Origin of the sequence: Streptomyces sp. NPDC014801 (assembly GCF_043082085.1) — a bacterium.
Lineage (GTDB): Bacteria > Actinomycetota > Actinomycetes > Streptomycetales > Streptomycetaceae > Streptomyces.
Genome location: NZ_JBIBXG010000025.1, coordinates 1 through 43,393, shown reverse-complemented (window position 1 = coordinate 43,393; position 43,393 = coordinate 1). Strand labels below are relative to the sequence as shown.

Annotated in this window: 38 protein-coding genes and 1 pseudogene; 13 read left to right on the top strand and 26 right to left on the bottom strand. The window is 70.1% G+C overall.

What is annotated here, in order from left to right; all coding sequences use genetic code 11:
- Positions 1-551 precede the first annotated feature (551 nt).
- Together ACF1AL_RS38685 and ACF1AL_RS38680 are read right to left on the bottom strand one after the other, a co-directional pair.
- Positions 552-1,313 carry a thioesterase family protein gene (locus ACF1AL_RS38685; protein ID WP_391828773.1) on the bottom strand — a complete coding sequence of 254 codons (762 nt, stop codon included), beginning with the start codon at positions 1,311-1,313 and terminating at the stop codon, positions 552-554.
- A 156-nt stretch (positions 1,314-1,469) separates the two neighbouring features.
- The gene (locus ACF1AL_RS38680; RefSeq protein WP_366834984.1) at positions 1,470-2,195 is read right to left on the bottom strand and encodes a DUF4241 domain-containing protein; all 726 of its coding nucleotides are present in this window, start codon (positions 2,193-2,195) and stop codon (positions 1,470-1,472) included.
- Positions 2,196-2,396: 201 nt separating this feature from the next.
- On the opposite strand from ACF1AL_RS38680, the gene ACF1AL_RS38675 reads away from it, so the two are divergent.
- On the top strand, positions 2,397-3,557 hold the full coding sequence (locus ACF1AL_RS38675; RefSeq protein WP_391696144.1) for a S1 family peptidase: 1,161 nt from the start codon (positions 2,397-2,399) through the stop codon (positions 3,555-3,557).
- A gap of 655 nt (positions 3,558-4,212) precedes the next feature.
- Positions 4,213-5,649 (top strand): endo-1,4-beta-xylanase, encoded by a 1,437-nt coding sequence (locus ACF1AL_RS38670; protein WP_391828767.1) that lies wholly within the window; start codon positions 4,213-4,215, stop codon positions 5,647-5,649.
- A 108-nt stretch (positions 5,650-5,757) separates the two neighbouring features.
- On the opposite strand, the gene ACF1AL_RS38665 is transcribed toward ACF1AL_RS38670, so the two are convergent.
- Positions 5,758-6,978: a metallophosphoesterase gene (locus tag ACF1AL_RS38665; protein WP_391828765.1), complete on the bottom strand. Its 1,221-nt coding sequence runs from the start codon at positions 6,976-6,978 to the stop codon at positions 5,758-5,760.
- A 471-nt stretch (positions 6,979-7,449) separates the two neighbouring features.
- Here ACF1AL_RS38665 and ACF1AL_RS38660 point away from each other — a divergent pair, with 471 nt between their 5' ends.
- Positions 7,450-8,391 carry a permease gene (locus ACF1AL_RS38660; protein ID WP_391828771.1) on the top strand — a complete coding sequence of 314 codons (942 nt, stop codon included), beginning with the start codon at positions 7,450-7,452 and terminating at the stop codon, positions 8,389-8,391.
- Positions 8,388-9,113, top strand: a complete 726-nt coding sequence (locus ACF1AL_RS38655; protein WP_391828763.1) for a TIGR03943 family putative permease subunit — start codon at positions 8,388-8,390, stop codon at positions 9,111-9,113. Before ACF1AL_RS38660 ends, ACF1AL_RS38655 begins: the two co-directional genes overlap by 4 nt.
- Before the next feature lie 156 nt (positions 9,114-9,269).
- Here the strand turns inward: ACF1AL_RS38655 and rpsN are convergent, their stop codons facing one another.
- Complete coding sequence (gene rpsN / locus ACF1AL_RS38650; protein WP_391659689.1) at positions 9,270-9,575, bottom strand: 30S ribosomal protein S14; 306 nt, start codon at positions 9,573-9,575, stop codon at positions 9,270-9,272.
- A complete protein-coding gene (gene rpmB, locus ACF1AL_RS38645) occupies positions 9,575-9,811 on the bottom strand; it encodes a 50S ribosomal protein L28 (protein WP_366834991.1) in 237 nt (78 codons plus the stop codon). The genes rpsN and rpmB overlap by 1 nt, the downstream gene beginning before the upstream one ends.
- An 86-nt stretch (positions 9,812-9,897) precedes the next feature.
- Here rpmB and rpmG point away from each other — a divergent pair, with 86 nt between their 5' ends.
- From rpmG to ACF1AL_RS38615, 6 genes are all read left to right on the top strand, one after another.
- On the top strand, positions 9,898-10,062 hold the full coding sequence (rpmG, locus tag ACF1AL_RS38640; protein ID WP_391828762.1) for a 50S ribosomal protein L33: 165 nt from the start codon (positions 9,898-9,900) through the stop codon (positions 10,060-10,062).
- Between the two features lie 5 nt (positions 10,063-10,067).
- Entirely contained in the window at positions 10,068-10,325 is a 258-nt protein-coding gene (locus ACF1AL_RS38635) for a type B 50S ribosomal protein L31 (RefSeq protein WP_391828760.1), read from the top strand.
- Positions 10,326-10,330: 5 nt separating this feature from the next.
- The gene (locus ACF1AL_RS38630; RefSeq protein ID WP_391828769.1) at positions 10,331-11,476 is read left to right on the top strand and encodes a GTP-binding protein; all 1,146 of its coding nucleotides are present in this window, start codon (positions 10,331-10,333) and stop codon (positions 11,474-11,476) included.
- A 63-nt stretch (positions 11,477-11,539) separates the two neighbouring features.
- Positions 11,540-11,782, top strand: coding sequence for a 30S ribosomal protein S18 (gene rpsR / locus ACF1AL_RS38625; RefSeq protein WP_391659690.1), 243 nt, complete (start codon positions 11,540-11,542; stop codon positions 11,780-11,782).
- A 193-nt stretch (positions 11,783-11,975) separates the two neighbouring features.
- The gene (locus tag ACF1AL_RS38620; protein WP_391828758.1) at positions 11,976-13,010 is read left to right on the top strand and encodes a permease; all 1,035 of its coding nucleotides are present in this window, start codon (positions 11,976-11,978) and stop codon (positions 13,008-13,010) included.
- The gene (locus ACF1AL_RS38615) at positions 13,007-13,771 is read left to right on the top strand and encodes a TIGR03943 family putative permease subunit (protein WP_391828756.1); all 765 of its coding nucleotides are present in this window, start codon (positions 13,007-13,009) and stop codon (positions 13,769-13,771) included. Before ACF1AL_RS38620 ends, ACF1AL_RS38615 begins: the two co-directional genes overlap by 4 nt.
- Positions 13,772-13,821: 50 nt before the next feature.
- On the opposite strand, the gene ACF1AL_RS38610 is transcribed toward ACF1AL_RS38615, so the two are convergent.
- Together ACF1AL_RS38610 and ACF1AL_RS38605 are read right to left on the bottom strand one after the other, a co-directional pair.
- Positions 13,822-15,186, bottom strand: coding sequence for an NAD(P)/FAD-dependent oxidoreductase (locus ACF1AL_RS38610; RefSeq protein WP_391777423.1), 1,365 nt, complete (start codon positions 15,184-15,186; stop codon positions 13,822-13,824).
- Positions 15,187-15,272: 86 nt separating this feature from the next.
- Positions 15,273-16,253 carry a dihydrodipicolinate reductase gene (locus ACF1AL_RS38605; protein ID WP_391659694.1) on the bottom strand — a complete coding sequence of 327 codons (981 nt, stop codon included), beginning with the start codon at positions 16,251-16,253 and terminating at the stop codon, positions 15,273-15,275.
- Positions 16,254-17,294: 1,041 nt separating this feature from the next.
- Between ACF1AL_RS38605 and ACF1AL_RS38600 the strand changes: the two genes are divergently transcribed.
- Positions 17,295-17,639 (top strand): MerR family transcriptional regulator, encoded by a 345-nt coding sequence (locus tag ACF1AL_RS38600; protein WP_391777424.1) that lies wholly within the window; start codon positions 17,295-17,297, stop codon positions 17,637-17,639.
- 58 nt (positions 17,640-17,697) lie between these two features.
- Here the strand turns inward: ACF1AL_RS38600 and ACF1AL_RS38595 are convergent, their stop codons facing one another.
- From ACF1AL_RS38595 to ACF1AL_RS38520, 16 genes are all read right to left on the bottom strand, one after another.
- Complete coding sequence (locus ACF1AL_RS38595; protein ID WP_391659696.1) at positions 17,698-19,383, bottom strand: ribonuclease J; 1,686 nt, start codon at positions 19,381-19,383, stop codon at positions 17,698-17,700.
- Positions 19,384-19,702: 319 nt separating this feature from the next.
- Positions 19,703-20,740 (bottom strand): zinc-binding dehydrogenase, encoded by a 1,038-nt coding sequence (locus tag ACF1AL_RS38590; RefSeq protein ID WP_391777917.1) that lies wholly within the window; start codon positions 20,738-20,740, stop codon positions 19,703-19,705.
- Positions 20,623-21,264 (bottom strand): hypothetical protein, encoded by a 642-nt coding sequence (locus tag ACF1AL_RS38585; protein WP_391777425.1) that lies wholly within the window; start codon positions 21,262-21,264, stop codon positions 20,623-20,625. Before ACF1AL_RS38585 ends, ACF1AL_RS38590 begins: the two co-directional genes overlap by 118 nt.
- A 59-nt stretch (positions 21,265-21,323) precedes the next feature.
- The gene (locus tag ACF1AL_RS38580; RefSeq protein WP_391662349.1) at positions 21,324-21,557 is read right to left on the bottom strand and encodes a hypothetical protein; all 234 of its coding nucleotides are present in this window, start codon (positions 21,555-21,557) and stop codon (positions 21,324-21,326) included.
- A gap of 140 nt (positions 21,558-21,697) precedes the next feature.
- Positions 21,698-22,798, bottom strand: coding sequence for a phosphotransferase family protein (locus ACF1AL_RS38575; protein ID WP_391777918.1), 1,101 nt, complete (start codon positions 22,796-22,798; stop codon positions 21,698-21,700).
- Complete coding sequence (locus tag ACF1AL_RS38570; protein ID WP_391828754.1) at positions 22,798-24,036, bottom strand: acyl-CoA dehydrogenase family protein; 1,239 nt, start codon at positions 24,034-24,036, stop codon at positions 22,798-22,800. Before ACF1AL_RS38570 ends, ACF1AL_RS38575 begins: the two co-directional genes overlap by 1 nt.
- 29 nt (positions 24,037-24,065) lie before the next feature.
- Positions 24,066-24,851 (bottom strand): SDR family oxidoreductase, encoded by a 786-nt coding sequence (locus ACF1AL_RS38565; RefSeq protein ID WP_391777919.1) that lies wholly within the window; start codon positions 24,849-24,851, stop codon positions 24,066-24,068.
- On the bottom strand, positions 24,851-26,530 hold the full coding sequence (locus ACF1AL_RS38560) for a class I adenylate-forming enzyme family protein (protein ID WP_391777427.1): 1,680 nt from the start codon (positions 26,528-26,530) through the stop codon (positions 24,851-24,853). Before ACF1AL_RS38560 ends, ACF1AL_RS38565 begins: the two co-directional genes overlap by 1 nt.
- 42 nt (positions 26,531-26,572) lie before the next feature.
- Positions 26,573-28,129 (bottom strand): long-chain fatty acid--CoA ligase, encoded by a 1,557-nt coding sequence (locus ACF1AL_RS38555; RefSeq protein WP_391777428.1) that lies wholly within the window; start codon positions 28,127-28,129, stop codon positions 26,573-26,575.
- A gap of 97 nt (positions 28,130-28,226) precedes the next feature.
- Entirely contained in the window at positions 28,227-29,378 is a 1,152-nt protein-coding gene (locus ACF1AL_RS38550) for an aspartate aminotransferase family protein (RefSeq protein ID WP_391777429.1), read from the bottom strand.
- Between the two features lie 122 nt (positions 29,379-29,500).
- On the bottom strand, positions 29,501-30,616 hold the full coding sequence (locus ACF1AL_RS38545) for a Zn-dependent alcohol dehydrogenase (protein ID WP_391699819.1): 1,116 nt from the start codon (positions 30,614-30,616) through the stop codon (positions 29,501-29,503).
- A 31-nt stretch (positions 30,617-30,647) separates the two neighbouring features.
- Positions 30,648-32,006: an NAD-dependent succinate-semialdehyde dehydrogenase gene (locus ACF1AL_RS38540; protein ID WP_391699821.1), complete on the bottom strand. Its 1,359-nt coding sequence runs from the start codon at positions 32,004-32,006 to the stop codon at positions 30,648-30,650.
- A 26-nt stretch (positions 32,007-32,032) separates the two neighbouring features.
- The gene (locus ACF1AL_RS38535) at positions 32,033-32,737 is read right to left on the bottom strand and encodes a transporter (RefSeq protein WP_391777431.1); all 705 of its coding nucleotides are present in this window, start codon (positions 32,735-32,737) and stop codon (positions 32,033-32,035) included.
- Positions 32,734-34,128, bottom strand: a complete 1,395-nt coding sequence (locus tag ACF1AL_RS38530) for a flavin monoamine oxidase family protein (protein WP_391699825.1) — start codon at positions 34,126-34,128, stop codon at positions 32,734-32,736. Before ACF1AL_RS38530 ends, ACF1AL_RS38535 begins: the two co-directional genes overlap by 4 nt.
- Positions 34,112-35,047 carry an alpha/beta fold hydrolase gene (locus ACF1AL_RS38525; protein ID WP_391777432.1) on the bottom strand — a complete coding sequence of 312 codons (936 nt, stop codon included), beginning with the start codon at positions 35,045-35,047 and terminating at the stop codon, positions 34,112-34,114. The genes ACF1AL_RS38530 and ACF1AL_RS38525 overlap by 17 nt, the downstream gene beginning before the upstream one ends.
- A complete protein-coding gene (locus ACF1AL_RS38520; RefSeq protein ID WP_391777433.1) occupies positions 35,040-36,575 on the bottom strand; it encodes a flavin-containing monooxygenase in 1,536 nt (511 codons plus the stop codon). Before ACF1AL_RS38520 ends, ACF1AL_RS38525 begins: the two co-directional genes overlap by 8 nt.
- A gap of 517 nt (positions 36,576-37,092) precedes the next feature.
- Between ACF1AL_RS38520 and ACF1AL_RS38515 the strand changes: the two genes are divergently transcribed.
- Positions 37,093-38,625, top strand: a complete 1,533-nt coding sequence (locus ACF1AL_RS38515) for an APC family permease (RefSeq protein WP_391828752.1) — start codon at positions 37,093-37,095, stop codon at positions 38,623-38,625.
- On the opposite strand, the gene ACF1AL_RS38510 is transcribed toward ACF1AL_RS38515, so the two are convergent.
- Positions 38,564-39,172, bottom strand: coding sequence for a helix-turn-helix domain-containing protein (locus tag ACF1AL_RS38510; RefSeq protein ID WP_391699836.1), 609 nt, complete (start codon positions 39,170-39,172; stop codon positions 38,564-38,566). The genes ACF1AL_RS38515 and ACF1AL_RS38510 overlap by 62 nt on opposite strands.
- Before the next feature lie 446 nt (positions 39,173-39,618).
- Here ACF1AL_RS38510 and ACF1AL_RS38505 point away from each other — a divergent pair, with 446 nt between their 5' ends.
- Positions 39,619-40,737 (top strand): PucR family transcriptional regulator, encoded by a 1,119-nt coding sequence (locus ACF1AL_RS38505; protein WP_391777435.1) that lies wholly within the window; start codon positions 39,619-39,621, stop codon positions 40,735-40,737.
- A gap of 44 nt (positions 40,738-40,781) precedes the next feature.
- On the opposite strand, the gene ACF1AL_RS38500 is transcribed toward ACF1AL_RS38505, so the two are convergent.
- Positions 40,782-42,068 (bottom strand): MFS transporter, encoded by a 1,287-nt coding sequence (locus ACF1AL_RS38500; RefSeq protein WP_391777436.1) that lies wholly within the window; start codon positions 42,066-42,068, stop codon positions 40,782-40,784.
- Between the two features lie 752 nt (positions 42,069-42,820).
- Positions 42,821-43,393: pseudogene (locus ACF1AL_RS38495) on the bottom strand (FUSC family protein); the annotation flags it as partial.

Below are 43,393 nucleotides of genomic sequence, written 5' to 3'. Positions count from 1 at the left end.
CTCGTCGATCACGCCGGGCTCGCGGCGCCTGGCACCGCACCTCGCCGCGTTGTCGTCACTCGCCGATGCTCCGCATCGACTCCCTCCTCCGCCTTCCGATGCACGGCACCAGACGCCGCTCCCTGATCCGGCCTGATCGACGAGACACCCCCTAGGGGTCGGCACGCACCGACACCCGTGCCGGGCGGCCGGGTCGTCGATGACCGTGTGGAAGAGAGGTCCGCCGAGGGCGGGGACGCACGCCGGCGCGTCGTCGCCCGGGGGGCGGGACTTCGCGGTTTCCTGGCCGACGGGTGGCGCGGCTCGGGGGTCCGCGACAGGGGGAAAGGGCGAGGGCGCGTCCTTCCTCGCGGGGGACCCGGTCGCCGTCACCCGGCCGGGAAACCGGCGTCAGCCCGGCGTCCACGGCCTCCGAAAAGGCCTGTCTACCACCAGTTTCAGCCCGTGCCCCCGGCTCTGCAACCTCCCCGCCCGTCCCCGCCGCGGGGCGACTTCGCGCTGGTCGTCGGGGTGGTCACCGCGCCCGGCGTCAGGCGCGGTGCCCACCGGCGTCAGGTGCCCAGCGGCCGGACGGTGAGGATCTGCTGGGCGTGTCCGACCGGCCCGTCCACGTCGTGCAGCACCGTGCTGGTGAGGCCCTGCCCCGAGGGGCCGAACGTGACGGTGGTGTCCAGGCCGGTCCAGTCGCCGCGCGGGGGCCGGTGGAGGTGGACGGTGAGGTCGACGTTGGGGAACATCCACTCCGTGGGCGGCTGCCGTACGGCGATCCCGTTGGCGGTGTCGACCAGGGCGAGATACGACGCGAGCGGGCTGACCCGGGTGCCGGCCACCAGGTCCAGCGGCGTGGAGACCCACGCGGTCGTACGCCCCGGCCGCGGCGGGCTGACCGGGCGGACGTCCAGGGAGGCGATGTAGCCGCCCGGCCACAGCCCGGACAGCGGCCACGGGGCGAGCGCCTCGGGCGGGGTGAGACGGTCGTCGGGGCCGCCCGCGACCGCGCTGGTGTCGAGGCGGGCCAGGAACCAGGCGCGGGCCCGGACGACCGGGCGGCCCGCGATCCGTACGACCGCTTCGAGAAGCTCGATGGTCCGTCCGGGACGGACCGTCTCCACCTCGATCTCGCACTCGTCCAGGGCGAGCCGGCCGAGGATGTCGTAGCTGATCCGGGACAGGACCAGCCCGTCGTCCCCCGCCGCGGCACGGTGGCGGTCCAGGGCGTGGACGACGAGTCCGCCGAGCGGGCTGAAGTGCTGCTCGTCCGTGCTCCAGGCCCCGCCCGCGTGCGTGGTCGGCTTGTAGCGGTGCTCGTCCATCGGCTCGTAGCAGCTGGCGGAGGTCAACGGACACTTCTCCCGGAGGTGATCGGACGGTGCTGAGCGGGGCTCGTACAGCACGGTACCTGCGCCGACGCGGGGAGCGTGCGGCGCCCGAAACCCCGCCCCCGCTCCCGAGACCCCTATGACGGTCCGTCAGGCCTTGGCGCCCGGCATGCCACTGGTGACGACGACCGAGGCCACGTCGCCGCGCTCGGTGCGGCCCAGCCAGACGACGCCGCCCGACTCCGCGGTGAACGTGACCAGGTCGGCTCGGTGCGACTCGTCGGCCACCCGCTCGCACCCGCCGGACAGCTCCTCGCGGTCGCGCGGCACCGGCCGGCCGTCCACATACGTACGGAACGGCGCGGACAACGCCGCCCACGCACCGGCGTCGGCGAAGCAGCCCACGTTGGCGTCGGAGAAGAAGCGCGGTTGCTCGCCCGGCCGCATCCGGTCGAGGTCGTCGTCGACGCCCAGCCCCATCTCCCATCCGACGACGGGGTCGTCACGCAGACGCAAGCGGGTCGCGGCGCACTGGACGCCGTCGAAGTGCCGGCCGAAGAACTCGTAGGGCCCGGCGGTCCACGCGAGGTCCACCGGGTAGGTGCCGGGCGGGAACCGCTCGGCCAGTTCCCGTGGCGGGCTCGTGGGCAACCCGCGCTCGTAGTTCCAGGTTTCGTCGTCATGCCACGGCGCGTCCACGACGAGGCGCCCGCTGGGCAGACGTAGACGGGTCACCTCCTCGATTCCCGTGACCACGACCGGCGTTGACGGGTCGTCGTAGACCGTCCCCAGTTGCGCTCCGGGCGTGAACGCCGTGTCGAGGTACCAGGCGGCCTCCGGTCCGGCCGCCCGCCGGGCGTCCCCGGTCCACTCCATGTCTCCTCCTCCCGCCGCCCGACCGGCCGGGCGGACGAGGGGAACAGTACGGCGGCCCGGTGACAGCGGCGGTGCACGCGGTCGCGTGATTGGCATGGACCTGATAAACGAACGCCGCTAAGCTCGGGTCCGCAAGCCTGAGAGCGCTCTCATCAATCGCTGGTTCCACCCCCACCGCTGGAACGACGAAGGGCAACGCTCATGAGAACCGCACGGCTCAAGCACGCACTCGTGGCCGCCTCGCTCCTCCTCGGCGGCCTGAGCGCAAGCACCCTCCCCGCCGCGGCGGACAGCGCCGGCACCACCGCGAAGGCCGCCCCCGCCGCGTCCGAGGGCATCGTGACCGCCATGCAGCGCGACCTCGGCCTCACCCGGCAGCAGGCGGAGGCGAGGATCGCCGCCGAGAAGAAGGCCGCGGCCCTCGCACCGCGGCTGACCCGCGCCGCGGGCAGCAGCTACGCCGGCTCCTGGTTCGACGCGGCGAGCGGACGCCTGACCGTGGCGCTGACCCCCGACGCCTCGGACGCCGTACGCCACACCGTCAAGGCGGCCGGAGCGGAGGTCCGCACCGCCACGTACAGCGCCCGCCGACTGGACGCCGCCAAGGCGCGCATCGACCGGCTGCCCGCGCCGTCCGGTGTGAGCGGCTGGCACGTCGATCCGGTCGCCAACACGGTCGTCGTCGACGTCCTCCGCGACCACCAGGCTGACAACGATGTCCGCGGGTTCCTGTCCCAGGCCCGCCGCACCGGCCCCGTCACCGTCCGGACCGTGTCGGCCGCACCGCGCACCTTCGCCGCGGGAACGGTCGGCGGCGACCCCTACTACACGGGCAACGTCCGCTGCTCCATCGGCTTCTCCGTGTACGGCGGTTTCGTGACCGCCGGCCACTGCGGCCGGGCCGGAGCCGGGGTCAGCGGCTGGGACGGCTCCTACATCGGCACCTTCCAGGGCTCGTCCTTCCCGGACAACGACTACGCCTGGGTCAGCGTCGGCAACGGCTGGTGGACGGTCCCCGTCGTCCTGGGCTGGGGCACGGTGCCCGACCAGCTCGTGCGCGGCTCGGCGGTGGCACCGGTCGGCTCCTCCGTCTGCCGCTCCGGATCGACGTCGCACTGGCACTGCGGCACGGTGCTGGCCCTCGATGAGACCGTCAACTACAGCCAGGGCGCCGTGCACCAGCTGACCAAGACGAGCGTCTGCGCCGAACCCGGCGACTCCGGCGGCTCCTTCATCACCGGCGACCAGGCGCAGGGCGTCACCTCCGGCGGCTGGGGCAACTGCACCAGCGGCGGCGAGACATGGTTCCAGCCCGTCAACGAGATCCTCAACCGCTACGGGCTGACGCTGCACACGTACTGACGAGGACGGCACCCGGGCGCCGGTCCCGAGCCGCGGTGGAGGCGACTCGGGACCGGCGCACAGGACGTACCCGGACTGGTGACCCTGTGGGTCCGGCTCCTTACCGGAGCCGGACCCACGTCATGTCGTCGGCCAAGCGTCTCGGACGGACTGAGGACCAGCGGCCGAACCACGTCACGGTGACTCCTGGGTGAGGTGAGGTGCCGCCGGCGAACCGCGGAGCGGTCGCGCGGGGCAGAAGCGCGTCGCGTTCGAATGTTGCGAGAAGATTTCCGGTTCCTGTGACGCCACAAGCTAGGGAGACGGGGTCGTCCGGTCAAGGCGTGTCACCGTTCTGGCCGCAAATCGTTCCTGCGGTTGGCGAGTTGACGTGGCATCACATGCCGCACGATGACCGGATATGCGCGTGAAGGCTCGTCGGCGCGGGAATCACCGGACGCGGTTACTGAATGCGAAAGTTTCGAAGGTGGGTCGGAAATATTTCCCTGCAGAGAGGGTTGACGAGCCACCGTCAATGCCTCAATCATCCCGACTGGGAAACCGACCGTAGGCCGAGATTTCGAACCGAGTCGGCCTGGCACCGTCCGTAGGAAGCGAACGCACCTTTCTCGCGCGCTTCGGCCATCCGTGATGTCCACCTTCAGGAGGCACACCCATGGGCTCTCATGCCCTTCCCAGACCCGTCGCCCGCCGCAGGGCCCGCGGCCCGCTGGTGACGCTCGCCGTCGGCGTCCTCGGTGTGGTCGCCGCCCTCGTCACGCCACCGCCCGCACACGCCGCCGAGAGCACGCTCGGTGCCGCCGCGGCGCAGAGCGGCCGCTACTTCGGCACCGCCATCGCCTCCGGCAAGCTCGGCGACTCGGCGTACACGTCGATCGCCGGCCGTGAGTTCAACATGGTCACGGCCGAGAACGAGATGAAGATCGACGCCACCGAACCGCAGCGGGGCCAGTTCAACTTCACCGCCGGCGACCGCGTCTACAACTGGGCGGTGCAGAACGGCAAGAAGGTGCGCGGCCACACCCTGGCCTGGCACTCCCAGCAGCCCAGCTGGATGCAGAGCCTCAGCGGCAGCACCCTGCGCCAGGCGATGATCGACCACATCAACGGCGTGATGGGCCACTACAAGGGCAAGATCGCCCAGTGGGACGTCGTCAACGAGGCCTTCTCCGACGACGGTTCGGGCGGCCGGCGCGACTCCAACCTGCAGCGCACGGGCAACGACTGGATCGAGGTCGCCTTCCGCACCGCGCGCGCCGCCGACCCGGCGGCCAAGCTCTGTTACAACGACTACAACATCGAGAACTGGACCTGGGCCAAGACCCAGGGCGTGTACAACATGGTCCGCGACTTCAAGTCGCGCGGCGTGCCGATCGACTGCGTCGGCTTCCAGTCCCACTTCAACAGCGGCAGCCCGTACAACAGCAACTTCCGTACCACGCTGCAGAACTTCGCCGCCCTCGGCGTCGACGTGGCCGTCACCGAGCTCGACATCCAGGGAGCGTCGTCCTCGACCTACGCCGCCGTGACCAACGACTGCCTGGCCGTCTCGCGCTGCCTCGGCATCACCGTCTGGGGCGTGCGCGACAGCGACTCCTGGCGGTCCGGTGACACCCCGCTGCTGTTCAACAACGACGGCAGCAAGAAGCCCGCCTACACCGCCGTCCTCAACGCGCTCAACGGCGGCTCCACCACCACGCCTCCTCCCACGACCGGCGGCCAGATCAAGGGCGTCGGCTCGGGCCGCTGCCTGGACGTGCCCAACGCCACCACCACCGACGGCACCCAGGTCCAGCTGTGGGACTGCAACGGCGCCACCAACCAGCAGTGGACGTACACCGACGCCGGTGAACTCAGGGTCTACGGCAACAAGTGCCTGGACGCCGCCGGCACGGGCAACGGCACCAAGGTGCAGATCTACAGCTGCTGGGGCGGCGACAACCAGAAGTGGCGCCTGGGCTCCGACGGTTCCATCGTCGGCGTCCAGTCCGGACTCTGCCTCGACGCCGTCGGAGCCGGCACCGCCAACGGCACCCTGATCCAGCTCTACTCCTGCTCGAACGGCAGCAACCAGCGCTGGACCCGCACCTGACAAGACCGGTCCCCGGGCCGCCGCCGTCACGGCGGCGGCCTCGGCGATCGGCACGCCCGCCGGGGCCCGCACGACGCCTTGAGCGGACGTGTGGGCCCCGCCCCTTCGCTACGGCGAGGTGGGCGGGTGCGGGCTGCGGAGGACGAGCAGGGTGATCTCGCTGGGGGCGAAGACGCGGAACGGCGGGCCCCAGAAGCCGGTGCCCCGACTGGTGTAGAGCAGGGTGCGGGCGCCGTGGCGGGTGAGGCCGGCGAGTGCGGGCTGATCGAGGCGGACGAGGTAGTGGAAGGGCCAGATCTGGCCGCCGTGGGTGTGCCCGGAGAGCTGGAGGTCGACGCCCGCGGCGGCCGCCCGGTCGACGAACGCGGGCTGGTGTGCCAGGAGCAGGACGGGCAGGGCGGGGTCGGCGCCGTCCAGGGCTCCGGCGAGGTGGGCGCGGTGGCCGGCCAGGCCGGAGGCCTCGGCGGTGACGTCGTCCACACCGGCGACCACGAGGGTGTCGCCCCCGCGTTCGAGCAGCAGGTGGCGGTTGCGCAGCGGCTCCCAGCCCAGCTCGCCCATCAGGCCGACCCAGCCCTGGGCCTCGCTGTAGTACTCGTGGTTGCCGGTGACGTAGACGCGGGCACGGGTGGCCCGCACGGTCCCGAGCGGGGTGGCCTGGGCGCGGCGGCGCTCGGCCGTGCCGTCCGCGATGTCGCCGGTGTGGCAGACCAGGTCGGCTTCCAGGGTGTTCACCCGCTCGCACACCCTCTCCGACCAGCGGGCGCGGTCGAGTGGGCCGTAGTGGGTGTCGGTGATGAGGGCGACCCGGAGCCCGTCCAGTCCGGCACCCAGCCGGGGCAGGGTCACGTCGACTCGGCGCACGCGGGGCACGCGGCGGGCCTCGGCGTACCCCCAGGCGAGCAGGACGGCGGCGACGCCGAGGACGGCCCACGTGACGGTGCGGGCACGCTCCTGGCTCTCGCCCACGCCGGCCACGGTCAGCGCGAGCCGAAGGAAGACACCGAGCAGAACGGACCAGGTGAACAGGACCCAGCTGGTGCCCAGCAGGGTGTCACCGACGATCGCCGCCCGGTCCTGCTGGCGCCGGCCGTGGCCGCGCGCCATCGCGAGCGGCATGCCGACGAGGCCGAGGACGAACAGGGCGGTGCCGGCGATCGTGACCGGCAGCGGCCAGCGCTGGCCGGTGTACAGCAGGACGCAGCAGGGCACGGCCCACAGCAGGACGGGCGCGATCAGGGGGAGGTAGCGCATCACGCGGCGCAGCCGGCTCGGCCGCGGCGCCGGCGCCGCACTCTCGGCGGATCGGGTGTTGCTGGTGTCGGTCACGCTTGCCCTCCCTGGCCGGGCTGCCGTCTCGCGCACTGTATCCGGTCGCTCCCGGACCGGCCGGACCGGCGGTCAGAGGAGCGGCCCCTCGGGGCCGGGCGCGGGCCGCTCGCAGCGGCTTCCCGGTACGGGCGCTGGACGCTGGGCATCGTGCCGGCGACGCAGACCGGAGCCCGGGTGACGAGGCAACCGGCGTTCACCGGTCTTGCCGGGGCGGCCTGGGCGGGCAAAGGGTTCGCACGGTTTCGGGCGGGCGCTGAACGCCTGTGCCGTGGCCGCCGTAGTCAGGAGGAACTGTTCCCGTCAGCGCCGCCCGCCGGAGGTGTCGTACCCGTGGCCACCACGAGACCAGCCACCACCGGGACGGACGATCGGCACGCCGCGACACGGGCGCCGGATCAGCACGTTCGGCCGGCGGAAACGGCGAGTGACCGTGCCGGCGCCGACCGCGCGGCCGGTGACGGCCGGCGGCTGAACTCCTCCGTCGTCCTGGTCACGGCCCTGCTCCTGCTCGTCATGGTGCAGGGCCCGATGCGCAGGGCCCTCGCCGCTCCGGTGATGCAGAGCTGGATGACGGTGTTCGTGGCGGTGGTGCTCCAGGCCCTGCCTTTCCTGGTGCTGGGTGTCCTGCTGTCCGCGGCGCTCGCGGTCTTCGTCCCTCCCTCGTTCTTCGCCCGCGCTCTGCCCGGCCGCCCGGCGCTCGCCGTGCCGGTCGCGGGCCTGGCGGGCGCGGTGCTGCCGGGCTGCGAGTGCGCGTCGGTCCCGGTGGCGGGCGCGCTGGTGCGTCGTGGGGTGACGCCCGCCGCGGCCATCGCCTTCCTGCTGTCGGCACCGGCGATCAACCCGGTGGTGCTGACGGCGACGGCGGTGGCGTTTCCGCGCCGGCCGGACATGGTGCTGGGGCGTCTCGTGGCCAGTCTGCTCGTCGCGTGCGCCATGGGCTGGCTGTGGCAGCGGCTCGGCCGCACGGAGTGGCTGCGTCCGCCGGCCCACGCGCGACACGACGGGCAGAGCAAGGGCGCGGCGTTCTGGGACTCGGTCCGGCACGATGTGATGCACGCGGGCGGTTTCCTGGTCCTGGGGGCGATGGCGGCCGCGACGCTCAAGGCGGTGGCTCCCGAGGGCTGGCTGCGCACAGCGGCGGGCAACCCTCTTGCCGCCGTGACCGCGTTGGCGGTTCTGGCCGTGCTGCTGTCGATCTGCTCGGAGGCGGACGCGTTCGTGGCGGCGTCACTGACGCAGTTCTCGCTGACGGCGAAGCTGGTCTTCCTGGTGGTCGGACCGATGATCGACCTGAAGCTGTTCGCGATGCAGGCGGGTACCTTCGGCCGCGGCTTCGCGCTCCGCTTCGCCCCGGCCACGTTCGTGCTGGCGATCGTGGTGGCGGTGCTGACCGGGGCGGTGCTCTGGTGAACCGGCAGGCCCAGGCGGTGGTCATGTTCCTGGTCGGCGCGGTGACCCTGCACGCCGGGTTCACCGACCTGTATCTGCGGTACGTCAAGGCGGGGTTGCGGCCGCTGCTGCTGGCGGCGGGGGCCGTGCTCGTGGCCGGCGCGGCGGCAGCGGTGTGGTACGAGGTCAAGAGCCGCAGCGTACGCGACCGTTGTGCGGACGCCGCTCACGGCCATCGTGCACCACGCGTCGCGTGGCTCCTGTTGATTCCCCTCCTCGCACTGATCCTGGTGGCGCCGCCGGCACTCGGCTCCTTCAGCGCGATGCGTGCCGGTACGGCGTTGCAGCAGCCGTACGGCTACCCGAAGCTTCCGGCCTCGGACCCCGTCCGCATCAGCCTGGTCGACTACGCGGGCCGCGCGGTGTACGACCACGGCCGGTCACTGGGCAAGCGAAGAGTGCAGATCACGGGCTTTGTCGCCCTGGACGCACAGGGTGCGCCGTACCTGGTCCGCATGTCCCTGAACTGCTGCGCCGCAGACGCACAGCCCGTCAAGCTCGCCCTGACGGGAGACATCCCACCGGTGCTGCAACCGGACACCTGGCTGCGGGTGACCGGAACGTACACCCCGAAGCAGACCAGGGACCCGGTCAACCACCGCCCGATCCCGTATGTGCGGGTCACCGAGGCGGTACCGGTGCCGGCACCGCGCGATCCGTACGACGAGAGCTGGAACCAGTGAAGGGCCTGCACCAGGGAATCCGGTGGGCAGGTCGATGACCGCATCCCCAGGGGCAGCTGTGCGTGGGTGAGCCCCCGGCCCGCCACAGCGCCCACACCGCCGGCGTGGGTGCTGCGGCGGGTCAGGGGCTCGCCCTGTGAGCGGAGCGGCTGTCGCTCACCAACTGCTCTTGGTCACGCCGGGCAGTTCGCCGGCGTGTGCCATCTCGCGTACCCGGATGCGGGACAGGCCGAAGGCGCGCAGGTGGCCGCGGGGACGCCCGTCCACGGCGTCGCGATGTCGTACACGGGTGGCACTGGCGTCACGGGGCTGCCGGCTCAACTCCCGCCGAGCCGCGGCACGCTCGTCCGCTGAGCTGCCGGGGGAGGCGATGATCGCCTTCAGTGCCGCACGCCGCACGGCGTACCGTGCCACGACGAGACGCCGCTGCTCGTTCTTCGCGATCTTGCTCTTCTTCGCCATCAGACCTTCCCTCCCCGGGCGCGGATGCGGGCCACCGCGGACTCGACGCCGATCGCGTCGACCGTCTTGACGCCCTTCGCGGACAGGGTGAGGCGGACGTGGCGGCCCTCGCTGGGCAGCCAATAGCGCTTGCGCTGGATGTTCGGGTCGAAGCGGCGCTTGCCGCGCCGGTGCGAGTGGGAGATGTGGTGGCCGAAGCCCGGCCGTCGGCCGGTGAGTTGGCAGTGGGCGGACACGGGTTGTTCCTCCTCGGTGGGTCGGTGACGGCTGCACAATAACAGCTAAATGAAAATGAAAACCAAACTCGTGTATGGTGCTGCGCATGGCCCGTAACGAGCTCCGCCCGATCATCAAGCTGAGGTCCACCGCCGGGACCGGCTACACCTACGTGACCCGCAAGAACCGCCGCAGCGACCCCGACCGGCTCACGCTGCGCAAGTACGACCCAATCGCCGGCCGCCACGTCGACTTCCGTGAGGAGCGCTGAGAACCATGAAGCCCGGAATCCACCCCGAGTACCGCCCGGTCGTCTTCCGTGACCGGGCCGCCGACTTCGCCTTCCTCACCCGCTCGACGGCCACCGGCGACAGGACCGTCGAATGGGAGGACGGCACCACCTACCCGGTCATCGACGTCGAGATCTCCTCGGCGAGCCACCCCTTCTGCACCGGCACCCAGCGCGTCCTGGACACCGCCGGACGGGTCGAGCGCTTCGAGCGGCGCTACGGGCACGGACGAGGTGAGCGGTGAGCAGGCTGCCCGTCGCGATCGTCGCGGGGCTGCACGCCGAAGCCCGCAGGACGGCCGTCGAGGAAATCCTGCGCACGGTCCCCGGCTCCGTCGCGCTGCACCACGACCTGACGGCCGCCGTCGACAGCGCCGTGCACCGCACGGTCCGCGACGCCGACGGTCTGCTGAGCCGCGCCGACACCCCCCTGGTGAACGACTGCGCCTGCTGCGCACTGCGGGAGGACCTGGTCCCCGAACTGCTGCGGCTCGCCGGCGAGGACAGGTACCGGCTGGCCGTCGTGGAACTGTGGGACTCGATCGAGCCACAGGCCATGGCCGCGGTGATCGCCGGCGCGGGCGCGCCGCTGGCGCTGACCGGCGTCGCCACCGCGGTCGACCCGGCCCTCGTCCTGCCCTACCTCTTCAACGGCGACGACCTGGCGGACGTGGGCCTCGCCGCCGCACCGACCGACCAGCGCACCGTCGCCGACACCTTCGCCCGGCAGTTGGAGCACCCGACGGTGATCGCCGTCGTCGAGGACGGCTCGTCCGGGGAGAGCGCCGACGACACCGACCGCGCTCTGCTCGCCCAGCTGACCCCGGGGGCGCGCAAGGTGGGCGTGGACGGCGGCGCCCTGGGGCCCGCTCTGCTGGCGGGCTTCGACGTGGCGGCGGCCGCCGCCCGCCTGCACCCGGCCTGCGCCCTGCTGCCGCAGGAGTGCGACGAGCACGGCGTGACCACCCTCGTCTGGCGGCGCACCCGGCCCTTCCATCCGCAGCGTCTGTACGCCGCTCTGGAGGAGCTGACCTGTGCCGCCGCCCGCAGCCGTGGGCGCTTCTGGCTGGCCGACCGCCCGGACACCCTGCTGTCCTGGGACGCCGCGGGCGGCGCCCTGTGCGTGGAGTCGGTGGGGCCCTGGCTGGCCGCTCTGCCGGACGCCGCGTGGGAGATGGTGCCGGCCGAACGGCGTCTCGCCGCCTCCCTGGGCTGGCACCCCGAGCACGGGGACCGCTGCCAGTACCTCACCTTCACCTCGCCCGGCCTGGACCGCGACGGACTGCTGTCCCTGCTCGACTCCTGCCTCCTCACCGACGAGGAGTACGCGGCCGGCGAAGAAGGCTGGCAACGACTCCCGCGGGTCTTCGACGACCTGCTCGACCCGGTGACCTGACCGACTCGACCCGGTGACCTGACCGACTCGACCCGGTGACCTGACCGAGAGGACCGACCCACCATGGCCCGACGCACGAGCAACCGCCGGCAGACCGCCAAGCGTCAGCGTGTCAATCCGCTGGACGCCGCCGGCATCACCTACATCGACTACAAGGACACCGACCTGCTACGGAGGTTCATCTCCGACCGCGGGAAGATCCGCAGCCGCAGGGTGACCCAGGTGACGCGCCGGCAGCAGCGGCAGATGGCACAGGCCATCAAGAACGCACGCGAGATGGCGCTCCTGCCCTACGGCACCCGCTAGCCGGCAAGCCGAACGGATCACGCCGGGCGCCGTCACCGCCTCTCGTCCGGATGCGCCGGCGCATCGACCCGGCGGACCGTCTTCGCGTCCGCCGCGGGCAGGCGAGCGACAGCCGCGTCACGCTCACACACGGCGTGTGGGCGAGGGCGAGGGTCGGCTTATGGTCGGTCAGACACCGACATCCGGAGTAAGAATGGCAAAGACGGATGAACTGGTCGCCGACGTGGCGGGAGTGGCCATCGCTCCCGCCGCCCCCACCGTGCCCCGCCGCCGGCCGCGGTGGCCCTTCACCGCCGTCCTCGCGACCGCAGTCGGCGTGACGCTTCTGCTTCTTGCCGCAGGCACCGCGTGGCTGAACGACCCGGCCGTTCAGGCCTGGCGGACCGTGTGCCTGGCCATCACCGTCCAGGCGCTCCCCTTCCTCCTCCTGGGCACCGCACTGTCCGGCGCGATCAACGCGTTCGTACCGGCCGACCTGTTCACGCGCGTGCTGCCGAAGCGGGCCGCGCTCGCCGTTCCGGTGGCCGGCGCGGCGGGGGCGGTGCTGCCAGGCTGCGAGTGCGCCTCCGTCCCCGTGGCGAACAGCCTGATCCGCCGCGGTGTCACCCCGGCCGCCGCCTTCGCCTTCCTGCTCTCCGCGCCGGCGGTCAACCCGGTCGTGCTGACCGCCACCGCCGTCGCCTTCCCCGGCAACCCCGCGATGGTCGTCGCCCGCCTGCTGGCCTCGCTCGCCACCGCTGCCGTGATGGGCTGGCTGTGGCTCTGGCGCGGAAGGGAGGAGTGGCTCAGGCCCGGCGCCCGGCACGCCGGCCACCATTTCGGGCACAGCCGCTGGCGCGAGTTCCTGCAGGGCTGCCGGCACGACTTCCTGCACGCCGGTGGTTTCCTCGTCCTCGGCGCCATGGCCGCGGCGACCTTCAACGTCATGGTGCCGCGTTCCGTCCTGGACGCCTTCTCGGCCTCCCCGTGGCTGTCGGTCCTCTTCCTGGCCGGCCTCGCCGTCGTTCTCGCTGTCTGCTCGGAAGCCGATGCCTTCGTCGCGGCGTCGCTCACCGGCTTCTCGCCCACCGCACGGCTCGCCTTCCTGGTGGTCGGCCCCATGGTCGACCTGAAGCTCATCGCCCTGCAGGCCGGAACCTTCGGCCGGGCCTTCGCCTGGCGCTTCTCGACGGCCACCACCGTCGTGGCGATCGCCACGAGCGCCCTGATCGGAGGGGCACTGCTGTGAAACGCCCCGCACAAGTACTGCTTCTGGCCCTGACCGGCATCGGCCTGCTGCACGCCGCCCTGTTCACCGACCTCTACCTGCGCTATGTGAAAGAGGGGCTGCGCCCGCTGCTGATCATTTCGGGGGCTGTGCTGCTGCTCCTCGGCCTGGCAGGCGCGGCGCGGGACGGGAAACACGCCGAACGCACCGAACGAACCGAACGGGCCGAAGAGGCCGAACACGCCGGCCATGCGCACGGCCACGACCACTCCCGTGTACCGGGCGTCGCCTGGCTGCTGTTCTTCCCGGCGCTGAGCCTGCTCCTCTACGCCCCGCCGGCCCTGGGCGCGTACACGGCGGCCCGCTCCAACGACAAGGCGGTCAAGGAACAGAAGGCGTTCGACCCGCTGCCCGCGACGTCACCGCTGCCCATGACCCTCACCGACTTCACCGCTCGTGTCCAGCAGGACCGCGACCGGGCCATCAAGGGCCGCACCGTCCGGATGACCGGCTTCGCCACGCCGGCCGCACACGGCGGCGGCTGGTACCTGACCCGGATCATCTTCACCTGCTGCGCCGCCGACTCCCAGACGGTGAAGGTGCGGATGTACGGCACCGACTCCCCGCCCGCCAACACATGGCTGGCGGTCACCGGCACCTGGCACCCCCGCGGCGCACTCGGTACCAGGACCGCGGAAGCCGCCCTCGACGTCCGAAGCGCCGAGCGCGTCGCCCCGCCGGTCAACGCCTACACGGACGACCTGCCACTCGTGCCCTCCTAGGTTCTGTCGTCGAATGTCAGGCCCACCCAGATCAGGCGCCACCTGAAGCTTCAGGAGTGCCCACGCCTGCGACGACGGAGCGCCCGCCGGGCCAGCGTCCTGCTGCCGTTGAAGAAGTCGTTGAACCGGTCGATCCCCCAGACGGCTCGGAGGACGAGCGGCTGCAGCAGCAGCGACATCGACGGCGAGTACTTCGCGGCGTCCGACCAGATGCCGGCGAGGTCATCCGGCATCTCACCGTCGACAATGTAGTCGGCGATCTGATGGGCCACGTACGGCACCTGACAGAGGCCGTGGCCGTTGCAGGCCATCGAGTAGAAGACGTTGTCACCCACCTGCCCGGCAATGGACAGCCAATCCGGGCTGATGCCGATCCAACCGCCCCAGGCCCGCTCGATGGCCACGTCGGACAGCGACGGGAACCGATGGGCCAGATCCTTCCCCATGTCCCGCACGACACGGGGGTCCGGGACCCGGTCCGGGAGCGGGAAGGCCGGGCCTCGCTGCGCTTGGCGGACCCCGCAGACGATGGTGTTGCGCTCGGTGAGCCGGTAGTGCGTCATCAACTGGTGCTGGGTGATGATGCCGGACCGGCTGGTCCAGCCCAGTGCGGCGAGCCGCTCCGGCGCGATGGGTTCCGACTCGATCTCGATGACGTACAGCGGCGTCGCGAGGTTCTTGGGCCAGATGTCCCACTCGCCGCCGTAGACGTTGGTTGCGAGCACCACCTTGTTGGCCCGCACCATGCCATGCGGTGTCGTGAGCTCGACGGTGCTGCCTGTCCGCCGGACATCGCTCACCCGCGACTGCTCGAAGACCTTGGCCGAGGAGGCGAGCAGCGCGCGACGCACACCACGAGCGAGCTTGCCGGGGTTCAGCATCCCGCCGATGGATTCCCGCATACCGCCCACGAAGCCTGCAGGGAGGCCGAGTTCCTCTCTGCTGCCGACAGTCCCCTGCCCACCGAAGGCGCGCAGGATCGCCGCCTGGGTGCGCACCCTGAGCATCATGAGGGGCGAGACCGCACCCCACACCAGGCCGTTCGCCACATAGTCGCAGTCGATGTCGTGCGTCTTGATGAGGTCTTCCACGTAGTGGCCCGCGTGCTCCGCCAGTTTGACCATGGCCGGCACCTTCTTCGGGGACTGGAGGCTGAGCATCCGCAGGTCACCACCCGGCGCCCCAGCGATCTGACCGCCGTTGCGCGAGGCCGATCCGTATCCGCAGAACGCGGCCTCCAGCAGGACCACGTCCTGGTCACGCTCCGCGAGGCGCAGCGCAGCCGCCATGCCACCCATGCCGCCGCCGATGACGGCGATGTCACAGGTCAGATCGCCGTCCAGCGCGGGCTGCACGTCGTCCGGCCGGTCGATCCAGCCGGTGAAGCTGCTGTATTTCGTGTCGTCGGTCCTCATGCTGTTCCTTAGGTGGGGGTGTCTGTCTCTTCGGCGAGACGTGTGAAGACGGCGAGCAGGAGGTTTCCGTCCTCTGTGTCTCCGTCTCAGTCCTGAGAAGTCGTGGCCCCGAGCGAGGCCCGGGCTGCTCGTCGCTCTCCCTTGGCCGCGACCGAGCGGGCCGGGAGGTCTCCCATCGACAGGAGACCGGGAGGCGCCTCGACGACCGCGGCGGCCGCGTTGACCGCCGCTGCGATCGTGCTGAGGAACGAATCGAAGCCCACGGAGGAACGAAGGTCGATGACCTGCTCCTCACCGACGATCCGGTAGTCGTCGCCCGCGGCCACCTCATCGGCCGGCTCGAAAAACCCGAACGTGATCTCCAGGTCGATCACCACTTCGCCGTTGAGCACGCCCCGGGCGGCATGAGTGACGGCCGAGATCTGCCCCGGCTCGATACACAGGTGCTCCCCGACACGCGGCGAGGTCGTCACGACGGCGGGTTCGACCTCGTTCACGTCCACCGAGTCGAGCCCCCATCCGAGCCCCGCCGCGAGCGCCCCGATGGCCTGCTCGAAGCCGTAGTGCCCGACGACCTCGCCCCGGCTGCGAGCCGTCTCGAACTCCTCTGGGGTCAGACCGAGGCCGAACTTCGACAGGATCGCGCCGTAGCGTGACATGTTCGTCCGCCGGCGGATGCGCACGCTCTCCACGCGCTGGGTCAGTGCGGTCAGCAGGAGAGGAAGGGTGTCCATCAGGATGCCCGGGTTCGCCCCGCTGCCCAGGACGGTCACACCGTGCGCCTTCGCCGTGTCGTCGAGCCGTCGGGCCAGGTCGGGATGGCTCTGCCATGGATAGGCAAGCTCTTCGCAGATGCTCAGCACGTTGTACGAACGCTCCAGAAGCGGCAGCAGGGTGCCGGCCACCCTGTGCAGATCCGAGGTGGTCGCCACGATCGCGAGGTCGGCGGCCGGCAGGTCGGCCGAGTGGCTCACGACGACGACACCGTTCGCGGCGCCACCAAGGAGCACTCCGAGGTCTTGACCGGCCACGCGGGGGTCCTGGTCCACTGCTCCGACGATCTCCACGTCCGCGCGTTGCAGCAAGGAAGAAGCGATGGCTCGCCCAGTGGCACCGAGACCCAAAATGACACTCCGATTACTCAAAGACACTCCCTAGGCGCACCAGTCGGCACGCCCACGACACGGGGTTCGGTGAAACTGAACCCCGCCTGTGGCGGTTACCTCGTACCTCACTGTCGCCAGCCACGGCCGCGGTGGGAACGACACTGAGCACCTGCTTCCCCCTGGGTACGGTGCACGGTGCACAGCCGGTCGCGCCCCTGCGCTCATGCGCGCCCCACTCGGACGGCGAGGAACAGGACCGCCGAGTCCCACGAAGCGGCCGTCGCCCTCGCATCACTCCTGATGTGGGCGGAACCCAGCGACTTGTCGGAAAGTTCTCGGCTGACATGGGTGGCTGCGCCGGTCCCGGAGACTCCCGCTCCGCTGATCACCACGTTCGACGGTCGAGTCGACCGCGACGAGCCAATCGGCGTCGCCCGCGGCATCGGCGCTCGCCTGAGCGGCCCGAAGCATCCGGTCGAACCCTCCGTCCATCGCTCACCTGCGGAAACGGGGAGCGTGAGACCCCGGCGGCCGGGCACTCTTCCTGGTCCGCCTGCGGTAGAAGCAGACGCCCACTCCCTGCAGAAAAACTGTCATGGCGGCAGTAGACATTCCCTCGTCGCAGGGTTAACGTTGTCTTCGTACCGAGAAGTCGAAGTGGGCACAGCAGAGACGAACTGCTGTGCGGTCAGACCAGAAGGACACGGCCCGAGCAGGGCTGTGAGCAGCACCCGCGGTATCCGCGCAATCGAAAGGTAAGGAGCAGAACGCGCCATCAGGATCGCCCGGGCGAGGAAGCAGTCCGCCCGGGTACCGCAAGGCCCCGGATGGGAAGGTGGTCCCCGGTCAGGCATCCGCGATCCCCGCAAACCCGCCCTCTGGGGCGGAGCATGCGGAAGAAGAAGGCCGGCGCAGTGCGCCGGTAGATGGTGTTGAAAGCTCGGGGCCCGGGTGCCGTACTGGCACCCGGGCCCCCCGACATGTCCCCGAAAGAAGAGGTCTATGCCGCCTGCCGGTTCCCGTCCCGTCGACCCTCTCGACGATGACAACTACCCGGCCTACACCATGGGCCGCGCCGCCGAGATGCTCGGCACCACCCCTGCCTTCCTCCGTGCCCTCGACGAACACCGCCTGATCACCCCGATGCGCTCCGACGGCGGCCATCGCCGCTACTCTCGGTACCAGCTGCGCATCGCCGCCCGCGCCCGCGAACTCGTCGACCAGGGCACCGCCATAGAGGCCGCCTGCCGCATCGTCATCCTCGAAGACCAGCTCGAAGAGGCGCAGCGCATCAACGAGCAACTGCGCGCCGAGAGCCGCGCCCCTCAGCCGAAGGCATCAACCTGATCAAAGCGCCCGGACCCGAGGCCACCCCGCAACCGGCACCGTGCCGCCGGGCGAAGGCTCAGGCGTCGATGATGACGGGGATGATCAGGGGCTTGCGGCGGTAGGTGCGGAACGCCCAGTTCGCCACGGCACGGGCGATGAGCTGTTCGAGCTGGCGCGCGTCCCCGACGCCTTCCTCGGCCGCGGTGGCGAGCGTCTTCTCGATGACGGGGATGACCGGCTCGAACGTGGCGTCGTCGTGGACGAAGCCCCGGGCGAGGAAGTCCGGAGCCTCGGCGAGGGCGCCGGTGTCCGCGTCGACGATCGCCACCACCGTGACCACGCCTTCGGCGGCGAGGGTGAGGCGGTCCTTGAGGGACGCCTCGGTGGCACCGCCGACCTCCATGCCGTCCACGTAGACGTTGCCGGCGGGAACCTTGCCGGTGATGGACGCCCGCCCGTCGACCAGGTCGACGACGACGCCGTCCTCGGCGATGACGACCCGGTCGGGGTCGACACCCGTACGGATGGCGAGGTCGCCGTTGGCCCGCAGGTGGCGGAATTCGCCGTGCACGGGCATGACGTTGCGCGGCTTGACGATGTTGTAGCAGTAGACGAGTTCGCCGGCGCTGGCATGCCCGGAGACGTGCACCTTGGCGTTGCCCTTGTGGACCACGTGGGCACCCCACCGGGTGAGTCCGTTGATCACCCGGTAGATGGCGTTCTCGTTGCCAGGGATGAGAGAGCTGGCGAGCAGGACGGTGTCGTCCTTGCCGATGCGGATCATGTGGTCGCGGTTGGCCATCCGTGACAGCGCGGCCATCGGTTCGCCCTGGGAGCCGGTGCACACCAGAGCGATTCTGTGATCCGGGAGCTTCTCCAGCTCCTTCGTGCTCACGACCAGACCGGAGGGGACCTTCAGATAGCCCAGGTCACGGGCGATGCCCATGTTGCGGACCATCGACCGGCCGACGAAGGCGACCTTGCGGCCGTGCTGGTGGGCGGCGTCCAGGACCTGCTGGATGCGGTGCACATGGCTGGCGAAGCTGGAGACGATGACCCGGCGTGGCGCGGTGCGCATCACCTGCTCGATCGCCGGGTTCAGCTCCCGCTCGGAGGTGGTGAAGCCGGGCACTTCGGCGTTGGTGGAGTCGGTGAGGAACAGGTCCACGCCCTCCTCGCCGAGGCGGGCGAAGGCACGCAGATCGGTGATGCGGTCGTCGAGAGGGAACTGGTCCATCTTGAAGTCGCCGGTGTGCAGCACCATCCCGGCCCGGGTGCGGATCGCGACCGCGAGGCTGTCGGGGATGGAGTGGTTGACCGCCACGAACTCGCAGTCGAAGGGCCCGAAGCCACGGCGGTCGCCCTCCCGCACCCGCACCGGGCGCGGCCGGATGCCGTGTTCCTTGAGCTTGGCCTCCAGGAACGCCAGCGTCAGCTTGGAGCCGACGACCGGGATGTCCCTCCGCTCGCGCAGCAGATACGGCACGCCGCCGATGTGGTCCTCGTGGCCGTGGGTGAGGACCACGGCCACGATGTCGTCCAGCCGGTCCCGGATCGACGTGAAGTCCGGCAGGATCACGTCCACGCCGGGCTGGGTCTCCTCGGGGAACAGCACCCCGCAGTCGACGATGAGCAGCTTGCCCGCGTGCTCGAAGACGGTCATGTTGCGGCCGATCTCACCCAGGCCGCCCAGGGCGATGACCCGCAGCCCTCCTTCGGCAAGGGGCGGGGCGGCTTTCAGCTGGGGGTGCGGATGACTCATACCCTGACGGTACCCGGAGAGCGGGACAGAATGATCCATCGCCCGCGTGATCCGACGAGCGCTCGATACGCCCCGGCGCCGAAGACGTACTGCCACTCGGGTCGGCAACCCTCTCGTCTGCCCGCTGCCCGGCACACAGAAGGGGCAGGGGAACCCGTGGGCTGGGACATGGGCTCACGGCCGCTGGAGTGTCGGTCTGGCCCGCCGCCGCAGGGGAGAGCGGACCGGGTGCCTGACGCGTACCTGATCTCCGGGCGTAGCGGGGCGGAGGCCGGATCATCCGCGTTGTACGCGGTGAGCCGGCCTCCACCCCCCCTGATCAGGGGGTGAGCACGAGACGGATCGGGTCTCCGATCTTCTTCTCCAGCCGGGCGACGGCGTCCGCGGCTTCGGCCAGCGGGACGTGGGCGCTGACCGAGGGGCCGAGGTCGATCCGTCCGGCGGCGGCGAGTCCGACGAGCTGTTCCACGTGCTCCGGCTCGGAGCCGTAGTGTCCACGGATCTGCCGGACGTTGAAGCAGAAGTCGATGCTGTCGGCGACGGTGACCGGCTCCGGGGTGAGGCCGGCGAGCACCAGAACGCCGTTCGGACCGAGCACGGTGGTGGCCTGGGAGCGGGCCGCTCCGACGCCGGCGAAGTCGAAGGCGACGTCGATGCCCCGGCCCGCCGTGGCCTCGCGCACCGCCGCGGCGAAGTCTCCGGCCATGGGGTCGAGCGCGTGGTCGGCGCCGAAGAGCAGGGCGCGCTCGCGGGCGGAAGGCAGCGGGTCGACGGCGATGACGGGGGCGGCGCCGACCAGGCGGGCGAGCCGGATGCCGTGGGCGCCGAGGCCCCCGGCTCCCCAGATGCCGACGGACTGCGCGGGGCGTACCGCGCCGGTGTCCACGATCGCGGCATACGGGGTGGAGACGGCGTCGGGGATGATCGCGGCCTGGTCGAACGGCAGGTGGTCCGGGATGGGGAGCAGGGTGTCCTCCCGGGCGAGGGCGTACTGGGCCCATCCCCCGTCGTAGTCCACTCCCCGGGTCAGGGGCCGGCGGCAGAGCATGTGACGCAGGCAGTCGGCGCAGTCGCCACACGCCTGCCCGGCCTGGAGCACGACTCGCCGGCCAGGGGTCCAGTCGCCCTTCACTCCGGGGCCGACGGTGTGGACGACGCCGGCCACCTCGTGGCCGGGCGTGATGGCCCCGGAATCCTTGACGGCGTCGACGGGGTGGAACGGGCTCAGGCTGCCGTCGATCAGATGGATGTCGGACAGGCAGACTCCGGCCGCTCGCACCTCGACGAGGACCTCGCCCGGGCCGGGATGCGGGATCGGGACCTCCTCGACGGCGAAGGTGCGGGTGTCCAGGCGCAGCCGTCCGGCCAGCGCAGATCGGCCACTGCCGCGAAGCAGGTGATGAGAAATCCCATCAGCACCGTGCACACCACCTGCGCCGTCTCGGTCGGCATGCCGATCAGAAGGGCGGCGGTGATGCCGCCGGCGCGGAGTTGAACCATGAGCAGGGGTACGGCGATGCACAGCGTCACCACCGCACCGGCGATCCGCGTCCCCGGTCCCTCGGCACGCAGGGAGAACAGGTCGCCGAGGGTGTAGCGGCGGGTCGCGCGAATCCTGGAGGCGAGGAGGAGGAAGACACCGAGGGCGAGGGCACTGTCTACGGCGGTCGAGACTCCGTCGTAGCCGAAGAGGGCGATCGCTCCCGGCAGCGAGACCAGAATGACGACCGTGATCTGTTCTCCCGCCATCGCCACACCACTGAAGACGGGTGGGAGAGACCGCTCGGCGACGTAGAGGCGTTCCGGGTCGTCGTCCTGGGTGGCGAGGGTGAAGACCCACAGGAGGCAAAGGCCGATGAAGACGAGGAAGGCGATGATCACCGCACTCCTCGCGGCGGACCCGATGAGATCGGGCGAGCCGAAGCTCAGGAAGGAATCCTTCACCACTCGCCCCCGGCCGGACGCGAGGCAGCCGTCGTCACGGACGCCGGTTCGCCGGCGGACGCGGCCCGGTTCTCGTACCACCACGTCCCGCCGACGAGGACGACGATCTGCGTGAGTGCCCACGCCATGCCGAGGGTGAGACGTCCGTACACGGAGATCTCTCCGAGGTCCCTGGAGCAGGAGAGCAGGACACCGACGGCGAGCGGCAGCGCGTTGACAGTGACCAGCACCCGTGTGTCACGGGAAGGATGCCGGGAGGAAGCGGAGGAGGGCACGGGACCTCTCTTTGAAGAAACGGAAGACGGACACGGCGCGCGGGGGCGCGGGGCCGAGGTGGGTGAAGAGTCCCCGTATGGGGACGCGTCGGATGTCAGCGGCGAGTGGTCGCCGTCAGCCCGGCGTATCCCCCGGCCCGCTCCAGCAGTCGGGGGACACCCGTTTCGAGCGACGGCCCGAAGGTCTTGTCGTGGGGACGCTCGCCACGCAGCCAGCGGGTGTAGATGGCCTCGCAGAAGATCGCTGCCTTCCACAGAGCGAGGGTCTGGTACCAGGGCAGCGGGGTCAGATCGAGACCGGTGCGGGACTGGTAGCGCTCTGCCAGGCGGTGCTGGGGGAGGTAGCCGGGCGACCGGGTCACCCGGGTGAGTTCGAGCGGGGTGGCCGGGCTGCCGGCCTCGGAGTAGGTGGCGGTGAGGTACCCCAGGTCCGCGAGGGGGTCACCCAGCGTGGCCATCTCCCAGTCAAGGATCGCGAGGACCCTGGCCGGCGCCTGGGGAGCGAACATGAGGTTGCCCATGCGGTAGTCACCGTGCACCACCGAGGCCGCCTGGCTCGTCGGCAGGTTGCGGCCGAGCCAGTCCCCGATGCGCTCCACCGCTGGGAGGCTGCGTGTGGTGTTGACCTCCCACAAGCCGCGGAACCGGTCGACCTGGCGCTGGAGATACCCCTCGGGGAAGCCCAGGGAGGCGAGTTCCCCTCCCGACACGTCGATGCCGTGCAGGGCGACGAGGGTGTCGACGACCGCCTCGCTGGTGGCCCGGCGCTGTTCGGCGGAGGAGAGGTGGGGCGGGACCGTGTCGGTGATGACGATCCCGTCGAGCCGGGACATGAGGTAGAACGGCACGCCCAGGAGCGACTCGTCCTCGCAGACGGCGACGATCTCCGGCACCGGTACCCCGTGCTCGCCGAGGATCTTCTGGATGCGGGCCTCACGCACCATGTCGTGCGTCGACTTGGGCAGGGGCGGGCGCGGTCCACGACGCAGGACGACACAGTCGCCACCGCGCTGGATCAGATAGGTGATGTTGGAGTGGCCGTCGCCGATGCGCTGCCACGCGAGCGGGCCGCTGCCGATGCCGTGCGCGTCGAGGAAGCCGGTGACCGCGTCGAGGACCAGGAGCGGTGGGCTGTCGAGGTGGCGGGCCTTCTCCCAGCTTGCGACGACTTCCACGCCGTCGGGGACGGTGTGCATCACGCGCCGCCCTCCCGACCGACGACGGCATCGCCCCGGTACCGCTCCCCGGCCCGGACCGCGGCGTGGCGGCCGGCCGAGGCGCGGCGGGCGATGGCCCACCGGTGGGTCTCGTTGGAGCCGTCGTAGATACGGAACGGACGGACCTCGCTCAGGTACTGCGCCAGCGGAAGCCCGTCGGAGACCCCGTCCCCGCCGCAGATCTGGAGGGCACGGTCGATCACCCGGAAGATCGCCTCCGAGCAGTGCACCTTGGCGATCGACGACATGGCCGACCCCGCCTTCGGGTCACTGGCAAGCAGTGCCGCGGTCTTGGTGATGATCGCGTCGGAGGTCTCGATGTCGATCACCGACTCGGCGATCAGGTGCTGTGCCAGGCCCAGCGAGTCGATCGGACCGCCGAACAGCTCACGCCTTCCGGCCCGGTCCAGCGCGATGTCCTGCGCGCGCCGCGCCAGCCCCAGCCACCGCATACAGTGCGTGAGACGTGCCGGTCCGAGCCGTACCTGGGCGTACCGGAATCCGAGCCCCACCTCGCCGAGCACCGCGTCGTCGGCGACGAAGCAGTCCTCGAGGTGCACGTGCGGGTGCCCGCCGTCGATGGAGCGGTCGACGGTGTGGATCGCCTCACCGACCCGGATCCCGGGGTTCGCCATGTCGACGAGGAACATGGTGGCCCCCTCGGGGGAGCCGTCGACGGCCGGGGTCCGCGCCATCACGATGCAGAACCCGGCGCCGACAGCGCCGCTGGTGAACCGCTTGTGGCCGTCGATGATCCAGCCGCCTTCGGCGCGCACGGCCGTGGTCCGCAGCGCCGCCGGGTCGGAGCCCGCTCCGGGATGGGGCTCGGTCATGCAGAAGCAGGACCGGACGTCTCCCGCCGCCAGGGGCGCGAGATAGCGCTTTTTCTGCTCCTCGGTGGCGATCAGGTTGAGCATGTGCATGTTTCCCTCGTCGGGTGCCATGCAGTTGAGGGCGGCGGGACCGACCGTCGAGTAGCCGGCCTCCTGCAGAATCGGTGACCAGTGCTCGATGGGCAGGCCTTGGCCGCCGTACTCCTTCGGCACGAGCGGCGCGAAGACACCGGCGTCCTTCGCCGCGGCCTGCAGCCGGTCACGGGTGCCCTGGTCGAGACGTCCGCCCGGTGCGGGCTCCGCATCGATGACGACCTCGCGGATGAACCGGCGAGTGCGCTCACGCAACTCCGCTACGTCCGGCGGAAGGTGAGGGAAAGTCATGGCTGTCCTTCGTCTGATGGGCGCGGTCGTTACGCGGTGCCGCCGGCGACCGTGAGGCCGCCGTCGACGGTGAGGACATGACCGGTGACCCAGGAGGAGTCCTCAGAGGCCAGGTAGGCCACGGCGGAGGCGATGTCCGGGGGCACGCCCAGACGCCGCAGCGGATAGTCGGCGGCCACCTCGGCCTCCTTGCCCTCGTACAGGGCTTCGGCGAACCGGGTCTTCACCACCGCGGGTGCCACGGCGTTGACACGGATCTCCGGGCCGAGTTCGACGGCCAGGGTCCTGGTCAGGTGGGACACCGCCGCCTTGCTGACGCCGTAGAGGCCGATGCCGGGGGAGGGGGTGTCGGCGGTCACCGAGGAGAGGTTCACGACGGTGCCGCGGCGTTCGGTGAAACGGAGCTCCGGGTGGGTCACCGCGTCCTGCACCCAGGCGAGGGTGGCGAGGACGTTGACCTCCAGCACCTTGCGGGCGACATCGAGGTCCAGGCCGACGACGGGACCGTACGCCGGATTGATGCCCGCGTTGTTCACGAGGACGTCCAGTCCGCCGAACTCTCGTGCGACCGTGTCGAAGACCTCGCGGCGGTGCTCGGGGTCGTCCGCCTTGCCGGCGACGGTGATGACGCTGCCCCGGGGAAGCGCGGCGGCCGCCGCTTCGAGCGGTCCGGCCTTGCGCGCGGTGACGCACACGCGCGCCCCTTCGGCGACGAGCCGCTCGGCGACGGCGAGGCCGATGCCCCGGCTCGCTCCGGTCACGATGGCGGTACGGCCCGGGAACGGCCCCGGCCGGTGTGGTTCTCGCTCAACGATCAGTCCTTCGAGGGTGATACCGGCCCGGCGCCGCCGACGCCGCGGAGTTCGGCACGCCGGATCTTGCCGCTCTGCGTCTTGGGCAGGTCCGCGAGGAAATGGATCTCGCGGGGGCACTTGTAGGCGGCCAGCCGCTCACGGGAGAAGGCGATCAGCTCCTCCGCCGTGGCGGTCAGACCCGCCTTGAGCGAGACGTAGGCGACGACTCTCTCGCCGCGGTACGCGTCCGGCTGCCCGACGACCGCGGCCTCCAGCACGGACGGGTGCTCGTACAGCGCGTCCTCGACCTCGCGCGGCCAGACCTTGTAACCGGACACGTTGATCTGGTCCTTGAGCCGGTCCACCAGGTAGACCCAGCCCTGCTCGTCGATGACGGCGACGTCGCCGGTACGCAGCCGGCCCTCCGGCATCGTCAGGCGGGTGGCCTCGGGCTTGCCCCAGTACCCGGGCACCACCTGCGGCCCGCTCACCTCCAGTTCTCCCTGCTCTCCGCTCGGCAGCGGGTTGCCGTGCAGGTCCACGACGCGCGCGGTGACGTGCGGCAGGGGCCTGCCGATGGACAGCGTCCCGCTCGGCGGATGCACGGGCGCCCGGTCCCCCGGGGGCACGGCGATGACGGCGGACGTCGTCTCGGTCATCCCGTAGCCGTTGTGGAGGTAGACGCCGAACCGCTCCTCAAACCGCTCGACGGTCGCCGGCGGGATCGGCGCGCCCCCGGAGTACAGCGCCTTCACCGACGCGAAGTGCCGGGGGCCGGCGTTCGGCAGCTCGTAGATCGCGTTGTACGCCGTGATGGAGCCGATCGTGCAGGTCACCCCGTGCTCGGCGAACGCCTCCAGCACGACCTCGGGGTGGAACCGGCCCGTGAGGACGAGCGTGGTGTCGGTGAGCAGGGAGATCGTCGCATTGACCACCGCGCCGGTGATGTGGAACAGCGGGGCGATGGCGAACACGACGTCCCCGTCGCTCAGACCGGTCCAGGACGCGTAGGTCGACACCACGCTCAGCACGTTGCCGTGGGTGTTCATGGCACCCTTCGGCGGTCCCGTCGTGCCCGAGGTGTAGGTCAGGAACGCGACGTCGTCGCGGGTCAGCTGTACGGGCGCAGGGCTGCGGCCCGTGTACTCACCGATCAGCGCCACCAGGTCGCCGTCCGGTGCCGGGGCGTGGCGTTGCGTCGTCGCGAAGACCCGCGGATCGTTGCGGGACTGGTAGTCCAGTGGCGACGTGCTGACCAGCCATCGGATCGTGCTTCCCGCCAGCGTGCCGAGCGTCTCGTGGACGTCCGCGTCCGCGCAGACGACCCCGATCGCCCCGGAGTCGTCGATGATCCGGCGGAGCTCCTGGCGACGGTACATCGGATTGAGCCCCAGTGCGGTGGCCCCCAGCTTCCACAGGGCCAGCAGCACCAGCGCGTACTGCGGGATGTTCTGCAGGTACACGCCGACGCGATCACCCCGGCCGGTTCCGCGGGCCTCGAACGCGGCAGCCAGGGCGTCCGACGCCGCATCCACCTCCCGCGCGGACAGAGCGCCGTCGAAGAAGCGGAGCGCGGTGCCCTCCGGGTTCTTCGCCAGGCGTGCCTTCCAGGCGGCCACGAGCGAGTCGGGAACCGCATCCGTCCCCGAGCCGGACCCGCCGGGGAACGTGTCCCGGTGCCGGCCCTCATGCACTGTCATCTGCCGTCCTTCCCACCCATGTCCCTGCGCTTGCCGTGCCGGTCACGTGAGTTCACGCTTGAGGATCTTTCCGGTGGACGTCATCGGCAGCGTCTCGACGATCTCCACGATGCGCGGGTACTTGTAGCCGGCCATCTGCTCCTTGCCCCACGCGATCAGCTCGTCGGGACTCGCCTCGGCGCCGCGGTCGAGGATGACGAACGCCTTGATCTCCTCGCCGTGGCTCTCGTGCGGCACGCCGACGACCGCGGCCAGGCTGACCGCCGGGTGCGTCATCAGGACCTCCTCGATCTCGCGCGGGTACACGTTGAAGCCGCCGCGGATGATCAGGTCCTTCGCCCGGTCGACGATGTAGTAGAAGCCGTCCTTGTCCCTGCGGGCCAGGTCGCCGGTGCGGAACCAGCCGTCCCTGATGGCTTCGGCGGTGGCCTCGGGGCGGCCGTGGTAGCCCTTCATCACGTTGTGGCCCTTGACCGCGATCTCCCCGATGACGCTGCCCGTTCCGTCGTCCTCGACCTCGGACCAGTCGGAGTTGACGAGCTTGAGCTCCACGCCCCAGACCGGCACGCCGATGGAGCCGGGCCGCGGCTCTCGCGCCGGATCGCTGAAGGTCACCACCGGCGAGGTCTCGGAGAGGCCGTAGCCCTCCAGGACCTGGACGCCCAGTCGCTCCCTGACCTGCTTGATGATCTCGGCGGGGAGCGAGGCACCGCCGGAGACGCCGACGCGCAGGTTCCGTGCGATCCTCTCGACGTCGACGTCGTCGGTGAGCGCCTGCAGCAGGCCCCACCACATGGTGGGGACGCCGGCGAAGAAGGTGATGTCCTCCTGCTGCATCAGGGACACCGCCTGCCCGGCGTCGAATCGTGGCAGCAGCACCAGTGTGCTCGCCGTCGAGAAGCCGGCGTTCATCTGCACGGTCGCACCGAAGGAGTGGAACAGCGGCAGCACGAGCAGATGGGTGTCCGAGGCCGGCCGGTTGTCCAGCAGACGGTTGCACGCGAGAGCGTTGAGAACGAGGTTGGCGTGGCTGAGTTCGGCGCCCTTCGCCTGTCCTGTCGTCCCACTCGTGTAGAGCAGCACAGCCGGATCGTCCCCGGTGGTCCCGATGCTGTCGAACGTCGTCGGCGTGCCCCGCAGCGCGGCGCCCATGGTCTCGACGCCCTCGATCGGGCTTTCCGCCTCGGGATCGGCGGTGATGACGAAGAAGTGCTCGCAGCCGGCGGTGTCGGTGAACCCGGCGTGTCCCTCCGCACCCATCGGCAGACCCGCGTCTCCCTCGAAGCAGAAGTACGCCTTCGCCTCCGAGTCGGCCAGGTGGTAGGCGATCTCCCGGCCCTTGAGCAGGATGTTGAGCGGTACGACGACGGCGCCGGCCTTGAGGATGCCGTAGTAGACGATCGGGAAGTACGGCACGTTCGGACAACTGAGCGCGACCTTGTCGCCGGGCCAGATGCCGCGGTCGACCAGGAGGTTGGCGACCCGGTTCGCGGCGGCGTCGACCTGGGCGTAGGTGAGACGCGTCGTGCCGAGGACGACTGCGTCCCGGTTCGGGTACGCGCGGGCGGAGTCCTCGAGCAGGACCGAGAGGTTCAGCATGGTGTCTTCCGGGAAGGTGGGCCGGACCGGGCCGCGGGGAACGGGGCACACGGACCGGCCCTGGCGGGTGGGAGTTGCGCGTGGCCTGCTGCGGAGGTCACACCTTCCGCAGCACCTGGTCGAGGGCCTCGGCCGTCGCCTCGATGTCTGCGGTGGTGTGAGCCGTGCTGATGAAGACCTTGCCGGACGGCATGAACAGGAAGCCCTGACGCAGCATCCCTTCGAGGATCGCGGTCCAGAGCCCGCCGGTTCCGTGGAGCCCTGTGGCCCCACCGGCGGGGACGTACTGGAGGAGCGAGCCGACCCGGTTGAAGCGTCCGAAGTCAGGAGAGGAACCGAGGGCTCCACCGACGAGGGCCTCGAACCGGTACGAGGTCTGTTCGAGCAGCTCGTAGACCGCGGGATCGGCCAGGACGCGCATCGTCGCCTCGACGGCCGCCAGGGCGATCGGGTTGGCGTTGAAGGTTCCGGCATGAACGACGCCGGAGGTCACCTGATCGATCAGCTCCGCTCGGCCGACGACGGCGCTCTGCGTGAAACCGCCTGCCATCGCCTTTCCGAAGACGGACAGGTCGGGCAGCACGCCGTACTTCTCGGCCGCTCCGCCCCGGGCGATCCGGAATCCGGCGATCACCTCGTCGAAGACGAGGACCACGCCGTGTCGGTCGCAGAGCGTTCGCAGCGTCGACAGGAAGTGCGGCGAGGGCGCTTCGACGCCGGCGTTGCTCATCACAGGGTCGACGAGCACGGCCGCGATGTCGCGCGCGACGGCCTCGCTCAGCAGGCGCTCGGCCAGTTGCACGTCGTTGAAGCGCGCCACGACCAGGTCGTCGAGCACGCTGGTCGACTGCCCCGGTCCGCCGGGGGACGCGGGACGATCGCAGTCGTCCTCGGACATCCCGGCATACACGGTGTCGTGCCAGCCGTGGTAGCTCTTGGCGAACTTCAGGACGCGGCGCCGTCCGGTGGCGGCTCGCGCGAGGCGCAGCGCGACCTGCACCGCTTCGGTCCCCGTGTTGCTCCACAGCAGGCGCTCGCCGTGCGGCACGGCTTCGAGGACCGCTTCCGCGGCCCGGTACTCGAGCGGGTGGCCGGTGCCGACGACCTGCATCTTCTTCGCGACCTCGGACACCGCGGACAGCACGCGCGGGTCACCGTGACCGAGGACGAGCGGGCCCCAGGCCATCACGTAGTCGATGTACCGGTCGCCGTCCAGGTCCCAGACATACGCGCCTTGTGCCTCCTGCACGAACAGCGGATGGGGAGGCATCGCGGCCCGCAGGCCCGACCCCACACCCCCGCCGACGCTGCGTCGAGCTCGCTCGAACGCCAAGCGTGATGATTCCAGGGCCATGCGATCGCCCCTGCCTTTCAGTACCTGATCACCGAGCGGATGCCGATGCCGCGCTGCATCTGGTCGAACGCCTCGTTGATGTCCTTCAGATCGATCACACGCGTCACAAGGGAGTCGAGATCGATGCGGTTGTTCATGTAGTGGTCGATCAGCATGGGGAAGTCGGCATCCGGCTTGCTGGAGCCGTAGTTGGAGCCGATGAGCGACAGCTCCTGATCGGACATGACGAACGGGTCGATGGAGATCCTCATGCCGTCCGCCACCTGCCCGGCGACCACCGCCGTGCCGCCTCGGGCCAGGACCTCGTAGGCCGACTCGATGGTGCGTGGCAGCCCGATGGCCTCGATGGCGATCTCCACACCGCGTCCGCCGGTGAGCTCGTGCACCTTGTCGGCGAAATTCTCGCGGCCGTTGTTGATCAGATCTGTGGCACCGAAGACGCGTGCCTGCTCGAGCTTCTCGTCGGAGATGTCCGCGGCGATGATCCTCCGCGCGCCGGCGAGCCGAGCACCCTGAATCGCGTTCAGGCCGACGCCGCCGCAGCCGAGGACCAGCACGGTGTCGCTCGGACGCACCTTGGCCGTGTTGACGGCCGCGCCGACGCCGGTCGTGACGGCGCATCCGACCAGAGCAGACTGTTCGAACGGGGCGTCGCTCCGGACGGCGATCGCGCCCGATTCGGGCACGAGAGCGTACTCACCGAACGTTCCTAGGCCCGCGAAGCTGTACACGTCGCCCTCGCCCACGGACCTGATCCGCGACCGGCCGTCGAACGACAGGTGATTCGCCGAGTGCTGGCTGACCATGTCACACAGGACCGGTCTGCCACTGATGCAATAGCGGCAGCGGCGACAGGACGGCGTCCAGGACAGCACGACGTGATCGCCCTTCTTGAGCGTCGTGACGCCGTCGCCGACCCTCTCGACGATCCCGGACCCTTCATGGCCGAGAATCATCGGCGAGGGCACTTCCCATTCGCCCACGACGACGTGAAGGTCGCTGTGACACACCCCGCTTGCCTTGAGCCGCACGAGCACCTCGCCGGGCGGAGGCGTCGAAGGGATCGCCACTTTCTCGATGGTCAGTGGTTCGTTCGGTGCCCTGAAGACAGCGGCGTCGAATTCGATGGTCATGACAGGTTTCCTTCTGTCCGCGCTGGGGGGATCACGTCCGAGCGGTGCGGATGAGTTTCTTGTTGGCGAACTCGTCGATTCCGCCCCGGCCCAGTTCGCGGCCGAAACCGGACCGCTTCACCCCACCGAAAGGCAGTTCCGCGCCCTCGAGTCCGACGCCGTTGACGAAGACCATGCCCGCCTCGATCCTGTCGGCGACGCGCATCGCCTGCTCGGCGTCCGTCGTGAACACGTAGGAGCCCAGCCCGTACGGGGTCTCGTTCGCCAGCTCGACGGCCTCGTCCTCGGATCCGACGCGGTAGACGGTCGCGACGGGGCCGAAGAGCTCCTCGGCGGCCGACGGCGAGGTCGGCGAGACGCCCGTCAGAACGCCGGGCGGGAAGTACGCCCCTTCGCGCTGTCCAGCGGAGACGAAGGTCGCCCCGTCAGCGACGGCTCGCTCGACCTGGTCCTCGACGTACTCGGCGGCGGCGACCGAGGAGAGCGGCGCCAGCCCGTCGGTCAGGGCGAGCACCTTCTCGGTGAACTTGTCGACGAAGGCGTCGTAGACGTCCTCGGCGACGATGAAGCGCTTCCCGGCGTTGCACGCCTGCCCGGCGTTCTCGAACCGCGCCTCGACCGCCGCCTGGACCGTGGCGTCGAGGTCACGGGTCGACAGCACGATGAAGGGGTCGGAGCCGCCCAGTTCGAGCACCACCTTCTTGAGGTTGCGCCCGGCCTTCTCGGCGACCTCCGCGCCGGCCCGTTCCGAACCGGTGAAGGAGACGCCCTGCACCCTGGGGTCCGCGATGGCGCGAGCGATCTGCTCGCCGGTGGCGTGGACGTTGACGTAACAGCCCTGGGGGAAGCCCGCGTCCGTGAACAGCTGCTGGAGTGCCTCGGACGACTCCGGGCACTGCGACGCGTGCTTGAGCACGATGGTGTTGCCCAGCGCGAGGTTGGGCGCGGCAAAACGGGCCACCTGGTAGTACGGGTAGTTCCAGGGCATGATCCCCAGCAGCACCCCGATCGGCTGGCGACGGACGAAAGCGCTGCCCTCTCCCTCGAGGAGCTCGATCGGTTCGTCGGTGAGGAACTTCTCCGCGTTCTCGGCGTAGTACCGGTAGATCGAGGCGCTGAACTCGACCTCCGCGACGGCCTCGTCCACCGGCTTGCCCATCTCCCGGTGGATGATCTCGGCGAGCTGCGCGCTGCGCTCGTCGTGGAGGGCGGCGACGGCGTTCAGCAACTGGGCGCGCTGTTCCACGGAGGTCTGCCTCGACCACTGCGCGTAGGCCTTCGCTGCCGCGTCGACCGCCCCCTCGACGGCCTCGTCCGTCGCGGTGGGGTACTCCTTGACCAGCTTGCCGCTGGCGGGGTCCACCACCGCGTACACGTGCCTCTTCGCCATGCTGACTCCTTGTTCGTTCTCGGGGTTCATGCGAGGGTTTCGGTCGCGCGGGCCGGGTTCGCGTCCAAGGCCGCGTTGTGGTCGTGCAGCGCGCGGTAGGCACGGAAGTAGACGAATCCCTGGGTGCCCCACGTCGCGAGCGCGGCGGTGTAGAAGATCGTGCGGTTCGCGTCGTCGAAGGACAGGGGGAAGAAGTCGTAGGTGATCGCGATGGTGGTCCCGGCGGCCGTGACCAGCCCCGTCCAGATCGCCTGCCACCTTGCGCCCGCGTCCCAGAGCCGCTTGACGAAGTACCCGAGGAAGACCGCCGTGAGGAGATTGACGACGACGTAGAACACGGCGACCGAGAACGCGGCGCGGTCGGCGTGGAGATCCGCGCCGTGGAAGTGCCGCAGGAACAGGCCGGCCACCACGGCGACCGCGAACACGGCCACATCGACGCCGAGGCTCGGCTTGTAGCGATGAGTGACCTTCATCAAGCCCATGATCAGGATGAGCGTGATGCCGACCGACCTGGAGAACGCGTCGAAGAAGTACGCCACGTCGTACAGGACGCTGTCGCTCTTGGCTCCGAGCAGCGACCAGAGCAGGAAGTTGCTGCCCGACGTCGCGACGACCATCCACTCGAGACCGAGGAGGTAGTTGCCGTACCGGCGGACGAACCTCCAGCCGTAGAAGTAGCCGGCGAAGATCATCCACAGGTCGGCGAGCAGGAACAGCGCTTCCTTCATCGCAGCGCCCCCTCTCGGACCTCGCAGGACAGGAGGGCGGCCACGCGCTCGGCGGCACGCTGACCCGTCAGGACCGCGCCGTTCATGGTGCCGGCCCATTCGCCGGCGGTTTCGGTACCGGCCCAGTGGATGCGCCCGTGGGGCTCGGTCAGCGCCCTGCCGTAGCTCGTGGTCGCGTAGGGGGCGACGGCGGGATTGGGGCCACCGGGGGCGAACGGCTCCGCCCCCCAGCAGTGGTCCACGTAGTCGATGGGGTTGCGGGCCTGCGGACCGTAGAGGTCGGCGAGCTGCCGGACGACCCGGTCGCGTCGGATCTCGGGGCTGAAACCGTCGAAGACACGCGGATCGCAGAAGGCCATCAGCACGCCCGGTCCGCTGTGCGCGGGTGACACGTCGAAGGTGATGAACACGGTTCCGGTGTCGGTCACTGCCTCGCCGGAAAGTCCGCCGGCCCGCCAGAACGGCACGTCGTAGGCCGCGAAAGCCTTGCTCAGCACGCCCATGCGCCAGTTTCGCGTGAGCCCTTCGGCCTGCTCGGGCAGAGCGGGATCGAACGCGATGGCGGCGCGGTGCGCCGGCGCGGCCGTGACGATGCCGTACCTGGCGTGGATCTCGCCGGAGTCGGTGTGGACGGTGACGCCGTCGTCGTCCTGCGTGATACGGCGCACCGGTGTCCCCAGGCGCACGCGGTCGCCGAGCTTCTCCGCCACCCGCTTGGCGATCTCCTGGGTGGTTTCGACGAGCCGGTCCTGCTGCTGGCCGCCCTCGACGTCCAGCATGTGATCGATGCCGCCCGCCGCGCGGATGTAGCGCAGCGCGTGCAGCAGGGACACATCTGACGGGGTGCAGCCCCACTGCACCTTGCTGATGACCGTCATCAGCGCACGGGTGCTCGGCAGAGCGTTCTTCCGGTCGAGCCACTCGCCGAACGAGATGGCGTCGAGCCGGCTCGCCCCGGGCGACTCCCACGCGGCGTCCACGTCGATGGTCGAGACGAGCTTGTTCACGGCCAGCTGCATGCGGGCCATGTCCACCAGGGCCGCGGGGGAGACCTTGGGGATGGTGCCACTGTAGGTGCGGCGCCGGCCTGCCATCCAGAGCACGTTGCGGCCCTGGTCGAACTGGCCGGTCGTGGTACACCCCACCCGGTCGGCAAGGTCCCGGATGGCAGTGTGGCGCCGTGCCACCCACGTTGCGCCGAGGTCGACCTTCACGCCTGCCACCTCGCCGGACAGGGAGCGGCCTCCGACCCGGTCGCGGCCTTCCACGACCAGGACGGACTGCCCCATGCTCACCAGTCGCTCGGCAGCGCTCAGGCCGGCGAAGCCGGCACCGACGACCACGACGTCGACCGAGGTGTCCGCGGAGCCGGGCTTACGAGATCCGGACATGGTTTCCTCCTTCGCCCACGCGGTCCGCGTGCTGGGAGATGTACTGGGTGACGGGGCCGACGAGGGCCTCGGGGATGTGGTGGCCCATGCCGGGAATGACCACGTGCTGGGCCGAGCGGATCGCCCTCACCGTCGCTGCGCCGCCGCTCGGGTGGACCAGCAGGTCCCGGTCGCCGTTGATGACCAGCGTCGGTGCCGTGATGGTGCTCAACTGGGCCGTCCGGTCTCCGGAGCGCTGGATCGCCTGGACCTGGCGCGCCACGCCGGCCGCCGGGTCACCGGCGCTGCGGTCCCAGCCGCGGGCCGCGATGGCCGCCTCGGCCGCGTCGTCGATGGGATATCCCGTCCCCGCGATGTGCCGGGTGAGCCGCAGGTGCGCCCGCACCGCCGCGGTTCTGGTCCTCGCCGGCGGGGCGGCGAGGAGCCGGATCGTCGACAGCGCCGGCTGGCCCACTTTCTTCGACCCGGTGGTCGAGTAGATGGAGGTCAGCGACAGAACGCGCTCGGGGGCCGTGGCCGCGATCGTCTGCGCGATCATCCCGCCCATCGACCGCCCCACCACGTGCACCCGCGAGATCCCGAGGCAGTCGAGTACGCCCACGGCGTCCTCGGCCATGTCGGCGAGCGCGTACGCGTCGCTGCGCGGGCGCCCGGCGAGCTGACGCCACAGCGCCGGAGGGGGTGCGGCGACGAACGTCGACTGGCCGACGTCACGGTTGTCGATCGCGACGACCCGGAATCCGCGGGCTACGAGCGAGCCGAAGAACGCGTCGGTCCAGAAGGTGAGGTCCTCGCCCATACCGGCGATGAGGAGGATGGCGGGGTCGGTCTTGTCCCCGAAGTCCCGGAAGCAGATCCTCATCCCGGAAGGCAGGGCCGCGTACCGGTCGGTGCTCTCCGCGCCGTTCGTCTCAGACATGGGTGGCTCGCCTCCCACCGAGCGACTGCGCGGCCGCCCGCCGGGAGCCGAACTGCAGGTGCTCGTCGGCCACCGGGCCGCGCAGGGCCTTGGCGTCCTCCGGGTAGGACATCGCCATCCGCCAGGGCTTTTCGAGGCCCTGCTTGGGCAGCACCTTCTCGCCGCGCCTGGCGTAGCCGGCCTGGAGGTCCATGACGGGCCTGCGCTCCGTCCCCGCCGGTGCGACCGGAACGACCGTGTCGTATCCGCGGTCGTCCATGTGCCGGACCAGGTCGATGAAGTAACGACACATCAGGCTCACCTTGAGCGTCCAGGACGAGGTGGTGTAGCCGATCGCCATCGCCCAGTTCGGAATCCCGCTCAGCAGCATTCCGCGGTAACAGAGCGCGTCCGCGATGTCGACCTGACGCCCGTCGACCACGATGGGCATGCCGCCGAAGAGCTGCAGGTTCAGCCCCGTCGCGGTGACGATGACGTCCGCTTCCAGTTCCTCACCCGAGCTCAGCACGATGCCGCGTTTGCTGAACCGCGCGATCGTGTCGGTGACGACGGTCGCGGAACCCTTCTTGATGGCGTCGAAGAAGTCGCCGTCCGGCGCCAGACACAGGCGCTGGTCCCACGGGTCGTACGGCGGATTGAAGTGCTTGTCGACGTCGAACCCCTTCGGTAGCCGCTTGATGTTCTCGCGCCGGATCAACCGACGTCCGGCCTTCGGGAACGTCCGCAGTCCCTTGACGACGGCGCGGTCGATCCAGATGTTCTTGAACCGCGTCACGGCGTACCCGCGCTCCTCCCCGAGCACCTTCGTGAGTGCCAGGGCGACCTTGTCGACGCGCGGCAGCGCCAGGACGTACGTCGGGGTCCGCTGCAGCATCGTCACGTGCCGGGCGGCGCCGGGCCCGGTGGCCATGGCCGGCACCAGCGTGATCGCCGTCGCGCCGCTGCCGATGACGACGACCTTCTTGCCGCTGTAGTCGAGCGTCTCGGGCCAGTGCTGCGGATGGACGATCGTGCCTTCGAAGTCGTCGCGCCCCGGGAACTGGGGGGAGAACCCCTCGTCGTACCGGTAGTAGCCGGTGGCGGCGAACACCCATCCGGCACGGATCGTCTTGGTCACGGTGCCGCCGCCGGCGGGGTCGGCTGCCTCGACGGTGAGGGTCCACCGCGCCTCGTCGGAGGACCATTCGGCCCCGACGACCCGGTGGCGCAGCCTGATGAGGGGCTCCAGGTGGTTCTCCTCGACCGTCTCCCGGAGGTAGTCCCGGATCAGCGGCGCGTCGGCGATCGCGGCTTCATGACGCCACGGCTTGAACTCGTAGCCGAACGTGTGGAGGTCCGAGTCCGAGCGGATGCCCGGGTAGCGGAAGAGATCCCACGTGCCCCCGATGTTGTCGCGGCCCTCGAGCACGAGCAGGGACTTGCCGGGGAGCTCCCGGCGGAAGTAGCTGGCCGCACCGATTCCGGAGATCCCCGCTCCGATGATGATGACGTCGAACTCCTCGATGGCGTCAAGCACCTCAGTTGTCATGGTGTTTCCTCGCTGTTCCCGGGGTGGTGATCTCACTGTCGCCAGCCACGGCCATGGGCGGAACGACAGCGTGCACCGGCTGGTCCCGGGGCTCGGTGCACGATGCACAAGCGGTCCGGTAGTGCCGCCTTCAGGCGGTTGCAGGCAGCCGGGTACGGCCTTGGCCGAGGTCTCGCCGACTCTCGAAAGAAGCCGGGATCCCGCGGATCTCTCTGATGTGGCCGACGTCGCCGCAACTCTTGCGGTGACTTCACCGGCGTGATAGTCGTTTGCGGCGTTTACCAGTACTAAACACCTGCGCGGTCGCGTCGATGGAGATTTCCCGGCACGTGCGGCCGTGGCCCAGGGGGAGCGACCGGCCGTCCGGGATGCCGCTCCCGGTCACGACCTCTCAGGACTGAGCCCGCTTCGAGTCCTCGAGCGAGGCACGCCCTGATGCACGCCGCGCACGCGCCCGCACCCGCCGCACTTACTCATGACGAGCCGGCACCGGCCCGTGAGCTGAAAGGTGGTCGCCATGGCCGACCTCTCCGAGACAGGGCACTTCGAAGCACCCGGCAGGGAAGCAGGCCCGGGCAACCCGCTGCACCGCGGGCTCGGCGTATCGCAGATCGTGTTCATGGTCGTCGCCGCGGCGGCGCCGCTCGGGCTGGTGGCCGATGGGGTGCCGATCGCCTTCGCCGTGAGCGGCAGCCCGGGAATGCCCCTGTTCTTCGCGCTGACCACCGTGATGCTGCTGATCTTCGCGGTCGGCTTCACGCTGATGGCGGGACGGGTGCGCAACGCGGGCGCCTTCTACGCCTACATCCAGGCCGGGCTGGGCCGGATACCCGGTCTCTCGGCAGCGACGCTGGCGCTCTTCTCCTACACGCTGATTCTCGTCGGAGTGAACGCCTACGTCGGCGTCGCGACGAGCAATGTCGTCGAGCGGTACGCCGGCATCGGCTCCTCGTGGTGGTTGTGGGCGTTCGTCTCGCTCGGGATCATTGCTTTCCTCGGCTATCGGGACATCGAGCTGAGCGCCAAGGTGCTCGGCGTCGTGCTGGTGCTGGAGTCCCTCCTGCTCCTGGTCATGGACCTCGGCATCGTGGGCCACGGTGGCGCCCATGGCCTGACGGCGAAGCCCCTGTTGTCTTCGATCCTGGGGAACGGCTCCCCGGGCCTCGGCATGATGTTCGCCTTCTTCGGGTTCATCGGTTTCGAGGCGACGGCCGTGTTCCGCGACGAGGCCAAGGACCCTGACGTCACGGTTCCGAGAGCCACGTACGTCGCGATCCTGGTGGTCGGGATCTTCTACTCGTTCACCGTGTGGGCGGTCGTGGCGGGTGTCGGCGTCGACTCGGTGACCGGAGCCGCGAAGGCCGACCCCGAGGGCCTGGTGCTGGCGCTGGCGCGGAGCTACGTCGGACCCGTCTGGTTCGACGTGATGCAAACTCTCCTGATCACCAGTCAGTTCGCGTGCGCGCTGGCCTTTCACAACGTCGTGACGCGCTACCAGTTCGCGCTGTCCCGGGCCGGTGCCCTTCCGGCGCGGCTGAGCGTCGTTCATCCCCGGCACCGGGCGCCGTCAGCGTCCTCGGGCGTCGTCTCGGCGGTCGCGGGCGTCACCACGCTTGTCGTCGTCGCGCTCGGCCTGGACCCGATCGCGAACGTCTACGCCTGGTTCTCCGGCGCCGCCACCCTCGGCATCGTCCTGCTCATGGCCGCCACCAGCCTCGCGGTGATCGGCTTTTTCCTTCGGCAGATCGACGAGCAGGACGGGCAGCGGTCGGTGTGGCGCACGGTCGTGGCCCCGGCCCTGGCCTTCCTCGGCCTGACCTGTGTGGTCTACCTGGTGGTTGCCAACTTCCCGCTCCTCGTCGGCACCACCGAGGGTGCTTGGGTGATCGGCGGGTTCGTCGCCCTCTCGGCCGTAGCCGGCTTGGTGCAGGCGCTCGTCCTGAGGGCGTGCCGTCCGGCTGTCTACGAGCGACTGGATGCGGGCAGCTCTAGGAGGGTTCGCGGGCGACACGAAGGAGCGGAGGCGACAGGACCCACAGGACCTCGCTGACCGTCGTGCCCGGGTTGTCGAACTGATGCAGCGTCCGGCCGGAGAACGAGGTGGACACGCCGGCTGACAGCAGCCGGGTCTCGCCCCCGACGATCAGACGGGTCTCGCCGCACAGTCCCAGCGCGAAGATCGTGGTGGTGTCGAGCCGATAGGGGCCGCCCGTGCCCCCGCCTGGTTCGATCACTGAACGAAAGACCTGGAACGCCGTGGTGCTCGCGGGCGTGAGCAGGTACTCGGTGACTCCTTCACCACCCATGTCGATCCGGCTTCCGCCCTCCACGACCTGCTCATCGGGGTAGGCGAACAGCTCGCCGACCCCGATCTTCAGCACATCGCAGACGCGCAGCAACGTCGCGACGGAAACGTTGGTGAGACCACGCTCCAGCTGACTCAGGAAGCCCTTGGTGACGTCTGCCTGATGCGCGACCTCCGTCAACGACAACCCGCGGCTGAGCCTGATCTCCCTCAGTTGCGCGCCTGTGGACGCTTCGAGGGCAGGAGAGCCCTTGGCCGCTCCGCCTGCTCTTCCGCTGTCCTCGATGGACATGGTGTGCTCACCGCCCGTCCTGAGGTCGCCATCGTGTGGTCTTCGGGAGAAGGGGCGAAGACGTCGCCGAACCCCTTGCAGCACCCCTGACAGCGTGATAAATCTTCCGCCGTTTACTCATACTAAACACCGCGCTGCTGGAGACCGCATGCGGGGCCGGAAACCGCCGCTGCCGCACGGTCGTAGCGCCCCGACGCCTCTCGCTGTCGTCGGCCGGCGGCATGGCACCCGACCTCGCCGGCGGCCACGCCGCCGACCGGCCCTTCCTCTGTCCGTGAAACGGCACGTCGGGAGCGCCGGCTCCAAAGGATCAGAGGGAGACTTGAGAAATGGAAGATCTGTGGCCCCCGCCCTCCCGCGAGGTCGCCGATGTGATGAGGTCGCTCTGCCAGCGCCTGCTGACGCAGACGGACGCCCTGATCGACGCCGTCGCACGGCCCTCTCTCGTGGCCCAGAACGATCCCGCCCTCCTCGCCGACGCCTCGCTGGTCGAGGAGGATCGGGCACTCAACCGCTCCGACATCGTCCAGTGGCTGACCGCGAACATCCAGCAGCCGGGGCGGCGGGTGGAGCCCTACATCGGCCCGAGGACCACGGCGTACATCAACGATCTCGTCTCCCGTGGCATCGCACCCGACTTCGCCGGTGCCTGGCGTGTGGCACTGGGGATCGGCTGGCGGCGCTGGCTGGAGGAATGCGTGGCGCACTGCGCCGACCCCGAGCTGCTCGTGGGGGTCCTGGACGTGTCGGGGAAGTCGCTGGTGCAGTACGCCCTCGATTCGGTCGCCGCCCTGCGCGAGGCCGGCCTCGCCGCCGCGATGGGCAATGCGGGTGCCGATGCGATCGCGCTGATCCAGCTGATCGCCGGCGGGGCGCCGATGGCGGAGGACCTCGCCGAGGGGCGTCTGCGGTACCGGCTGGCCCGGTGGCACGTGGGTCTCGTGTTGTGGGTCGATGATCCTGAGCACGTCGATGCCCTGGACGAAGCGATCCCGGCCGCGCGTTCCACTGCCGCGGGCCGAGGCGCCCTGGTGGCGCGTGCCAGTGCGACGTCGCGATGGATCTGGCTCTCGGGGCCGGGTGTCCCGGACCTTCACCACGTGGAGAAGGTCCTGGCGACGGCCGACGAGGTGCGCGCGGCGGTGGGAAGGCCCGGACGTGGACTCGAAGGGTTCAGGTCCAGCCACCAGGACGCGCTCGCGGCGCAAGCGCTGATCACCCGCCTCGGGTCCGACCGGCGATTCACCGCCTACGCCGACGTGGAGCTGATCGACGCGCTCACGAAGGACCGTGCCGGAGCACGTCGGTTCGTCATCAACACTCTCGGGCCGCTCGCCGAAGCCGACACAGCACTGCGTCAGGCACTGCTCACCTACGTGCAGTGCGGCTTCAACACCACCCGGGCTGCCGCCCACCTGTACGCGCACCGAAACACCGTCGAGCGGCGGGTCTCGCGCGCCAACGAGCTCTCGGCCGTCAAGGTGGAGGACAACCCGACCCACGTGGCCGCGGCGCTCCTGGTGCTGGACATCGCACCTGACATCGTGGCGACCGGATCGAGCTGAGCTCACGTCACGGGGCGTGGTGTGGCAATCGGACCGAACTGAGCTCACGTCACGTGTGGGTGCTCGAGCTTCCTGAACCAGTGAAGTGCCGGGAGAGCGAGCAGAGTGGCGGCGGACAGGACCCCGAATGCCATCTCGGGGCGGGCGATGAAGAGTCCGACCGCCGTCGTCAGCAGTACTCCTCCCAGATTGCCCGCCATCCAGATGAGTCCGGCCGCCGTGCTCTCGGCTTCCGGTGCGTGCCGCTCGCTCAGGGAGAGCACGATGGGAAGGGCCGGGAGCAGTACGAAGCCCGTGCCGAGGAGCGTGAGGAAGGCCATGGCCGTGCTCGGCACCAGGGCGAGATGGAGGCAGGCCCCGGCCGTGAAAACGATCGAGACGCCCATGACCTGGACCTCGCGGCCGTGCCGGTCTGCCCAGATGGGCACGACTGCGCAGCCGACCACACCGGCGATCATGGTCAGAGCGAGGATGAGGCCCGCGGTGGCTTCCGAGACTCCCGCCGGCGCCAACAGCGGTTGCACGAACGTCGCGAGAGCGATGAACGTGCCCATCGGGATGGCGACGACCGCGCACAGACGGCGTACGTGGCGATTGCCGAAGGCCGCGCGGAAGGCCCGCAGGCCGCTGGTCACGGCGGCGGACTCGCGGCTCGTGCGTGGCGGGAGGCGCAGTGCCCCGACGAGACACAGCCCGGCGTCCATGGCGATCAGGGCGGTGACGAGGGTGAGGGTACGGATGTGGCTCTCACCTGGCAGAAACGCGCCGAGCAAGTAGCCGAGGACCATGCCGGCGAACGTGGCGGAGGATGCGGCGGCGATTCCGGTGGCGCGGTGCCTTTCCGCGAGGTAGCCCACAGCGAGACCCGGTATGGCGTTGAGGATGAAGGGCTGTCCCACAGCGGCGACGACCTGTCCGATGAACGCCCAGGTGAAGTCGTCGGCAACGAGCCTCAGGAACGCCCCTGACGCGGTGAGTGCCGCGCCGACCACGAGGGAGGGACGGAGAAACCGGTCGAGCGCGATGCCGGCGGGGATGGCAAGGAGGACGTAGATCAGCGGGAAGACCTGGGACAGCAAGCCGATCGCGCCGATGGAAACGCCGAAGTGCCGTGCGGCGTCCTGCGTCACGGGCGCGTAGTTCACGAAGAGCGCCTGGGTCGCGGCCGCCAGGAGCCCGTAGGCGAGGAAGACCGACCACCGGCTCTTCGTGTGCTGCTCGACGTGCGCCGCGGCCATCGTCGCGGCTACGCGTGCGTTCTCGTTCGCGCTGGGCAGCGGGGCGTGCAGACCAAACGACTCGCCACGCCTGCGGGCGCTGCGTCGGATCATGACGGTGGCGACTGCACCTACACCTACGGCGGCAGCTCCGCGCGCTCGTCGCCGAGCGGTCGTCGACTCCGGCATCTCATTGTCCTTGTCGGTCGATCGGGGGTGCTCCACTGTCGCGATCCGGACCGACCTTGGGTACGACACAGTGCACCTGGGTTTGCCCTTCCCGGTGCACTCGGCACCACGGGTTCTGCGCATTCCGCGAAGAGCGTCCAACAGGGTCGGCGTCTTCACGACCAAGCCGGCTCCCGCGAAATCCGAGGCCGAGAGCCCGCTCACCGGACTGAAGCGATGTTGCTCACAACCTTCGAGTCCGGTGCGTGCCGGCGGTAGAGTGAAGACCGCCCTTGACCTGCACAAAGCAGGCAGGGAGCCGTCTTCCAGGAGTCAAACATGCTGCGCACCATGTTCAAGTCCAAGATCTAGCATTTGGGTGTGTCCGCAGGTCAGAGTCTTGAACGCGGCGTCCAGGTCAGCAAACGGTCAGCATCGGACCGCGGGGTGTTCCGCGTTGCTGACTTGCGGCTGCCAGGGGCCCGCTGTGCCGCCCGGCGTCCGCTCGGAAGGCTTAACGCGTGGCTCGACAGCTCGTCCGTGGGATGGGGTCCTTCTTCAAGGAGTGCGGTTGCCGGCCAGTTCACTGCTGGCGACCCCAAGGCGAGAGGCGACGGCCGGTCGGCCATGTGAGAAGGGGCGGGCTCAGAAGCTATTTCCCGCTCCAAGAGGCGCGGTGCTCGCCGTCGCCGGCGCCGTCACCCACCTCGGTGCGCGGGCCCTGATCCGTCACCTTCCGCCGCCACGGCGGCCCGCACCCGCTGCTCCTCGCGAGCAGAGCCGACGTCCCGTTCCAGGGGTGTGCGGCTCACGGCTGTCGCGAGGTCTTCCAAGGCCCGTTTCTGCAGTTCCGCCTCCCGCCGCACGACCGGGTTCCCGTTGGCGGCGGCGTCCTCCCACGCGTGGAGCGCCTCCTCCACGCGCCCCCAGTCCGGATTCCTGTGCTCGCGCACGGCGACTGCTGCCTTCGAGGTGTCCGTCTCCAGGGCCTCGGCGAACCGCTCGGCCTCGGGGACGAAATGGCTGTCGGCCCGCGGGACGTGGCTCTCCATGAGCATCGCCGCCCGGCCGAACCCCTTGAGCGCCTCCTGCGCCTCCTGCGCCTCGCGCGACGTCAGACCCCTGGGGCGGACCGGTTCCTGCCTTGCCCGGTCGTATGCCTCCTGCCAGGCGGCACGTGCCTCCCTGCTCTCCAGCAGTGTCCTGCGCATGTCGGCGCGATGCTCCCGGGTCGGTTCGGCGTAGCTGCGGAGCACCGCGGCCGCGTAACG

Coding starts and splice junctions, on each gene's coding strand:
- rpmG (WP_391828762.1), top strand. CDS start 9,898: ATGGCCCGTAACGAGCTCCGCCCGATCATCAAGCTGAGGTCCACCGCC.
- ACF1AL_RS38675 (WP_391696144.1), top strand. CDS start 2,397: ATGAGAACCGCACGGCTCAAGCACGCACTCGTGGCCGCCTCGCTCCTC.
- rpsR (WP_391659690.1), top strand. CDS start 11,540: ATGGCCCGACGCACGAGCAACCGCCGGCAGACCGCCAAGCGTCAGCGT.
- ACF1AL_RS38610 (WP_391777423.1), bottom strand. CDS start 15,186: ATGAGGACCGACGACACGAAATACAGCAGCTTCACCGGCTGGATCGAC.
- ACF1AL_RS38600 (WP_391777424.1), top strand. CDS start 17,295: ATGCCGCCTGCCGGTTCCCGTCCCGTCGACCCTCTCGACGATGACAAC.
- ACF1AL_RS38535 (WP_391777431.1), bottom strand. CDS start 32,737: ATGAAGGAAGCGCTGTTCCTGCTCGCCGACCTGTGGATGATCTTCGCC.
- ACF1AL_RS38635 (WP_391828760.1), top strand. CDS start 10,068: ATGAAGCCCGGAATCCACCCCGAGTACCGCCCGGTCGTCTTCCGTGAC.
- ACF1AL_RS38525 (WP_391777432.1), bottom strand. CDS start 35,047: ATGTCTGAGACGAACGGCGCGGAGAGCACCGACCGGTACGCGGCCCTG.
- ACF1AL_RS38560 (WP_391777427.1), bottom strand. CDS start 26,530: ATGACAGTGCATGAGGGCCGGCACCGGGACACGTTCCCCGGCGGGTCC.
- ACF1AL_RS38570 (WP_391828754.1), bottom strand. CDS start 24,036: ATGACTTTCCCTCACCTTCCGCCGGACGTAGCGGAGTTGCGTGAGCGC.
- ACF1AL_RS38540 (WP_391699821.1), bottom strand. CDS start 32,006: ATGGCGAAGAGGCACGTGTACGCGGTGGTGGACCCCGCCAGCGGCAAG.
- ACF1AL_RS38510 (WP_391699836.1), bottom strand. CDS start 39,172: ATGTCCATCGAGGACAGCGGAAGAGCAGGCGGAGCGGCCAAGGGCTCT.
- ACF1AL_RS38620 (WP_391828758.1), top strand. CDS start 11,976: ATGGCAAAGACGGATGAACTGGTCGCCGACGTGGCGGGAGTGGCCATC.
- ACF1AL_RS38515 (WP_391828752.1), top strand. CDS start 37,093: ATGGCCGACCTCTCCGAGACAGGGCACTTCGAAGCACCCGGCAGGGAA.
- ACF1AL_RS38575 (WP_391777918.1), bottom strand. CDS start 22,798: ATGCACACCGTCCCCGACGGCGTGGAAGTCGTCGCAAGCTGGGAGAAG.
- ACF1AL_RS38670 (WP_391828767.1), top strand. CDS start 4,213: ATGGGCTCTCATGCCCTTCCCAGACCCGTCGCCCGCCGCAGGGCCCGC.
- ACF1AL_RS38555 (WP_391777428.1), bottom strand. CDS start 28,129: ATGCTGAACCTCTCGGTCCTGCTCGAGGACTCCGCCCGCGCGTACCCG.
- ACF1AL_RS38685 (WP_391828773.1), bottom strand. CDS start 1,313: ATGGACGAGCACCGCTACAAGCCGACCACGCACGCGGGCGGGGCCTGG.
- ACF1AL_RS38520 (WP_391777433.1), bottom strand. CDS start 36,575: ATGACAACTGAGGTGCTTGACGCCATCGAGGAGTTCGACGTCATCATC.
- rpsN (WP_391659689.1), bottom strand. CDS start 9,575: ATGGCGAAGAAGAGCAAGATCGCGAAGAACGAGCAGCGGCGTCTCGTC.
- ACF1AL_RS38545 (WP_391699819.1), bottom strand. CDS start 30,616: ATGACCATCGAATTCGACGCCGCTGTCTTCAGGGCACCGAACGAACCA.
- ACF1AL_RS38500 (WP_391777436.1), bottom strand. CDS start 42,068: ATGATCCGACGCAGCGCCCGCAGGCGTGGCGAGTCGTTTGGTCTGCAC.
- ACF1AL_RS38680 (WP_366834984.1), bottom strand. CDS start 2,195: ATGGAGTGGACCGGGGACGCCCGGCGGGCGGCCGGACCGGAGGCCGCC.
- ACF1AL_RS38595 (WP_391659696.1), bottom strand. CDS start 19,383: ATGAGTCATCCGCACCCCCAGCTGAAAGCCGCCCCGCCCCTTGCCGAA.
- ACF1AL_RS38530 (WP_391699825.1), bottom strand. CDS start 34,128: ATGTCCGGATCTCGTAAGCCCGGCTCCGCGGACACCTCGGTCGACGTC.